This window comes from Streptomyces sp. NPDC042336 (genome assembly GCF_055581985.1).
Genome location: NZ_JBVJEA010000007.1, coordinates 54,064 through 109,047 on the forward strand (window position 1 = coordinate 54,064; position 54,984 = coordinate 109,047).

At 72.8% G+C, this 54,984-nt stretch carries 52 protein-coding genes and 1 pseudogene (2 of these 53 cut by a window edge); 23 read left to right on the forward strand and 30 right to left on the reverse strand.

Going from position 1 to position 54,984, the window contains the following annotated elements; genetic code table 11:
* Both ACZ6IM_RS17085 and ACZ6IM_RS17090 read left to right on the forward strand, forming a co-directional pair.
* On the forward strand, positions 1-470 hold the 3' portion of the coding sequence (locus ACZ6IM_RS17085) for a quercetin 2,3-dioxygenase (RefSeq protein ID WP_052838670.1). Its footprint begins 88 nt before the window's first position; 470 of the gene's 558 nt are visible here — the last part of the coding sequence; its start codon lies off the left edge, out of view; its stop codon occupies positions 468-470.
* A complete protein-coding gene (locus ACZ6IM_RS17090) occupies positions 467-1,375 on the forward strand; it encodes an alpha/beta hydrolase fold domain-containing protein (RefSeq protein WP_052838773.1) in 909 nt (302 codons plus the stop codon). The genes ACZ6IM_RS17085 and ACZ6IM_RS17090 overlap by 4 nt, the downstream gene beginning before the upstream one ends.
* A gap of 165 nt (positions 1,376-1,540) precedes the next feature.
* On the opposite strand, the gene ACZ6IM_RS17095 is transcribed toward ACZ6IM_RS17090, so the two are convergent.
* Both ACZ6IM_RS17095 and ACZ6IM_RS17100 read right to left on the reverse strand, forming a co-directional pair.
* A complete protein-coding gene (locus ACZ6IM_RS17095) occupies positions 1,541-2,374 on the reverse strand; it encodes a PIG-L family deacetylase (RefSeq protein WP_469557292.1) in 834 nt (277 codons plus the stop codon).
* Positions 2,375-2,523: 149 nt separating this feature from the next.
* A complete protein-coding gene (locus tag ACZ6IM_RS17100) occupies positions 2,524-2,829 on the reverse strand; it encodes an STAS domain-containing protein (RefSeq protein WP_469557294.1) in 306 nt (101 codons plus the stop codon).
* A gap of 193 nt (positions 2,830-3,022) precedes the next feature.
* Here ACZ6IM_RS17100 and ACZ6IM_RS17105 point away from each other — a divergent pair, with 193 nt between their 5' ends.
* Positions 3,023-3,397, forward strand: a complete 375-nt coding sequence (locus tag ACZ6IM_RS17105; protein ID WP_052838774.1) for a MarR family transcriptional regulator — start codon at positions 3,023-3,025, stop codon at positions 3,395-3,397.
* Positions 3,398-3,430: 33 nt separating this feature from the next.
* Here the strand turns inward: ACZ6IM_RS17105 and ACZ6IM_RS17110 are convergent, their stop codons facing one another.
* The 5 genes from ACZ6IM_RS17110 to ACZ6IM_RS17130 all read right to left on the reverse strand — a co-directional run bounded on the left by ACZ6IM_RS17110 (position 3,431) and on the right by ACZ6IM_RS17130 (position 9,693).
* Positions 3,431-5,626: an FG-GAP-like repeat-containing protein gene (locus tag ACZ6IM_RS17110; RefSeq protein ID WP_469557297.1), complete on the reverse strand. Its 2,196-nt coding sequence runs from the start codon at positions 5,624-5,626 to the stop codon at positions 3,431-3,433.
* Positions 5,627-5,785: 159 nt separating this feature from the next.
* Positions 5,786-6,460 carry a histidine phosphatase family protein gene (locus tag ACZ6IM_RS17115; RefSeq protein ID WP_469557299.1) on the reverse strand — a complete coding sequence of 225 codons (675 nt, stop codon included), beginning with the start codon at positions 6,458-6,460 and terminating at the stop codon, positions 5,786-5,788.
* A gap of 68 nt (positions 6,461-6,528) precedes the next feature.
* Positions 6,529-7,770, reverse strand: coding sequence for a D-mannonate dehydratase ManD (manD, locus tag ACZ6IM_RS17120; protein ID WP_052838675.1), 1,242 nt, complete (start codon positions 7,768-7,770; stop codon positions 6,529-6,531).
* Positions 7,771-7,824: 54 nt separating this feature from the next.
* A complete protein-coding gene (locus tag ACZ6IM_RS17125; protein ID WP_469557595.1) occupies positions 7,825-8,961 on the reverse strand; it encodes a PQQ-dependent sugar dehydrogenase in 1,137 nt (378 codons plus the stop codon).
* A 138-nt stretch (positions 8,962-9,099) separates the two neighbouring features.
* Positions 9,100-9,693 carry a dihydrofolate reductase family protein gene (locus ACZ6IM_RS17130; protein WP_052838676.1) on the reverse strand — a complete coding sequence of 198 codons (594 nt, stop codon included), beginning with the start codon at positions 9,691-9,693 and terminating at the stop codon, positions 9,100-9,102.
* A 317-nt stretch (positions 9,694-10,010) separates the two neighbouring features.
* On the opposite strand from ACZ6IM_RS17130, the gene ACZ6IM_RS17135 reads away from it, so the two are divergent.
* On the forward strand, positions 10,011-11,501 hold the full coding sequence (locus ACZ6IM_RS17135; RefSeq protein WP_469557301.1) for an FAD-dependent monooxygenase: 1,491 nt from the start codon (positions 10,011-10,013) through the stop codon (positions 11,499-11,501).
* A gap of 30 nt (positions 11,502-11,531) precedes the next feature.
* Here ACZ6IM_RS17135 and ACZ6IM_RS17140 read toward each other — a convergent pair whose 3' ends face one another.
* The gene (locus tag ACZ6IM_RS17140) at positions 11,532-12,653 is read right to left on the reverse strand and encodes an FAD-dependent oxidoreductase (RefSeq protein ID WP_469557303.1); all 1,122 of its coding nucleotides are present in this window, start codon (positions 12,651-12,653) and stop codon (positions 11,532-11,534) included.
* Between the two features lie 53 nt (positions 12,654-12,706).
* On the opposite strand from ACZ6IM_RS17140, the gene ACZ6IM_RS17145 reads away from it, so the two are divergent.
* Complete coding sequence (locus ACZ6IM_RS17145; protein WP_469557305.1) at positions 12,707-13,387, forward strand: TetR/AcrR family transcriptional regulator; 681 nt, start codon at positions 12,707-12,709, stop codon at positions 13,385-13,387.
* 6 nt (positions 13,388-13,393) lie between these two features.
* Here ACZ6IM_RS17145 and ACZ6IM_RS17150 read toward each other — a convergent pair whose 3' ends face one another.
* The gene (locus ACZ6IM_RS17150; RefSeq protein WP_469557307.1) at positions 13,394-14,317 is read right to left on the reverse strand and encodes an MBL fold metallo-hydrolase; all 924 of its coding nucleotides are present in this window, start codon (positions 14,315-14,317) and stop codon (positions 13,394-13,396) included.
* A gap of 195 nt (positions 14,318-14,512) precedes the next feature.
* Here ACZ6IM_RS17150 and ACZ6IM_RS17155 point away from each other — a divergent pair, with 195 nt between their 5' ends.
* The 5 genes from ACZ6IM_RS17155 to pntB all read left to right on the forward strand — a co-directional run bounded on the left by ACZ6IM_RS17155 (position 14,513) and on the right by pntB (position 19,905).
* Positions 14,513-14,722, forward strand: a complete 210-nt coding sequence (locus ACZ6IM_RS17155; protein WP_052838681.1) for a hypothetical protein — start codon at positions 14,513-14,515, stop codon at positions 14,720-14,722.
* A complete protein-coding gene (locus ACZ6IM_RS17160; protein ID WP_052838682.1) occupies positions 14,709-16,100 on the forward strand; it encodes an Asp-tRNA(Asn)/Glu-tRNA(Gln) amidotransferase GatCAB subunit A in 1,392 nt (463 codons plus the stop codon). Before ACZ6IM_RS17155 ends, ACZ6IM_RS17160 begins: the two co-directional genes overlap by 14 nt.
* A 49-nt stretch (positions 16,101-16,149) precedes the next feature.
* A complete protein-coding gene (locus ACZ6IM_RS17165; protein WP_469557310.1) occupies positions 16,150-16,713 on the forward strand; it encodes a TetR/AcrR family transcriptional regulator in 564 nt (187 codons plus the stop codon).
* A 163-nt stretch (positions 16,714-16,876) separates the two neighbouring features.
* Positions 16,877-18,448 carry a Re/Si-specific NAD(P)(+) transhydrogenase subunit alpha gene (locus tag ACZ6IM_RS17170; protein ID WP_052838684.1) on the forward strand — a complete coding sequence of 524 codons (1,572 nt, stop codon included), beginning with the start codon at positions 16,877-16,879 and terminating at the stop codon, positions 18,446-18,448.
* On the forward strand, positions 18,445-19,905 hold the full coding sequence (gene pntB, locus ACZ6IM_RS17175) for a Re/Si-specific NAD(P)(+) transhydrogenase subunit beta (protein ID WP_469557313.1): 1,461 nt from the start codon (positions 18,445-18,447) through the stop codon (positions 19,903-19,905). The genes ACZ6IM_RS17170 and pntB overlap by 4 nt, the downstream gene beginning before the upstream one ends.
* Positions 19,906-19,927: 22 nt before the next feature.
* Here the strand turns inward: pntB and ACZ6IM_RS17180 are convergent, their stop codons facing one another.
* The 7 genes from ACZ6IM_RS17180 to ACZ6IM_RS17210 form a co-directional block, all read right to left on the reverse strand.
* Entirely contained in the window at positions 19,928-20,371 is a 444-nt protein-coding gene (locus tag ACZ6IM_RS17180; protein WP_052838686.1) for a nuclear transport factor 2 family protein, read from the reverse strand.
* Between the two features lie 110 nt (positions 20,372-20,481).
* A complete protein-coding gene (locus ACZ6IM_RS17185) occupies positions 20,482-20,841 on the reverse strand; it encodes a DUF488 domain-containing protein (RefSeq protein WP_052838687.1) in 360 nt (119 codons plus the stop codon).
* A gap of 107 nt (positions 20,842-20,948) precedes the next feature.
* Complete coding sequence (locus tag ACZ6IM_RS17190; protein WP_052838688.1) at positions 20,949-21,353, reverse strand: STAS domain-containing protein; 405 nt, start codon at positions 21,351-21,353, stop codon at positions 20,949-20,951.
* 85 nt (positions 21,354-21,438) lie between these two features.
* Positions 21,439-22,197 (reverse strand): IclR family transcriptional regulator, encoded by a 759-nt coding sequence (locus ACZ6IM_RS17195; RefSeq protein ID WP_469557316.1) that lies wholly within the window; start codon positions 22,195-22,197, stop codon positions 21,439-21,441.
* Between the two features lie 42 nt (positions 22,198-22,239).
* On the reverse strand, positions 22,240-23,055 hold the full coding sequence (locus ACZ6IM_RS17200) for an SAM-dependent methyltransferase (protein WP_052838690.1): 816 nt from the start codon (positions 23,053-23,055) through the stop codon (positions 22,240-22,242).
* Positions 23,052-23,321 (reverse strand): DUF397 domain-containing protein, encoded by a 270-nt coding sequence (locus tag ACZ6IM_RS17205; protein ID WP_052838691.1) that lies wholly within the window; start codon positions 23,319-23,321, stop codon positions 23,052-23,054. Before ACZ6IM_RS17205 ends, ACZ6IM_RS17200 begins: the two co-directional genes overlap by 4 nt.
* Positions 23,318-24,190 (reverse strand): helix-turn-helix domain-containing protein, encoded by an 873-nt coding sequence (locus ACZ6IM_RS17210; RefSeq protein WP_052838692.1) that lies wholly within the window; start codon positions 24,188-24,190, stop codon positions 23,318-23,320. The genes ACZ6IM_RS17205 and ACZ6IM_RS17210 overlap by 4 nt, the downstream gene beginning before the upstream one ends.
* 317 nt (positions 24,191-24,507) lie before the next feature.
* On the opposite strand from ACZ6IM_RS17210, the gene ACZ6IM_RS17215 reads away from it, so the two are divergent.
* The 3 genes from ACZ6IM_RS17215 to ACZ6IM_RS17225 all read left to right on the forward strand — a co-directional run bounded on the left by ACZ6IM_RS17215 (position 24,508) and on the right by ACZ6IM_RS17225 (position 28,192).
* Positions 24,508-24,861, forward strand: a complete 354-nt coding sequence (locus ACZ6IM_RS17215; protein WP_469557319.1) for an ATP-binding protein — start codon at positions 24,508-24,510, stop codon at positions 24,859-24,861.
* Positions 24,862-24,963: 102 nt separating this feature from the next.
* Positions 24,964-27,390 carry an SCO7613 C-terminal domain-containing membrane protein gene (locus ACZ6IM_RS17220; RefSeq protein WP_052838694.1) on the forward strand — a complete coding sequence of 809 codons (2,427 nt, stop codon included), beginning with the start codon at positions 24,964-24,966 and terminating at the stop codon, positions 27,388-27,390.
* A 151-nt stretch (positions 27,391-27,541) separates the two neighbouring features.
* Positions 27,542-28,192 carry a YceI family protein gene (locus ACZ6IM_RS17225; RefSeq protein WP_469557321.1) on the forward strand — a complete coding sequence of 217 codons (651 nt, stop codon included), beginning with the start codon at positions 27,542-27,544 and terminating at the stop codon, positions 28,190-28,192.
* A gap of 31 nt (positions 28,193-28,223) precedes the next feature.
* Here ACZ6IM_RS17225 and ACZ6IM_RS17230 read toward each other — a convergent pair whose 3' ends face one another.
* From ACZ6IM_RS17230 to ACZ6IM_RS17240, 3 genes are all read right to left on the reverse strand, one after another.
* Positions 28,224-28,910, reverse strand: a complete 687-nt coding sequence (locus ACZ6IM_RS17230; protein WP_052838696.1) for a 2-phosphosulfolactate phosphatase — start codon at positions 28,908-28,910, stop codon at positions 28,224-28,226.
* Between the two features lie 57 nt (positions 28,911-28,967).
* Positions 28,968-31,079, reverse strand: coding sequence for an acyltransferase family protein (locus ACZ6IM_RS17235; protein WP_469557323.1), 2,112 nt, complete (start codon positions 31,077-31,079; stop codon positions 28,968-28,970).
* 164 nt (positions 31,080-31,243) lie between these two features.
* Positions 31,244-32,230, reverse strand: a complete 987-nt coding sequence (locus ACZ6IM_RS17240) for a helix-turn-helix transcriptional regulator (protein ID WP_052838698.1) — start codon at positions 32,228-32,230, stop codon at positions 31,244-31,246.
* Positions 32,231-32,344: 114 nt separating this feature from the next.
* Between ACZ6IM_RS17240 and ACZ6IM_RS17245 the strand changes: the two genes are divergently transcribed.
* A complete protein-coding gene (locus tag ACZ6IM_RS17245) occupies positions 32,345-33,031 on the forward strand; it encodes an alpha/beta fold hydrolase (RefSeq protein WP_469557325.1) in 687 nt (228 codons plus the stop codon).
* A gap of 39 nt (positions 33,032-33,070) precedes the next feature.
* On the opposite strand, the gene ACZ6IM_RS17250 is transcribed toward ACZ6IM_RS17245, so the two are convergent.
* The gene (locus ACZ6IM_RS17250; protein ID WP_469557327.1) at positions 33,071-33,649 is read right to left on the reverse strand and encodes a dihydrofolate reductase family protein; all 579 of its coding nucleotides are present in this window, start codon (positions 33,647-33,649) and stop codon (positions 33,071-33,073) included.
* Positions 33,650-33,891: 242 nt separating this feature from the next.
* Complete coding sequence (locus ACZ6IM_RS17255) at positions 33,892-34,266, reverse strand: VOC family protein (RefSeq protein ID WP_052838701.1); 375 nt, start codon at positions 34,264-34,266, stop codon at positions 33,892-33,894.
* A gap of 193 nt (positions 34,267-34,459) precedes the next feature.
* Between ACZ6IM_RS17255 and ACZ6IM_RS17260 the strand changes: the two genes are divergently transcribed.
* Positions 34,460-35,578, forward strand: coding sequence for a serine hydrolase domain-containing protein (locus ACZ6IM_RS17260; RefSeq protein ID WP_469557329.1), 1,119 nt, complete (start codon positions 34,460-34,462; stop codon positions 35,576-35,578).
* Between the two features lie 33 nt (positions 35,579-35,611).
* Here ACZ6IM_RS17260 and ACZ6IM_RS17265 read toward each other — a convergent pair whose 3' ends face one another.
* Positions 35,612-36,736, reverse strand: a complete 1,125-nt coding sequence (locus ACZ6IM_RS17265; RefSeq protein ID WP_469557331.1) for an ABC transporter substrate-binding protein — start codon at positions 36,734-36,736, stop codon at positions 35,612-35,614.
* A 114-nt stretch (positions 36,737-36,850) separates the two neighbouring features.
* Here ACZ6IM_RS17265 and ACZ6IM_RS17270 point away from each other — a divergent pair, with 114 nt between their 5' ends.
* Positions 36,851-38,278 carry a M1 family metallopeptidase gene (locus tag ACZ6IM_RS17270; RefSeq protein ID WP_469557333.1) on the forward strand — a complete coding sequence of 476 codons (1,428 nt, stop codon included), beginning with the start codon at positions 36,851-36,853 and terminating at the stop codon, positions 38,276-38,278.
* Between the two features lie 7 nt (positions 38,279-38,285).
* On the opposite strand, the gene ACZ6IM_RS17275 is transcribed toward ACZ6IM_RS17270, so the two are convergent.
* A complete protein-coding gene (locus tag ACZ6IM_RS17275; RefSeq protein ID WP_469557335.1) occupies positions 38,286-39,152 on the reverse strand; it encodes an endonuclease/exonuclease/phosphatase family protein in 867 nt (288 codons plus the stop codon).
* Between the two features lie 179 nt (positions 39,153-39,331).
* Between ACZ6IM_RS17275 and ACZ6IM_RS17280 the strand changes: the two genes are divergently transcribed.
* Complete coding sequence (locus tag ACZ6IM_RS17280; protein ID WP_469557337.1) at positions 39,332-40,306, forward strand: LysR family transcriptional regulator; 975 nt, start codon at positions 39,332-39,334, stop codon at positions 40,304-40,306.
* Between the two features lie 27 nt (positions 40,307-40,333).
* On the opposite strand, the gene ACZ6IM_RS17285 is transcribed toward ACZ6IM_RS17280, so the two are convergent.
* Entirely contained in the window at positions 40,334-40,942 is a 609-nt protein-coding gene (locus ACZ6IM_RS17285; protein ID WP_469557339.1) for a TetR/AcrR family transcriptional regulator, read from the reverse strand.
* A 127-nt stretch (positions 40,943-41,069) separates the two neighbouring features.
* On the opposite strand from ACZ6IM_RS17285, the gene ACZ6IM_RS17290 reads away from it, so the two are divergent.
* Together ACZ6IM_RS17290 and ACZ6IM_RS17295 are read left to right on the forward strand one after the other, a co-directional pair.
* Positions 41,070-42,530: an amidase gene (locus ACZ6IM_RS17290; RefSeq protein ID WP_469557341.1), complete on the forward strand. Its 1,461-nt coding sequence runs from the start codon at positions 41,070-41,072 to the stop codon at positions 42,528-42,530.
* A 326-nt stretch (positions 42,531-42,856) separates the two neighbouring features.
* Positions 42,857-44,041 (forward strand): alanine--tRNA ligase-related protein, encoded by a 1,185-nt coding sequence (locus ACZ6IM_RS17295; RefSeq protein WP_469557342.1) that lies wholly within the window; start codon positions 42,857-42,859, stop codon positions 44,039-44,041.
* A 40-nt stretch (positions 44,042-44,081) separates the two neighbouring features.
* On the opposite strand, the gene ACZ6IM_RS17300 is transcribed toward ACZ6IM_RS17295, so the two are convergent.
* Positions 44,082-45,017 (reverse strand): MurR/RpiR family transcriptional regulator, encoded by a 936-nt coding sequence (locus ACZ6IM_RS17300; RefSeq protein ID WP_469557344.1) that lies wholly within the window; start codon positions 45,015-45,017, stop codon positions 44,082-44,084.
* A gap of 243 nt (positions 45,018-45,260) precedes the next feature.
* Here ACZ6IM_RS17300 and ACZ6IM_RS17305 point away from each other — a divergent pair, with 243 nt between their 5' ends.
* From ACZ6IM_RS17305 to ACZ6IM_RS17315, 3 genes are read left to right on the forward strand one after another with little or no spacing between them, the layout of a single operon-like run.
* Positions 45,261-46,214, forward strand: coding sequence for a BadF/BadG/BcrA/BcrD ATPase family protein (locus ACZ6IM_RS17305; protein ID WP_469557597.1), 954 nt, complete (start codon positions 45,261-45,263; stop codon positions 46,212-46,214).
* Between the two features lie 8 nt (positions 46,215-46,222).
* Positions 46,223-47,794, forward strand: coding sequence for a sodium:solute symporter (locus tag ACZ6IM_RS17310; RefSeq protein WP_469557346.1), 1,572 nt, complete (start codon positions 46,223-46,225; stop codon positions 47,792-47,794).
* A 40-nt stretch (positions 47,795-47,834) separates the two neighbouring features.
* On the forward strand, positions 47,835-49,010 hold the full coding sequence (locus tag ACZ6IM_RS17315; RefSeq protein WP_469557348.1) for an anhydro-N-acetylmuramic acid kinase: 1,176 nt from the start codon (positions 47,835-47,837) through the stop codon (positions 49,008-49,010).
* Positions 49,011-49,036: 26 nt separating this feature from the next.
* Here ACZ6IM_RS17315 and ACZ6IM_RS17320 read toward each other — a convergent pair.
* From ACZ6IM_RS17320 to ACZ6IM_RS17340, 5 genes and pseudogenes are all read right to left on the reverse strand, one after another.
* Positions 49,037-49,303: pseudogene (locus tag ACZ6IM_RS17320) on the reverse strand (aldo/keto reductase); the annotation flags it as partial.
* A 29-nt stretch (positions 49,304-49,332) separates the two neighbouring features.
* Complete coding sequence (gene rox / locus ACZ6IM_RS17325; protein WP_469557350.1) at positions 49,333-50,757, reverse strand: rifampin monooxygenase; 1,425 nt, start codon at positions 50,755-50,757, stop codon at positions 49,333-49,335.
* A gap of 181 nt (positions 50,758-50,938) precedes the next feature.
* Entirely contained in the window at positions 50,939-51,733 is a 795-nt protein-coding gene (locus tag ACZ6IM_RS17330) for a DeoR/GlpR family DNA-binding transcription regulator (RefSeq protein ID WP_052838714.1), read from the reverse strand.
* 80 nt (positions 51,734-51,813) lie between these two features.
* On the reverse strand, positions 51,814-53,172 hold the full coding sequence (locus tag ACZ6IM_RS17335) for a GntT/GntP/DsdX family permease (RefSeq protein ID WP_469557352.1): 1,359 nt from the start codon (positions 53,170-53,172) through the stop codon (positions 51,814-51,816).
* Entirely contained in the window at positions 53,169-54,581 is a 1,413-nt protein-coding gene (locus ACZ6IM_RS17340) for a homoserine dehydrogenase (RefSeq protein ID WP_469557354.1), read from the reverse strand. Before ACZ6IM_RS17340 ends, ACZ6IM_RS17335 begins: the two co-directional genes overlap by 4 nt.
* A 218-nt stretch (positions 54,582-54,799) precedes the next feature.
* Between ACZ6IM_RS17340 and otnK the strand changes: the two genes are divergently transcribed.
* Positions 54,800-54,984 carry the start of a 3-oxo-tetronate kinase gene (gene otnK, locus ACZ6IM_RS17345; protein ID WP_469557356.1) on the forward strand. The gene runs 1,099 nt beyond the window's last position, so the window shows 185 of its 1,284 coding nt (coding positions 1-185); it begins with the start codon at positions 54,800-54,802; its stop codon lies beyond the right edge, outside the window.

Below are 54,984 nucleotides of genomic sequence, written 5' to 3' on the forward strand. Positions count from 1 at the left end.
GGGACCGTGCCCACCTGTTCGGCGACCTGATCACGATCTACGCCGGCGGGGAGCAGACCGAGAACACCTTCAACTTCTTCACCGTCGAGGGTCCCAAGGGCGACATCATCCCGGCCCATCTGCACACCGACACCCACGAGGTCTTCTACATCACCCAGGGTGCGGTCCGTCTGTTCGTCGAGGACACCGAGGGCCATCAGCAGGAGAAGCTGCTCACCCCCGGCGACTTCGGCTTCGTACCCAAGAACTGCCGGCACGCCTATCGCATGGAACGCCACCACAGCCAGGTGGTCGGCGTCGCCGCCGGCCCGGGCCGTACCTTCGAGCGCTTCTTCGAAAGTCTCGGTACGCCCGCCGACGCCCTCGGACTGCCGCCCGAGCCCTATGTGCCCGCGCCGGAACGATTCGCCACCGTGCCCCAGGAGTACGACGTGCGGTTCCTTCCCGACCACCAGTGGCGCACCCCGTGACCGCCGGTCGCCGGCCCCTCCGTGAGCTGATCGCCGCACCCCATCCGGACGTCGCGCCCCTGCCTCCCGCGGCCCGCGGCGCGTCGGGCACCCGTGTGTTGCGGGGCGTCCCGTTCGCCGAACGCGCGGGAAGCCGGCCGCTGGAACTGGACCTCTGGCTGCCGGAGAACACCGGGCGGGAGGCGCTTCCACTGGTGCTGTTCGTGCACGGCGGCGCCTGGCTCCGGGGCCGCCGTGACGACATGGGCATGCGGACCCGGGACTGGGATCCCGGACCGTTCGCACGGATCGCGGCGGCCGGCATCGCCGTCGCCTGCGCCGACTACCGGCTGAGCGGCGAAGCGCACTTCCCCGCACCTGTCGAAGACCTCCGCGCGGCGCTGCGCTGGCTCGGCCTGCGCGCCGCCGAGCTGGGGCTGGACATCGGCCGCACGGTGGTGTGGGGTGAATCGGCCGGCGGGCACCTGGCCTCGCTCCTGGCGCTCACCGGGCACTCAGGACCGGCCCCCGTCGCCGCCGTCATCTGGTACGGGCCGGCCGATCTGACCACCGCCCGCGGCCCCTACGATCCCGGGTCGTCCACCACGCCGGAGGCACTGCTGCTGGGCGGGGCCCCGGCGACCCGCCCGGAGCAGGCGCGGGACGCGAGTCCCCTGACGCACGCCCACCCGGGCGCGCCGCCCTTCCTCCTCGTCCACGGCGAGGAGGACACCATGGTCGCGTGCTCACACAGCCGGGATCTCGCCACCCGGCTGGGCGAGCTGGGCGCACCGGTCGACCTCCGTACCGTGCCGGGCGCGGACCACTGCTGGGACGGGCTGCCCGATGCCCGGGTCGAGGACATATTCGACCAGTCACTGCGGTTCACGAGGCGTTTCACCCAGCGGGACGGCGGGGGCCGGTGAAGGACTGCCGGCGTGACCGGCCGGCGGTGGGGTGACCGTGGCGCCGGCGTCGGCCGCGCAGTCCGTGTCCTCGCCCGCGCGGAGCCGTCGCTCGCTCCGGGTGCCGTCGGTGCCGAGAGTGCGGGGCGGCCCGTCCTGCTCCGGGCCGCCGCGCAGCCGGGCGGGTCAGCGCAGTCCGGCGAAGAGGTCGTTCTCCGGTACGGCGGCGCCGGTGGTGTCCCGGACACGGACGAACGTCTCCATGCCCATCAACTCGCCGAACCTCTCCTTGCCCATCTTGAGGAAGAAGATGTTCTCGCCCTGACTGGCGTGCGCGGCGAGCGCGTCGAACTTCTGGCCGCTGAACGCGGTGGTGTCCACCCACGTGGTGATCTCGTCGTCGGGGAGGCCGATCTCGGCCATCGCGGCGGCCTCGGCCGGGTCCGGCTCCGGCATGTCCGGATGGAACTCGCGCATGATCTCGCCGAACCGCTGCATCGCCGATCGGGGCATCGTGGTCCAGTACACCTTCGGCGTCAGCTCCGTCATCTCCAGGGCCGCCATCGTGATGCGGTGGGCCTGGATGTGGTCGGGATGGCCGTAGAAGCCGTTCTCGTCGTAGGTGACGACCACGTCGGGCCGGTAGTGCCGCATGAGTTCCGCGAGTCTCGCTGCGCCTTCCGCCACCGGGGTCCGCCAGAACGACCCGGCGGCGTCGTTGCTCGGCCAGCCCGCCATGCCGGAGTCCGCGTAGTCCAGCATCTCGAGGTCACTGATCTTGAGGACCTCGCGGCTCTCCTCCAGCTCCTGACGGCGCATCAGCGCGACGGCCGCCGGATCGTGCCCCGGATCACCCGGCTTGACGCCCCCCGGTCCGTCACCGCAGCCGCCGTCGGTACACGTCACGAGAACCGTGCGGACACCCTCCGCCGCGTACTTGGCCAGAATCCCGCCCGTTCCGGTGGCCTCGTCGTCGGGGTGGGCGTGCACGGCCATGAGCGTCAAGGGTCGGTTCGTCATGGAAAAGTCCTCCTGCAGACGTGTGTCTCGCTCCGAGTACGGCGGGGCGCGGCGGTCCCGCGAGAGGGCGCCGGCCCTCCGCCCATGCAACAGCATGGGCCGGCCCGGCTGTTCCCCACCGCCGTGTCCGCCCGCCCGGCGCAGGAGTCCTAGCCGGCGGCCGCTTCGTCGACCGTCGTCCGCACGTCGAGGATCTCGTCGACTCCGGTGATCTCCAGGAGGCGCCGCATCTGCTGCGGCGGCGCGGCCACGCGGAGGTCGACCGCGCGACGGGTGAGGATCAGCAGGTTCAGCAGACTCGAGTCCGCGAAGGTGATGCCGGAGGCGTCCAGAACGACCTTCGGATGCGCCGCGGCCGCGACGCCCAGCGCGTCCGACAGGGACCCCACCGAGCACATGTCGCACGCGCCTCGCGCGGCGACGACCCAGGCGCCGCGCCATGCGTACTGATCCACCGTGACCTGCTCCGACCCCCGCGGCAGGCCGGCGTCGGCATCGTCCGTACGCCCCGTGACCGCCTCATGCCAAGACACCTTCGGGTCCCTCCTGCGCCTCCCGCACGCGGGCCATGCCGATGCGCGCCGTCTGTAGCACGAAAAGTATGTCACGTATTAGATTTCACGCAAGGCGCTCCGTAGAATGCCGCGCATGGTGGAAGTACCTGAATCTCACACCGGGTGGACGTTCGTCACCAACCACGCACGCGTGCTGGCGGCCATCGCCGACAACCCGAACATCCGGATCCGTGACATAGCCGCCCGCTGCCGGCTCACCGAGCGCGCCGTCCAACGGATCATCTCCGACCTGGAGCAGGACGGCTACCTCTCGCACACCCGCGACGGGCGCACCAACACCTACCGCATCCAGCCGGACCAGGTGCTGCGCCACCCCGCGGAGGCGGGCCTGACCGTGGCCTCGCTCCTCTCCCTGCTCGTACAGGACGAAACCGACCGCGGACGGCACGGAAGCCACCCGTCCGGCCCGGCCGGGGGTACGGCTCTTCGCCGGGACGGGCGAGGGTAGGGCGGGCCCCACGCCCGCCCCTCCCCCGCCGCGTCAGCCGATGGCCTGCTGGGCGTCGGCCGGGCTGTCGAGACCCATCACCTGGCGGCCGCGGAACGGCGACTTCCACGAACCGGTGCCCCGGTAGAGGTAGTTGCCCGTCGGGCTGAGGGCCGTGAGGTCGTTCAGGCCGTCGCGGTCGGCGTCACCGACGGCGACGAGGTGGGTGTACGGCCCCCACCCGCCGCCGATCCGCGTACGGGACGCGAACGTGCCGTCGCCCTTGCCCAGGTAGAGCCAGAGAACCCCGTCCTTGTCCCGGGCGACCAGGTCCCCGGCCGCCGCTCCCCCGATGTTCCCGACGGCCGTCAGGTCGTTGTAGACGCCCCAGCCGCTGCCCACCCTCTTGCGGGCGGAGAAGGGTGCGGCGGCGTTGCCGGTACCGGGGTAGAGCCACAGGACACCGGAGCGGTCGGTGGCGAGGAGGTCGCTCCTGCCGTCTCCGGTGACGTCGGATCCGCCGGTGATCCTGTCGTAGATCTGCCAGCCGCCGCCGACCCTGGTCCGGGTGGCGAAGCCGCCGCGGCCGTTGCCCTGGTACAGCCACAGGACGCCGGCCCCGTCACGGGCGACCATGTCGCCCACTGCCGATCCGCCGACGTCGCCGGTGGCCTCGATGCGGTCGTAGACGTTCCAGCCGCCGCCGACCAGGGCCTTGCCCCCAGCCTCCGTCAACTGTCCGTCGTTGATGCGGGTGCTGAAGTAGGTGTCGCTGCGCCAGAGCCTGCCGGCCGAGTCCCGCGCGAGCACGTCCGGAGTGCCGTTGTCGTTGAAGTCGTGCGGCTGTGCCTTGCGGGTGACGGTGAAGGTCCCGTCGGCGGTGGCGGCCGGGCCGATGCCGTTGAGGGGCGTGGCGACGACTTCCCAGGTGTAGGCGCCGTTGGGGGCGGCCTCGAACCCGTCGCCGATGTATCCGCCGTCCCAGTCCAGCGTGACGGAGGGGGTGGAGGGGTGCGTCTCGGTGACGGCGACGGCCTTCCCGGTCCGTACGTGGCGGAGCGTGATCCGCACCTCCACGCTGGTCCGGGACAGGTCCCAGCGCAGGGACGCCGAGCCCCCGTTCTTGTCGAGGTCGACGACCGGGGGCACGGAGTTGCCGGTGATCTCGACCCTCGTGGGTGCTCCCGCGCTCGCCACCCGGCTGACGACGGGTGCCCCGTCACCGCCCGCCGTGATCTTGTACAGACCCTCGCCGTCGGCGACGCTGCCACCGCGCACGTACAGGCCGTCGGGCGCGGCGGCGGACGAGGTCAGGTGGTCGAGCAGCTTCACGGACCGACCGGTGTCCGGGTCGTACGCGGTCACGGCGTACAACGGACTCTCGCCACCGTAGGCGATGCCGCCTGCCTCCCCGTAGACGACCCAGCCGCCGACCAGGCCCACTTGGAGGTTGCTCGCGTACGCGTGCGGGACCGGGACCTGCCTGACGACGCCGGTGGCCCGGTCCAGGAGGAGGACCTCGGGGTCGGACGAGTTGTCGTTCTCGGTCCAGACGACGTGCGTCCCGGAGACGGCGACGTCCCCTCCCGTGGATTCGGAGGTCCGGTCGTGCACCTCGTGGACGGCGCCCGTGGCGAGGTCGACCAGTGCCCACTTCTCCCGCGCCCCGTCCGTGAAGGTGAGCAGGGCGTCGTCCGGGGTGGCCGGAGCGATCGAGAGGCTCTTCGCACCGGACGGCAGGCCGGTGACGGTCCGCGCGGTCTCCTCGCCGTGGGTGTGCTGACGCAGTGTGAGGACGCCGTCGGCCTCGACGGTGGTGAAGACGGCGTCGGCGGCCGAGCCGACGTAGCGGGGCTCACCGGGCAGATCCCCGACGAAGACGTCGGACGACGACAAGGTCTTGAGGTTCCGCTGCTGGACTCCCCAACGGCCCACGAAGACCAGGTAGTCCGCCGTCCGCGTCGAGCGAAGGTAGGTCCGGTTCGAGTAACCGCTCCCGGCACCGTCCGTGTACCGCGTCCAGCGCTTGTCGAGTGACCCGTCGGCCATGCTCACGAAGCCGGTCAGACCGGCGTCGACCAGCTTCGCGTCCTTCAAGAAGGGCATGAGGGGGACGTCGGCGGCCGTCGTGTCGGCGGTCAGCGCCGCGTGGGCGGCGGGGGCGGGCACGGACAGGACACCGCCGGTGACGGTGAGGACGGTGGTGACGGCGGCGACGAGTCCGCGTCGGGTCGATCGGGCCAGAGGCACGTGCGATTCCTCCTGATGCATGAGGCGCACCGTGCGCCTCACCGCATAGGACTCGCGGTGGCCCGAATGGTTGTACGCCAGGTCAGGACGCCGGTGCGAAGGCCGCCGGCGCCGCCGCCTCTGTCCGTCGTCGGCCGCCCCTGCCGGTGCGGGAGTTCCTCACTCCCCCGGGCCGAGCGGCGTCACGGTGGCTCCCGTCGGGTCGTTCGGGCCCGGCGTGAGGGGGACCGGCCCCAGGGATTCGCCCTCCCAGAGCAGCGCTCGCCATCCCCGGTCGGGGGAGCCGGAGAGGATGACGACTCCGGTGTTCGCCAGGGGGTGCTGCCTGGCGTAGGCGACGTCCACGTTCTCGGCGCGCGCGGCCACCCACATGCGGATGGCGGCGCCGTGGCTGACCAGCGCCGCGGTCCGCGCACCGCTGTCGTGGGCCTCGGCGACGACGGCGTCGAAACGGGCGAGCGCCTCCACCCCGTTCTCGCCCCCGGGCATGCGCGGCCGCACGTCCCCCGCGGACCAGGCGAAGGCGGTGTGCATGTAGGTGTGCGCCGCCTCGTCGTCGCCGCGCATCTCCAGATCACCGGCGGTCAGCTCCCGGATACCGGCCCGGACCCGGACCTCCAGTCCCGTCGCCGCGGCCAGGGGGGCGGCGGTCAGCTGCGTGCGTACGAGCGTCGACGCGTACAGTGCGTCGATCTCCTCGGACGCCAGTGCGTCGGGCAGCGCCGCCGCCTGCTCCTGGCCGAGGGCGGTCAGCCCTGGGCCGGGCTCGGCCGTGTCCAGGAGGTGCTTCAGGTTGGACGGGGTCTGGCCGTGCCTGATGAGCAGGAGACGCATGCGACGGGGACTTTCTGCGGGACGACGGGACCTCTCCACTCTGCCACGCGCCACCGGTGTCCCGGGCCTCACCAGTCGTGCACCGTGCCGTCCCCGAGGCGGTTCACGGGCAGGTAGGCGGGCTCGTAGGGGAAGCGGGCCGCGGCCTCGTCGTCGAGTTCGACGCCGAGGCCGGGGGCGTCGCCGGGGTGCAGGAGGCCGTCCTCGAAGCGGTAGGAGGTACGGAAGACCTCAAGGGTCTGGGGGGCGTGGCGCATGTACTCCTGGATGCCGAAGTTGTGCACCGCCAGGTCGAGGTGGAGGGCGGCCGCCATGCCCACGGGTGAGATGTCGGTCGGTCCGTGCATGCCGGACCTGATGCCGTACACGGCGGCCATGTCGAGCAGTTTGCGTACGGCGGTGATGCCGCCGGTGTGCGTCACCGCCGAGCGGACGTAGTCGATCAGCCGTTCCTGGAGCAGAGTGGTGTAGTCGTGGACGGAGTTGAAGACCTCCCCGATGGCCAGCGGCGTGGTGGTGTGCTCCCGGATGAGCCGCAGCGCCCGCTGGTCCTCGCCCGGGGTCGCGTCCTCCAGCCAGAAGAGGTCGTAGGGTTCGAGGTCCTTGCCGAGCCGCGCCGCCTGGATGGGCGTCATGCGGTGGTGTCCGTCGTGCAGCAGCGGGAGTTCGGGGCCGAAGGTGTGCCGGACGGCTTCGAACACGGTGGGCATGTGGCGCAGGTAGGCGCGCGTGTCCCAGCTCTCCTCGGTGGGACGCGGGTGGGCGGTGCCGGTGCGGCGGGCGGGCTCGTAGTCGTAGCGGTCCCCGTCGCCCGCGGCGGAGGCGGCGACGCCGTACACGGAGTCGAGGCCGGGGATGCCGCTCTGGATGCGGACGGCCCGGAAGCCGTCCGCCAGGTGCTCGCGCACCGAGTCGAGCAGTTCGGGTATGTCCCGGCCGGAGGCGTGGCCGTAGGCCAGGGCGCCCGTGCGGCAGGCACCGCCGAGGAGTTGGTACACGGGCATGCCCGCCGCCTTGCCCTTGATGTCCCACAGCGCGATGTCCACGGCGGCGACGGCCGCCATGGTGACCGGGCCCCGACGCCAGTACGCGCCCCGGTACAGGTACTGCCAGGTGTCCTCGATGGCGTGCGCGTCCCGTCCCAGCAGCAACGGGGCCACGTGCTCGCGCAGGTAGGCCTCGACGGCCAGTTCACGCCCGTTGAGGGTGGCGTCGCCGAGGCCGGTGAGCCCGTCCTCGGTGGTGATGCGCAGGGTGACGAAATTGCGCCCTGGGCTGGTGACGACGACATCGGCAGCGGTGATCTTCACAGGGGCGGTTCTCCTTCCGGGACGCCGAGCCCAGTGGTCAGGCCGGTGCCGGGATCACGCCGGGTCGACGCGGGAAACCGTACCCCCGATGGCGAGGACGTACAGCTCCCCGTCGCCGTCCTGGGCGAAGGACACCACCTCACCACCGTTCACCCCGAGGTCGTGTTCGGCGGTCACTTCGCCGTTCTCGATCTCCAGGGAGCGCAGGGTGCCGTCGCAGTAGTCGCTGTAGACGTACTGGCCCCTGAGGTCCGCGATGGCCTCGCCGCGGTACACGTATCCGCCGGTGACCGAGCAGCCGAGCCCGGTGCGGTCGTATTCGTGGATCGGCGGAACGTGGTTCGCGGGCTCGGTGCCGCCGCGGAAGGGGTGCGTGCCCTCCATCTGCGACCAGCCGTAGTTCTCGCCGCCTCCGCTGCTCGCGGGCGCCCAGTCGATCTCCTCCCAGTCGCTCTGTCCGACGTCGGCGACGAGGAGGTCGCCCGAGCCCGAGTCGAAGGAGAACCGCCACGGGTTGCGCAGCCCGTACGCCCAGATCTCGCCCTTGGCGTTCGGGTCGCCGGCGAAGGGGTTGTCCTCCGGGATCGCGTACGGGTCGCCGCCCTGGGGGTCGATCCGCAGCAGCTTGCCGAGCAGGGTGTCGAGCCGCTGACCGTTGCCCTCGGGGTCGCCGCCGCCCCCTCCGTCGCCGAAGGCGATGTAGAGGTGGCCGTCGGGACCGAACTTGATGTCGCCGCCGTTGTGGTTGGACTCGGGCTGCTCCTGGGTGAGGACGGTGCGCCGGGTGTCTTGCTGGACCGTCCCGTCCCGGACGGCGAACTCGTCGATGGTGCTGGTTCCCCGGAGGTCGGTGTACGAGAGGTAGAGGTGCGCGAAGTCCTGGTCGAACGCCAGGCCGAGCAGGCCGCGTTCGCCGTCGGTGGTGGTCTCGTCGGAGATGTCGAGCACGGGCGCGCCGAGTCCGTCGCCGTCCAGGACCCGGACGGTGCCCGCTCGTTCGGCGATCCACACCGTGTCCTTCGGTCCCGCGGCACCGGCCGTCGGGTTCTGGGCCCGGGCCACCTCGGTCAGCACGACCTGCGCCGCGTCGCCCGGGGCGCGGGGCTCGTCGGCGGACGCCGTGGCCAGAGCCAGGGACCCGACGAGGCCCAGCGTGCCGATGATCGCCGATATGCGGGTGCGAACTTTCACCATGGCCTCCCGGAGGCGGTGAGTGGGGGGAAGTTCCGTCGCCGGCCGTCACCGAGAATACGGGGCCACGGCGTCCTGGCCTAGACCAATGCGCGCTTCTTGGCCAATCCACGCCACCTCCGGTGCTCGTGGTCCGGTCTAGGACTTGTCCCGGTCGCCTGCCGAGGGCGGCCCGTCCAGGACCGTGGGAACGTACTCCAGCAACTGGAGCCGGCCGTCGAAGGTGCGGCTCTCGACGAGGTCGAGGGCGACGTCCGGGTACGCGTCGAAGATCCGCTCCCTGCCGGTCGCGCCGGTGATGACCGGGAAGACGACCACGCGGAAGCGGTCGACCAGGCCGGCTCCGAGCAGCGACCGGCACAGGCTGAGACTGCCGAGGGTGCGCAGGGGCCGCGTCCCGTCCCGTTTCATGTCCCGCACGGCCGCGACGGCGTCGCCCCGGACCAGCTCCGTGTTGTCCCAGGACAACGGGGTCCGGAGGGTCGAGGAGAACACCACCTTGGGCATCGCGGTCAGCCAGGTGAAGCCGGGATCGTCGGGCATCTCGCGGGCGAACCCGGACATCAGCCGGTACGTCGTGGCGCCCATGAGGCTGGTGTGCTGCTTCTCGGCGTCCCCGTCGAGCCAGGCGAGGTATTCGGGTCCCTCCATGCCCCAGAATCCGGGCCAGCCCTCCGCGGCCGCGTACCCGTCGAGCGAGATGATGAAGTCGACCATGAGACTTGATGACATCGGTCTTTCCCTCCTGCGGTGGGTGTGCCAGGTGTGCCCAACGGATACGACCGATGCCGGGCCGGAAATTCATCGGGCCCGGCGCGGCGGAGGTCGGCGGTTCGCCGGGCCGGGCGTGCGGCCGACGCGATCGAAAAGGATTGGACGGGGTGCCGCCCGCGTCGGTACCTTGCCGTGGACCGTGACACTGCCCCAGGAGGTGAGACCCATGAACGCTGTATCGACGTGGGTGCTCCCCCTTCCCGTCATGGCCGGCGACTGACGCAGGTGTCGCCGGGAGCGCCTCGACCACAAGGCACTCCCGAAAGGCCACACCCATGGACTCTGGGCAGTTCACCGCCGAGCCGTCGTCGGACGACACGGCCGAGCGCGAATTCGACGTGATCATCGCCGGTTGCGGGCCGACCGGCGCGATGCTGGCCGCCGAACTGCGGCTGCACGACGTGCGGGTACTCGTTCTGGAGCAGGACACCGAGCCCGTGCCGTTCGTCCGCATCGTCGCTCTCCACATGCGCAGCATCGAGCTGATGGCCATGCGCGGACTGCTGGACCGCCTCCTCCAGCACGGGCGACGGCGTCCGGTCGGCGGACTCTTCGCCGCCATTCCCGCGCCCGCACCCGCGGGACTCGATTCCCCGTACGCCTGTCTGCTGGGCATCCCGCAGCCGGTCGTCGTCCGGCTCCTGGAAGGACACGCCGTCGCCCTGGGCGCGCGAGTCCGGCGCGGAGGCGCGCTCGCCGGTTTCCAGCAGGACGACGAGGGCGTCACCGTGGAGCTGGCCGACGGTGAACGGCTGCGTGCGCGCTACCTCGTCGGCTGTGACGGCGGGCGCAGTACGGTGCGCAAGCTGCTGGGCGTCGGCTTCCCCGGCGAGCCCTCGCGGAACGACACGCTGATGGGCGAGATGGAAGTGGGTGTGCCACCCGAGGAGGTCGCCGCCAGGGTGGCCCAGGTCCGCGCGAGCCGGCAGCGGTTCTGGCTGCGCCCCTTCGGCGCGGGAATCCACAGCGTCGTGGTCCCCGCCGCGGAAGTCGGCGACCGCGCTGAACCTCCCACCCTCGACGACTTCAGGCAGCAGCTGCGCGCCGTCGCCGGCACCGATTTCGGCGTGCACTCACCGCGCTGGCTGTCCCGCTTCGGGGACGCCACCCGGCTGGCCGAGCGTTACCGGGTCGGCCGGGTGCTGCTGGCCGGTGACGCGGCGCACATCCATCCGCCCACCGGCGGGCAGGGGCTCAACCTGGGCGTCCAGGATGCCTTCAACCTCGGCTGGAAACTGGCCGCGCAGGTACGCGGCCGGGCGCCGGCCACCCTGCTGGACACCTACGAGGCCGAGCGCCGGCCGGTCGCCGCGGACGTGCTGGACAACACCCGCGCCCAGATGGAACTGCACTCCCCCGAACCGGGCCCGCAGTCCGTGCGCAGGCTGCTCACCGAACTGATCGGCATCGACGAGGTGAACCGCCGTCTCGTCGAGAAGATCACCGCGACCGGCATCCGCTACGACGTCGGCGAGGGGCCCGACCTGCTCGGCCGCCGCCTGCCGGACATCGGGGTGACCCAGGGCAACGGCGGGGGCAACCTCTACGGTCTGCTCCACCGCGGTCGCGGCCTGCTGCTGGACCGCACCGGACGCCTGAGCGCCGACGGCTGGTCGGACCGGGTCGATCACCTCGCGGACCCCGCCGCCGCGCTGGACGCGCCGTGCGTCCTGCTGCGCCCGGACGGCCACGTCGCCTGGATCGGCGACGGCCAGCGGGACCTGGACCGGCACCTGGCCCGCTGGTTCGGCGAGCCGACCGGCTGACGCGCCCCCGGCGACGGAGGAAGCCGCCTCTCAACGGGACGGCTGGACCTGGTCGAAGACGGCGAGGGCCGCTGCGGGGTCCGGGCTCACAAGGCGTTCCAGACCCGCCGCCGTGATCCTCGCCCACCGTTCGGCCCGTGCCCACATCCGTTCCTCGAAGTCGCGGACGGCCCGGTCCGGGTCGGCGGGGCCGGCCGCGAGGGACTCGGCGAGTTCGGCGCCCTCCAGCAGGGCGAGGTTCGCGCCCGCCCCCAGGGGAGGCATCAGATGGGCGGCGTCGCCCAGGAGCGTCACCCCGGGGACATGGGTCCAGGTGTGGGAGACGGGCAGGACGTACAGGGGACGGTGGACGAAGGCGGTGCCCTGGCGCAGGAGGTCGAGGACGGGAGCGGTCCAGCCGTCGAACAGTGCCGAAAGGCTCGACCGCACGGCCTCGGCGTCGGTCAGGTCCAGGTGCGTGTGCCAGTCCAGCGGCGCGCGGAACTGGGCGTACACCTTGGCGTGGCCGCCGCTGCCGCGCTGGGCGACGATCGCCCGGTTCACGCCGTACACGGCCAGGGCACCCTCGCCGACCAGCCGGGCGAGGCCGGGGTGGCGGGTGTCGACGTCGTCCAGGGAGGTCTCGACCGCGGTGACGCCGGTGTAGTGCGGCGTCACCGGCGAGACCGCCGGGCGGGTGCGGGACCAGGCGCCGTCCGCACCGACCACGAGGTCGAACGCCTCCTGCCGCCCGTCGTCGAAGTGGACCCGCACGCCCTCCGGGGTCCCCGGCACCACCTTCGCCACGCCGTGCCCCCACCGCACGTCGAGGGAGCCGAGCAGCAGGTCACGGAGTTGCCCGCGGTCGATCTCGGGGTTGGCCCGGTCGTCCGGGCCCGGCCGCCAGTCGCGCAGCACGGTCCCGTCCGGGTCGAGGATGCGCATGGCCTGCCCCTCGGGGCGGGACAGCGCCTGGAACTCCGCGAGCAGCCCCGCCTTGTCCATGGCCAGCTGGCCCAGCCCCTCGTGCAGGTCGAGCGTGCCGCCGGCGGGGCGGGAGTCGGGGGCGCAGTCCCGTTCGAGGACGGTGACGGGATGGCCGTGGCGGTGCAGCACGCGGGCGAAGGCGAGTCCCGCGGGACCGCCGCCGACCACGGCGATACGTTGTCTCATGGCGATACACTGTATTTTTCGTCTACGGTGTATCGCAACAGTACGGAGGGGACATGACTGTCTGGGACCGGCCGGAGCCGCCGAACCGCCCTGTGCCGCTCGACCGGGAGCGGATCGTCGCCGCCGCGGTGGCGCTCGCCGACGAGGGCGGGCTGGCGGCGGTGTCCGTGCGCAAGGTGGCCGCCCGGCTGGGCGCCGGCCCGATGCGGCTGTACGGATACATCTCCACCAAGGACGAGCTGTTCGACCTGATGGTGGACGCGGTGTACGCCGAGATCCTGCCCGGGGAGCGGCCCGGTGACTGGCGGGAGGCGCTGAGCGGCCTCGCCCACCGCACCAGGGAGGCCGCTCTTTGGCACCCCTGGCTGGCGGACCTGCTCGGCGGCCGGCCGGCCCTGGGCCCGAACGGCCTCGCCGTGAGCGAGGCCACGCTGGCCGCCCTCGACGGCCTCGCCGACGTCGACACGGTCATGCGCGCCGTGGAGACGGTCAGCGCCTACTTCACCGGCGCGATCAGGCGCGAGATCGCGGACCTGCGGGCCGAGCGCGACACGGGCCTGTCCAAGGCCGAGTGGCAGCGCGCCCGTGGCCCGCACCTGACGGGGATGCTGGCCACGGGCCGCTTCCCGGCGCTGGCCAAGGCCGTGTACGACGGCACGCACGTGGACGCCGCGGAGTCCTTCGCGACCGGCCTGGACTGGGTGCTCGACGCGGTGGCCGCCCGACTCACCTGACCGCCCTCACCGGCGCCGGGTGGAACCGGCGGGGACGGGCACGAACCGGTAGGCGTCCGCGTGGGTGACGACCCGGCCGGCGGTGGGCGGTGCGAAGTGGGTGCCCAGGACGAGGGTGTCCGTGTCGGCGAGCGAGCCGAGCAGCCCGCGGCGGGAGGCCTCGGACCGTTCCGGGTCGATGTCGACGCAGGCTCCCACGGCGGGGTGCGCGAGCTGAACGGGGTGGTGGACGCAGTCACCGGTGATCACGGCCGTCTGGCCGCGGCTGGTCAGCTCGACGGCGAGGTGGCCGGGCGTGTGGCCGGGGGTGGGGATCAGGCGCACGCCCGGGACGGTCTCCAGGCCCTCGGCGGGGACGTCGACGAGGTCGAGCAGCCCGGCCTCCTCCACCGGGATCACGGAGTCGCGGAACATCTGCCTGCGCGCCTCCTCCATGTCGTACCCGGCCCAGAACTCCCGCTCGGTGCGGGAGGACAGGTAGCGGGCGTTGGGGAAGGTGGGAACCCACCGGCCGTTCTCCTGCCGTGTGTTCCAGCCGACGTGGTCGGCGTGCAGGTGGGTGAGGATCACCAGGTCGACGGCGTCCGGGGGGAAGCCGGCGGCGGTGAGGCGCTGGAGGAAGTCGGTGCGCAGGTCGTGCCAGGCGGGGTTGGCCCGCTCCTTGCCGTTGCCGATGCCGGTGTCCACCAGGACGCGCGTCCCGCCGACCGTGAAAGCGAAGCTGTGGCTGTCGATGCGCAGGGTGCCCTCGTCGTCGGCGAAGTCGGGACGCAGCCAGGGCTGCCCGGCGACGAGGTCCGGGGTGGCACCGGGCAGCAGCCAGGCCCCGGTGGCGGCCGGCAGGGCGACCTCGTCGACGCGGTGCACGGGGACGTCTCCCACCGTCCAGTGGGGGACTGCGGTCTGGTCGGTGGCCGGAGCGGTGCTCATGATCGGTCGCTTCCTTCGGGTGCGTGTCGGTGGGCGCGGGACGGGACCCACCCCTGGCGCTAAACGCAATCTGTTTGCCTTTAGGCACAGTAGGACCTACAGTCCAGCTAACGCAAACAGTTAGCTTTTGAGCGTTCCCACTTCTGCGCCCAGGCCCAGTCCCAGTCCCAGTCCCAGCCTCCAGGAGAAACGCCCGTGCCCTCCCTCGAACCCACTCCGCCGGAGGCGGCCCGCTGGGCCGCCCGCGCCGGACTTCCGTTGCCCGCGGACCGCCACGCCGCGGTCGCGGCCACCGCACACCACATCCACTCCGTCGTCGCCGTCCTGCGGGAGCTGGACTTCGCCGACACCCCGCCCGCCGCCGCGTACCGCGCGGAAGAGGAGACGCACGATGCAGCCGTATGAACTGACCCTCGGCGCGGCCGCCGACGCCGTCCGGGCCCGGCGCCTGTCCCCCGTCGAGCTGGCGGACTCCGTCCTGGAGCGCGTCGGACAGACGGAGCCGCGTCTCCGGGCCTACGCCACCGTCACCGCGGAGCACGCCCGCCGGGCCGCGCGCACGGCCGAGGACGACATCGCGGCCGGCCGCCACCGTGGCCCGCTGCACGGCATCCCGATGGGGCTGAAGGACCTGATCGACGTCGCCGGCGTCGCGACGTCGGCCAGTTCACGGGTCCGCGCCGACCATCGCGCGCAGGCGAGCAGCACCGTCGCCACCCGGCTGGAGGCGGCCGGCGCGGTCCTGGTGGGCAAGACCCACACCCACGAGTTCGCCTACGGGCTGACCACGCCGCAGACCAGCAACGCGTGGCATCCCGGCCGGGTGGCCGGCGGATCCAGCGGGGGGTCGGCCGTCGCCGTGGCGGCGGGTACCGCGACCTTCGCGCTGGGCACGGACACCGGTGGTTCCATCCGGGTGCCCGCCGCGCTGAACGGGGTCGTCGGCCTCAAGCCGACGTACGGTCTCGTCCCCCGGCACGGCGTCACATCCCTGTCCTGGTCACTGGACCACGTCGGACCGATCACCCGCACCGTCGAGGACGCCGCCCTGGTGCTGGACGCCCTGGCCGGACACGATCCCCGCGACCCCGCCTCCCTGAGCGCACCCGCCACGCCGTACCGCCCGGCCGCGGACACCGACCTCACGGGGCTGCGCGTCGGTGTGCCGCGCAACTACTACTTCGACCACGTCGACCCGGAGGTGGAGACCGCCGTCCGGGGCGCGATCGACCGGCTCGAGGCACTCGGCGCACGACTGGTCGAGGTCGAGATCCCCATGACCCGCTACATCCAGGCCACCCAGTGGGGCCTGATGGTGCCCGAGGCCACCGCCTACCACGAGCGCACGCTGCGCACCGTCCCCGAGCTCTACCAGGCCGACGTCCGCATCCTGCTCGAGGCCGGTGAACTGATGCCCGCCGGGGACTACCTGCGCGCCCAGCGCGCCCGCACCCTCATGCGGCGCAAGTGGGCGGCCATGTTCCGGGAGGTCGACCTGATCGCCGCCCCCACCGTCCCGGCGACCGCCGTCAGGGCCGGCCAGGAGACGATCACCTGGGCCGACGGCACGGTCGAGGGCGTGTCCGACGCCTACGTGCGTCTGTCGTCCCCCGCCAACATCACCGGCGTGCCGTCCCTCACCCTGCCGGTCGGCCACGACACGGCGGGGCTCCCCATCGGCATGCAGCTGCTCGGACGGCCGCTCGCCGAGCCGGTGCTCCTGCGGGCCGGTCACGCCTACGAACAGAGCGGGCCCGCACGCGGGCTCGCGCACGCGGCGTGAACGAGCGCCGACCCCTTAGACGCAATGACTTTGCTTTAAGGTGACATGCATGAGCAGGCAGATGGTGCGTCCCGGCGGGCGCAGTGCCCGGGTCCAGGCGGCGGTGCACGCCGCGGTGCGCGAACTCGCGTCGGAGGTGGGGCGGGACGCCCTGACCGTGCCGCTGGTGGCCCGGCGTGCGGGCGTGACACCGTCGACGATCTACCGGCGCTGGGGAGACCTGCAGGAGCTGCTGTCGGACGTCGCGGTCGAACGCCTACGGCCCGACACCGCCCCCCAGGACCACGGCGCCCTGCACGCCGACCTGGCGGCCTGGGCGGAGCAGTTCCTCGACGAGATGGCCTCCCCCACCGGTCGCGCCTACATCCGCGACGCCCTGCTCGGCGACCCGGACGGCAGCAACGCCGGCCAGTGCTCCGCCTACGCGGCCGAGCAGCTCGGGACCGTGCTCGCCCGCGCGGCCGGACGCGGGGACGACACGCCCGATGTCGAGACCGTCATGGACGGTGTCGTCGCCCCCTTGATGTACCGCATCCTCTTCCGTCCGGACGGGCTCGACGCCCCGTACGCGCGCCGGCTCGTCGCGCAGGTCCTGGGGCACGCCGGCCCCTGACCGGCTGCGCCCGCGCGGCGCCGGCCGTCTCTCTTCCCCGCTCCGCCCTCCGGCCCCCTCCATCGCACGGGGCCGGAGGCGGTCCGGAATCCGTGTTTTCGGTGCCTCGCCGTCCTCGTCTGGGTACGGAACCCGGCAACAACGCCTCGACGAGAGACTGGACATGACTGGACACCAACCCGCTCACCACCCACCTCAACGCGTCGGCGTCGTCACCGAGTCCTCGCCCGGGGAGACTCGCGTCGCCGCGACGCCCGCGACGGTCCGCCTGCTGCTCGGCCTCGGGTACGAGGTCGTCGTCGAGCCGGGAGCCGGCGCGGCCTCCGGGTTCGGTGACGAGGCCTATGCCGAGGCGGGAGCCAGTCTCGGGGCGGCCTGGGCCGCGGACCTCGTGCTCAAGGTCAACGCGCCGACCGACGAGGAGATCGCGCAACTGCGCTCGGGGACGACGCTGGTGGCCCTCGTCGCACCGGCACAGCGGCCCGAGCTGCTGGAGGCGCTCGCCGCGCGTGACGTCACGGTGCTCGCCCCGGACGCGGTGCCGCGGATATCGCGGGCGCAGTCGATGGACGTGCTCAGCTCCATGGCGAACATCGCCGGGTACCGGGCGGTGATCGAGGCGGCCCACGTCTTCGGGCGGTTCTTCACCGGGCAGGTCACCGCGGCGGGCAAGGTGCCGCCGGCGAAGGTCCTGGTCGCCGGGGCCGGGGTCGCGGGGCTCGCCGCCATCGGGGCCGCCTCCAGCCTGGGCGCGATCGTCCGCGCCACCGACCCCCGGCCCGAAGTCGCCGACCAGGTGCGGTCGCTGGGCGGCGAGTACCTCGCGGTGGACGTGGCGCAGGAGGAGAGCACCGACGGCTACGCCAGGGCGACGTCGGCCGACTACGACCGTGCCGCGGCCCGGCTCTACCAGGAGCAGGCCCGCGATGTGGACGTCGTCATCACCACCGCGCTGATCCCCGGTCGGCCCGCCCCGCGCCTGATGACCGCCGCCGACGTGGCGGCGATGCGACCGGGCAGTGTCATCGTCGACATGGCCGCCGCCCAGGGCGGCAACGTGGAGGGGACCGTCCCGGGCCGGAGCGTGGTGACCGGCAACGGCGTGACCATCATCGGCTACACCGACCTGGCGTCCCGGCTGCCCGCCCAGGCGTCCCAGCTGTTCGGCACCAACCTGGTCAACCTGCTGCGGCTGCTCACCCCCGGCAAGGACGGCCGGGTCGTCATCGACTTCGACGACGTGGTGCAGCGGACCGTGACCGTGGTCCGCGCGGGCACGGTCACCTGGCCTCCCCCGCCGGTCCCCGTGTCGGCGGCCCCGCCCGCCACCGCGCCCGCGGCGTCCACCGCCGCACCGGCGACCGCGAAGACGTCCGGCACCACCCCGGCCGGGCGCTTCGGCCTGATCGGCCTCGGCATGCTGGCGACCTTCCTCCTGGTCGCCTTCGCCCCGGCCCAACTGGCGCAGAACTTCACAGTGTTCGCGCTGGCGGTGGTCATCGGCTACTACGTGATCGGCAAGGTCCACCATTCCCTGCACACCCCGCTGATGTCGGTGACCAACGCCATCTCGGGGATCGTGGTGATCGGTGCCCTCGTGCAGATCGGGCACGAGAGCGCGCTCGTCACCGTGCTGTCCTTCGTGGCGATCCTGCTGACGAGCGTGAACATCTTCGGCGGTTTCGCCGTCACCCGCCGCATGCTGTCCATGTTCTCGAGAGGCGAGCCCCGATGACGTCCATGACCGCGTCCCGCGCCGCCGACCTGGTGGCGGCCCTGCTGTTCGTCCTCAGCCTCGCCGGCCTGTCCCAGCACCGGACGTCACGCGCCGGCGTCGTCTACGGCATCGTGGGGATGGCGCTCGCCCTGGTCGCCACCGTCGTGGTCTCGGCGCGGAGCGTCTCCGCCGGGCCGGTCGCGCTGATCCTGCTCGCCACGGTGATCGGCGCGGCGCTGGGCCTGTGGCGGGCACGGCGCGTGGAGATGACGCAGATGCCCGAACTGATCGCGGTGCTGCACAGCTTCGTCGGTCTCGCCGCCGTCCTGGTCGGCTGGAACAGCTACCTGGAGGTCGAGGCCCACGGCTCACGGGGGCGGATCGCCGCCGATCTGATCGGCATCCACCACGCCGAGGTGTTCATCGGCGTCTTCATCGGCGCGGTCACCTTCACCGGCTCCGTGGTCGCGTACCTGAAGCTGTCCGGGCGGATCAGGTCCCGGCCGCTGGTGCTGCCCGGCAAGAACGCCCTCAATCTGGGTGCGCTGGCCCTGTTCGCGGTGCTGACGGTCTGGTTCACCGTCAGTCCGGGCCTGCCGCTGATGGCGGCGGTCACGGTCCTGGCGCTCGCCCTGGGCTGGCATCTGGTGGCCTCCATCGGCGGTGGCGACATGCCCGTGGTGGTCTCGATGCTCAACAGCTACTCCGGCTGGGCCGCGGCGGCTGCCGGATTCCTGCTCGACAACAACCTGCTCATCGTCACCGGGGCGCTGGTCGGTTCCTCCGGTGCGTATCTGAGCTACATCATGTGCCAGGCGATGAACCGTTCCTTCCTCTCCGTCATCGCGGGCGGCTTCGGCATCGAGGCCCCGCCGGGCGGCGTGGACGAGCAGGGCGAGCACCGCGAGATCCGGGCGCACGAGGCGGCCGAACTGCTGGCCCGGGCGCGGTCCGTCGTGATCACCCCCGGTTACGGCATGGCCGTCGCGCAGGCCCAGCATCCGGTCGCGGAGCTGACCCGGCGGCTGCGCGAGCGCGGGATCGAGGTGCGCTTCGGCGTCCACCCCGTCGCCGGGCGGCTGCCCGGGCACATGAACGTGCTGCTGGCCGAGGCGAAGGTGCCGTACGACATCGTCCTGGGGATGGACGAGATCAACGACGACTTCGCGGACACCTCGGTCGTGCTGGTCATCGGTGCGAACGACACGGTCAACCCCTCGGCGACCGAGGATCCCGCCAGCCCGATCGCGGGTATGCCCGTACTGCGGGTCTGGGAGGCGGAGCAGGTCGTCGTCTTCAAGCGCTCGATGGCCTCCGGCTACGCGGGCGTGCAGAATCCGCTGTTCTTCCGGGAGAACAGCAGCATGCTCTTCGGCGACGCCAAGCAGAGCGTCGAGGAGATCCTCCAGTCCCTCGGCTCCGAGACCGGCCGGGGACCCACGGCCCCCGCGCGGGGGGTGACGGCGACACGGTGACCCGGGTCGCCCGTGCGGGCCCTCACTCGTGGGGCGGCTCGAAGGCCTGGGCGACGGCGAGGCTGTCCTCGTACACGTGGTGCCGGGTGACGAGGCCGTTCTCGACGGTGAGGTGGAGGGCGAAGCGGGCGCGGTACGGGCGTCGGGTGGGGCGGGCGGTCTGGCGGATCTCGCCGAGCACGACCGCGTCGTTCCCGTCGACGAGGATGCGCTCCACCTCGGTGGCCGCCTGCTCGGGCACGTGGTGTCCGGCCAGCTCGCGGTAGTGGGCCGCCGCGTCCGCCCGGGTGGACCGGTGGCGGATCCACGGCGTGGCGGGACGGCCGTGCTCGGCCTCCGGCCAGTCGAGTCTCCAGTCGCCCTGTTCGGCGTACAGCTCGGCGATGTGCTCGGGGTCGCCCGCGCCGATCCTGCGCAGCAGCTCCTCCACCACGGAGCGGGTGTGCGTCGATGTGGCCGTGGTCATGGCTGACCTCCTCCGGGGCCGCATCCCGTCGATGCGGCGAGGTCGCCCATCCTGTCGGTCCGCGCCGGGCGGCGCGATTACCTCCGGAGTAGGGCAGTCGCGGCCTCGCCTCAGGAACCGTCCAGCCACTGGGCCAGGGCAGCCGCCTCGCTGTGGTCCACGTCCTTGGTGGCCGTCAGCAGGGTCACCTTTGACCCCGCCGAGAGGTCGCGCAGGCGCTCCAGCGCGGCCCGGTGGTCCGGGTCCTCCAGTTCGGCGAAGTAGCGGCGCCGGAATTCGTCGTAGCGCTGCGGATCGTGGTGGTACCAGCGCCGCAGATCGGTCGAGGGGGCGACGTCGCGCAGCCACTCGTCCAGCTCGGCCTTCTCCTTGCTCACGCCACGAGGCCACAGGCGGTCGACGAGCACCCGCTTGCCGTCCTGCGGTGTGGAGCTTTCGTAGATTCTCCGGTATCCGACCCGTGCAGCCATGACCCACCTTCCGGAAACGACCCGGGCAGCCTCTTCCCTCGTGCTGTCCCATCCGGGTGGACCACCGCGGCGGGGCCCAAACACGGGCCGGCGGCGGCGCGCCCTCGTCAGGCTCCCGGCCGCGGCCAGCCGGCCAGTCCCTCCTCGCCGGGAGGCTGCGCGACGGCCTGCTCCACGGAGCAGTGGAAGGAGTAGACCGTGCCCAGTCCGCCGAGGGCGAAGACGTGCAGGAGCCGCCGGTCGGAGCAGGCGATCCGCAGGGACCCGTGCTGGTCCCGGATGTGCTTGGTCACGGCCACGATCATGCCGAGCCCCATGGAGTCGATGAACGGGGTGTCGCACAGGTCGAGCACGAAGTGCCGGTGGCCGTCGGCGAGGCGTCGGAACACCTCGGCCCGGACGAGTGGCGCGAAGGCGATGTCGATCTCGTCGTCGGCCCGGACCACCGTCCAGCCGTTCGCCACGTGGCTGCATACCTGTACGTGCGGCCCTGCGACGCCCTGCTCACTCACGCTCCGGCTCCTCTGCGAATCCGTCCGATTTGCCCGTCTCATCCAGGAAACGCGGTACGGCCGCGGTCTCACAAGGGTCCGGTTTTCAGATGGTGAGCGACAACCTCCGGGACACCCGCTCCGCCGTCGCGAGCAGCGTCGTGACGGCGTCGTCGAGGCAGGCCGTGCGGTTGACGTCCAGGGAGACGCCGAGCGATCCGATGGTGTCGCCCCGGCGGACGGAGACCGCGACGCACGCGGTGCCCAGCCGGTACTCCTCGATGTCGGTCACGGCCGGGCGGTGCGGAGAGGCGTCGAGGCGCCGCAGCAGCTCGGCACGGTAGGTGATGGTACGCGGGGTGAGATCGTTCAACGCGTGGCGGGAGAGGTACTCGGCGCGGGCGTCGGCGTCCAGTTCGCGCAGCACGCTCTTGCCCAGCGCCGTGGCGTGTCCCGCGTCCTCGAAGCCGACCCACAGGTCGACGCGGGGGGCCTTCGGCCCGTCGACGATCTCCGCGACCCGGATCTCGCCCTCCTCGTAGAGCGTCAGATAGGCCGCGGCCGACAGGTCGTCCCGCAGCTCGGTGAGCGTGGGGCGGACCCTGCTGAGCGCCGTCTGGTCATGGCTTTGGGCGTGCAGCGCGCCCAGCCTCTCCCCCAGGACGAAGGTGCCGTCCTCGAGTCTGCGCAGGTAGCCGTCGTGGACCATGGTGCGCAGCAGGTGGTAGGTGGTGCCCAGGGCCAGGCCCGTCTCGCGCGCCAGCTGCTTGGCCGGTACGCCGCTCTCGTGGGCGCCCACCGCTTCCATCAGCCGGAACGCTCGCTGCACCGAGGAGATGAGCGTGGGGCCCTCCTGACCGCTCATCCCTCCACACTGCGCCCCGCCGAAGGGGTCCGGCAAGTGCCGCTACGGCTTGATGCCGACCCCGGCCCACAGACTGACCTGGGCGTCGGTGGGGGTGTCCGGCCCGGCCGGCGACGTCGGTCGCCAGCGGTGACCGACCGTGACGCCCGGTTCCAGGAGATCCAGCCCGTCGAAGAAACGCGTGACGTCCTTCTGCGAGCGGAACTGCACCGGCGTGCCCGCTCCGGTGTAGATGTCCGTGACCTTCTCCCAGGTGGGCGGGTCGAAGTCGGGCGTGCAGTGACTCAGCGCGAGGGCGCTGCCCGCCGGGAGGGCCGCCATCAGCCGGTCGACGATGCCGTACGGGTCGCGGGCGTCGGTGATGAAGTGCATCAGGGCGTTCAGCGACAGGGCGACCGGCTGCGACAGGTCGAGCACCTCGGCCAGCTCGGGCGCGGTCAGCAGCGAGTCGGGGTCGTTGACGTCGGCCTCGATGTAGGTGGTGCGACCCTGCGGGGTGCTGCGCATGAGGCGCTCGGCGTACTTCAGGACGAGCGGGTCGTTGTCGGCGTAGACCACCCGGGCCTCGGGGACCACGGACTGTGCCACCTGGTGCACGTTCGGCTCGGTGGGGATGCCCGTGCCGATGTCCAGCCACTGCCGGATGCCGTGCTCCTGGGCCAGTACCCGAGTGGCGCGGTGCATGAAGGCGCGGTTCTCCCGGGCACAGGTGAAGATGCCCGGGTAGGCCTCGGCGACCGCTTCGGCGGCCTGCTTGTCGACCGGGAAGTGGTCCTTGCCGCCGAGGTAGTAGTCGTACATGCGGGCCGAGTGCGGCCTGCTGGTGTCCAGTCCCCGCGCGGCGTGGGTGTTGCTCATCCTTTTCCCTTCTCGAGGCCGGCCGTGAGGTGGTCCGCCATGCCCTGCTTGACTCCCCGGACGAACGCGCCGATCTCCTCGGACGTGTAGATGAGCGCGGGGCCGGAGGGGTCGGTCGACTGACGCACCGCGACGCGTCCGTCGGCGAGCCGCTTGGTCTCCACGCACTGGCCGCCGTTGGGGCCGCTCCACGGGCGCTCCCAGCCGCTTTCGCCGAGGTCGCAGGCGGGCATCCCGTTGTAGACGGGGTCGTCGGTGATGCTCATGAGTACTCCTTGCGCATGCGGTTCAGGAGCGCCGTGCTGTCCCGTGTCGAGGTGAGCAGCGCCATCCTGTTGTGCGCCTCCAGGTGCGCGACGACGTCGTCCCGTTCGTCCAGGTACATCGACGCGGAGAGGATCTCGCTGTAGACGACGTCGGGCAGCTCCGGCTCCTCGAACCGGAAGTAGGTGAAGGGGGCGCAGGCCCCGACGTGGGCGCCGACGGCGAAGGGCAGGATGTCGATGCTGACGTGCTCCAGCTCGGACGCCTCCAGGAGCCGGTCGATCTGCTCGCGCATCACTTCCGGACCGCCGACGACCCGGTGCAGGACCGCTTCCTCCATGACCACCCAGAGGGTGGGCGCGTCCTCCCGCTCCAGCAGGCTCTGCCGCCGCAGCCGCAGCCCGACGCGGCGCTCCAACTCCTCCTCGGAGCCGTTCGGAAAGCCTCCGCCGAGGACGCCGCGGGCGTACGCGGGGGTCTGGAGGAGTCCCGTGACGTAGTGGGGTTCGTAGGTGCGCAGTGTGCTGGCGCCGGTCTCCAGACTGACGTACGCGGTGAACCAGTTGGGCAGGACGTCGCGGTAGGCGTGCCACCAGCCCGGTTTGTTGGCCTGCTCGGCGAGCGCGACGAACTCGTCCGTCTCCTGCTGTGGGCTCCCGTACGTCTGCAGGAGCTTCTCGACATAGAGGGGTTTGAGGGCGACTTCGGCCTTCTCCAGCCGGCGGATCGTCAGGGGTGTGACCCGAAGCGCCTTGGCGGCGTCGGCCAGTGAGGCGCCCGCGTTCTGCCGCATCTCCTGGAGCCGGCGGCCCAGGATCATGCGCAGCACCGTCGGGGCGCTGGTGCCCGCGCCGGACCGGGGTTCGCTCACGCCCCCACCTCCTGATGGGTCGTCACCGGCGCCATTGTGGCAGCGAGTTGGTGATGACACCAGACTGAACGGGTCTTCCTGAAATTATCAGGGATCCGGTTGCAGCCTGAACCGGACGGCGAGCATAGTTGCGTCCGTGAGCCTGCCCGTCCGACCGCCGTCCCGTATGCGCCCGCCGAGGCCCTGCCCCCCATCGCGCCCGTCCTGACTGGAAGGCGATCACCGTGACCCCCCACACGAGCCCTTCGCCCGGACTCTTACCGTCGGCCCGTCCGGACCGGGAACACTGGTTCGACCTTCCCTCGCTCCGGATCAGCGTGCGGACGGCACGCGACACGGTGCGCCGGCAGCTTCGCGCCTGGCGGCTCCCCGGCGACGTGTGCACCGACGCGGTGCTGCTGATCTCGGAGCTGGCGACCAACGCCGTGCTCCACTCGGGCGGCGACCGCATGCTGTGCGGTCTGTCGCTGACCTCGCGCGAACAGCTGCGGATCGAGGTGCACGACGACGGACGCACGTCGGCCCGTCCGGCCGGCTGCGGCTCCGGTCCGCAGGACGAGAGCGGCCGGGGGCTGTTGATCGTGCAGCAGCTCGCCGACTCCTGGGGGACCGCCCGGTCCGGCCGCACCGGGGGCACCATCGTCTGGGCGGTTCTCCGGATCGGGGCCTGACCCACCGGGACTCGCCGGGGGGACCCGCCGGCCGGGCCGATGAGTACGAGCTGAGTATCTGCGCTCATGTCCCGGCACGTGGCGGGGGCCACACTCCGAGCCATGACGAACCTTCCGCCCCCGGCCGAGGAACTGCGGGTCCTCGACGCCGAGCTGCGGCAACTCGACCTGCGCCGCGCCGTCCTGCTGCGGCGCCGCGCATGGCTGGTCCACACACTGCGGTCGGCCGCTCCCCGGCAGCCCGCCCAGGCTCCCGGGGCGCCGCCGGGTGGCTGGCCCGCCGGCCCGGGCGCCGGCGCCGTCGCCCGCCGGCCGGAGGCCACCGCGCCGAGCGTGCAGAACGTGCTGCTGGTGCTCGGTGGCGTACTGCTGACGATCGCGGCGATCGCGTTCACCCTCGTCAGTTGGGGCCACCTGGGGATCGCGGGCCGCGCGCTGGTCCTCGGTGCGCTGACCGTGGCGGCACTGGGCGCGCCGGTGGTGTTGCTGCGGCGCGGGCTGAGGTCGACCGCCGAAGCCGTGGCCGGCCTGGGGACGGCCCTGACCGTCCTCGACGCCTACGCGCTCCACGAGGTGGCGTTCACCGGCACGGACGGTGTCGGGTACACGGCCGCCGCGTCCGCCGTCCTGGCCGCGCTGTGGGCCGCGTACGGTGTGCGGCTCGGGCTCTTCCATCCCCTTCCGCTCGCCGTGGCGACCGCCCACCTGCCCCTGCTGCTGTGGGCGATCGCCGTCGGCGCGGGTCCGCACACGCTCACCGCCGTGTTGCTGGCGACCGCCGCCGGCGGCACCGCGGTCGCGCTGCGCACCTCCTCGACGCCGGTGCGTGTGGTCGCCGTCGTCGGCGCGCCGGCCACGGGCGCCGCCGGTGTGCTGTCGGCCGGGTGGCTCTGCTGGAGCGCGTCCGACCCCGGCACGGCCGCACGGGCGGCGGCGCTCCTGGTCGTGGCGGCGGCCGCCGCCCTGGCGGCCGGCCGCTTCGTCCCGAACCGGGAGGCCGCCATCGGCACCGCCCTCGCCGCGGGTCTGTGCCTGGTCGCCGCGGTCGGAGGGGTGCTGTGGGTCTCGGTGCCGGGCGAGTGGACGGTGCCGGGGTGTCTGGTCTGCGCCATCGCGCTGCCGGCGGCGGAACGAACGCCGCTTCCCCTGCCTCTGCGTCAGGGGCTGGTGCGTGCTTCGGCAGCGGTCCAGGGCTTCGCGGTGCTGTGGGCGCTCCCGCTGGTCGTGGGGGGCGTCCTCGGTCCGGCGGCCCGCGCGGCGAGGCCCTGGTCCGGCGCGCCGCGGGACATCCGGGACGCCGTGTTCACGGACGTGCCCCCGCCTCCGTACGCGAGCACCGTACCGCTGGTCCTCGCCGTGGTGGCCGCGGCGCTGGTGGTGGCCGGACGCCGCACCACCAGGCGTCCGGCCGTCATGGTGGCGGCCCTCGTCCTCGGCTGGGCGGCCGTCTTCGTCCTCCCGGTGGCGCTCCGGCTGCCCTACCCGGCGGGGCTGGTGGCCCAGGCGGCCGTGGTCGTGGCGGTCCTGGGCTTCGCGGTGCCGGCCGACCGCGCCGGCGAGAAGCGCGAGGGGCCGTCGCCACTGGCCCTGACGGCCCTGCTGCTGGCTCTGGTCACCTCGGTCGACCTCGCCCTCCTCTCCCTGGCCTCGCAGTCCGCGACGATCGGTGTACTCGCGGCTCTCACGGTCCTGTTCGGTGCGGCCGGCCACCGCCCGAAGACCGCCCCGTTCACCGTGCCCGCCGCCCTCGGTCACGCCACGGCGCTGGCCTGCGCGATCGGTGCGTCGGCCGGCTTCGCACCGCACCACACGGCGCTGCTGGTGCTCGTCGTACCCGCCGTCGCCGCCCTGGTCGCGTCGCGGCCGGCCGGGTCGCGCACGACCGTACCGGTCGAGGCCGCGGGTGCGGCGGCGGCACTGCTCGCGCTCGCGCTCTCCCTGCCGGACCCGCCGATGCTCGCCCTGGTGCTCTCGCTGTGCGGTGTCGTCACGGCCGCCTCCGCGCTGCGCCCGGAGCGGCGGGCGGCCGGCTGGGCGGCGGCCGTGCTGTTCCTGCTGGCCGCCTGGGTGCGCCTGGCTGCATGGGACGTCGGCACGCCGGAGGCCTACACCCTGCCGGTGACCGTGCCCGCGCTGGTCGTCGGGTTCCTGCGTCGGCGCCGCGACACGGCGGTCTCCTCGTGGACGGCCTACGGTGCCGGCTTGGCCGCCACCCTGGTGCCGAGTCTGCTCGCCGCCTGGGACGACCAGCACTGGCTGCGGCCCCTGCTGCTCGGCGTCGCCGCGCTGGCCGTGACGCTGGTGGGCGCCCGGCAGCGGCTCCAGGCGCCGCTGGTCCTCGGCGCGGGCGTCCTCGCGCTGGTGGCGCTGCACGAGCTGGCCCCGTACCTCACCCAGGTCGTCGGCGCGCTCCCCCGCTGGGCACCTCCGGCCCTCGCCGGTCTCGTGCTGCTCGTCCTAGGCGCCACCTACGAACAGCGGCTGCGGGACGCCCGGCGGCTGAGAGCGGCACTGGGGCGCCTCCGGTAGGGATCGCGCCGTCACAAGTGAGGGGCCTGGTGGCGATGCCGTGCAGTTTTGCGGTCGGGGTCATGGAACCCGGACGAGGTCGCCCATCTTGCCGTGGGCCGCTGATCGGCTTCGTGGTAACACGAAGTGATCAATTCGAAAGGGCCGACTCATGGGTATCTTCAGCCGTCGCCAGACCGCCACCGTCGAGCAGCCGGCGGCCGCCGGACCCGACCGGTTCGCCGCGCCGTCCGCGACGGCGGCGGCCACGCTCGACCCGGCCCTTCGCGCGCTCACCGGGCATTGGACCATCGACCGCCCGCACAGCCGGATCGGTTTCTCCGTGCGGCACGCCATGGTCACCACGGTCCGCGGGGCCTTCACCGACTACGACAGCCGGCTCTACTTCGACGGGGCCTGCCCCTCCGAGTCCCGGGCGGACCTCGTGATCCGCGTCGCCAGCGTCGACACGGGCGTCGAGCAGCGGGACGCCCATCTCGTCGGCAAGGACTTCTTCGACGCGCGGCGCCACCCCGAGATGATCTTCCGCAGTACCTCCACCACCCAGGAGTCCGCGGAGAGCTTCCGCATGACGGGAGACCTCACCATCCGCGAGACGACCCGGCCCGTCGAACTCCAACTGGACTACCTTGGCTCGGTCGTGGACCCGTTCGGCTACGAGCGGGCCGGTTTCGACGGGACCACCACCATCGACCGCAGGGACTGGGGCCTGGTCTACAACCAGCGGCTCGAGGCGGGCGGCAGCATGGTGAGCGAGAAGGTCCGCCTCCAGTTCGACATCTCCGCGATCCGCTCCTCCTGAGTCCCACCGTGACGGCACTCGCCCGCCACGGCTACAGCGGCTGAGGCACGGGGTACGGACGCAGCACCATGAGCGAGTCCTCCCGGGCCGCGACCATGGCGAAGGGAAACCGGTCGACTTCGAGACAGAGCGCGACGTCGTCGGGATGGACGCCCTGACGCACGCCCTCCGCCAGCTCGGTGGCGGCACGCGACGCGGCCGCGCGGCGGAGGAACCCGGCGGCGTCCGTACCGGCCCCGCCGGCTCTGCCCGCGATGTACTGGGCGCACGCCAGGTCTTCGTCGGCCCGTCCGTCCTCGCCGGTGACCACGAACGTGACGTGCTCGGCGGCGCGTTCCCGCAGGAGCCGGGCCGTCGCCTCCGCGACCACGAAGCCGGCGCACAGCACCAGCGACGCGTCCTTGACCGCGAGGGCACCGACCGTCCCCGCCGTGGTCTTCTGCACGACGGTCCGTCCGCCGAGGTCGGCGGAGCGGATCAGGCCGGGCGAGTTGACCAGGTCGAAGCCGGGCGCGGGCGGACCGTCCTTGAGGGCCACGCGGTCCGGGTGGCGGGCCTTGAGAGCCAGGGCCTCGTCCAGCGACCCGGCGAGGACGATCTTTTCCGCCCCTTGGGCGAAGACCCACGCGGCCACGGTGAACGCGCGCATGACGTCGACGACGACCGCCACGGACGGGGTCTCGACCACCTCGGGAATGCCTACGAAGCGAGTGTCCATCGCGCTCATGATCGCGTACGCCCTTCGCCATGGCCACCCTCTCGGGTGCTCCCGGTCTCAGGGCGTGCCCACGAGACGGTCCAGCGGCGCCGCCAGGAGCGGGGCGAGTGCCTCGGCGTACGCCTCCGAGAGGTGGCTGTCGTCGCGGTGGACCGCGGTGTCGGCGACGACCACGGGGCATACTCCGGTGCGTGGGGCGCAGACCCAGGGGGTGGGGTCGATGACCGTGGTGCCCGTGGCGGAGGCGGCGGCCCGGACGGCGAGGCCGCGCGTGGCGTCCCGGGTCGCCTCCGGCAGGTGGTTCGCGCACGCCCGCAGCTGCAGGGAGTTCCTCGCGGCGCAGTCGATCGGATCACCCGTGGGCCACGGGGTGTCGAGCAGAGCGGCGACCCGGGCGCCGGAGCCGCGCAGGTCACGGAAGGTGTGCTCGAAGCCGGTGGTCCACTGGTGCAGGGGGTCGGCGGCGGGCCGGGCCGGGTCGCCGGCGTCCGAGGAGGAGGCGACCACGAGGGCCGGGCGCAGCGCCCTGATCCTCTCCAGGGCGCTGGAGCGCCAGGTGTCGCAGGCGGTGTACGGCTTGTGGAGGCTGACGATCGTCACGTCGGCGACCTTGCAGGAGGCCTTCGTGAACGGCACCAGTCGCCAGCCGCGAGCGACCGCGAGCCGTTGCAGGGCCGGGAACCACTGCGCGGCGTGCGAGTCGCCGAAGAGGACGACCGTACGGGAGGAGGTCCGGTCACCGTAGACGCAGGGCCGCGGCCCCGTGGCGGCGCGGTCGACGTGGCAGCCGTCCCGGTAGAGCGCGGAGCGGGAGGACTTGACCCGGGGCAGGGGCGGCGCGAGGTTGCTCGGCAGGGCGGTGGGGGACGAGGCCAGGAGTTCGGCGAGGCGTGTCCCCGGGTCGGGGGCCTCGGAGAGGGCCCGTGCCAGGGCGGGCGCGGGGCCGCCCACCTCGATGGCCGGCGGCACCGCCGCCGCCGTCAGGGACAGCGCCGAGGCGCTCGCGGTCAGCGCGGCCCCGAGCACCAGGGCGCGGCGTGGGCGGCCGCGGAAGGCCCGGTGGAAGCGGACCGGGTTCTCGACGAGGCGCAGGGTGAGCCAGGCCAGGGCCAGCGCCACGGCCGACAGCGCGAGCGCCAGCGGCACTTCGGCGGTGCCGTCGGCGCTGCCGAGTGCCGCCGGGGCTACGACCAGCAGCGGCCAGTGCCACAGGTACCAGCCGTACGAGAGTCCGCCGAGCCACACGAGCGGCCGTCGCTCCAGCAGCCGACCCGCGCCGTACGCCGTGGGCACGCAGCCGCCCGCCAGGACGAGTACGGCGCCGGCGACCGGCAGGAGTGCGTGGTGGCCGGGGAAGGGGGTCTCGTCGTCGTACCGGAGCGCCGCCAGCGCGACGCAGGCCAGGCCGAGCCAGCTCAGCGGGGCGGCCAGGGCCGCCGGCAGGCGGTTCAGCCGGGTGGCGGCCAGCGCCAGCAGCGCACCTGCGCCCAACTCCCAGGCCCGGGTGAGGGAGCCGAAGTACGCCCAGGGCGCCGAGGCGTTCGTCATGAGGACGCCCGCCGCGAAGGAGACCGCGCACAGGGCGGCGAGCGGCACCGCCACCGGTCCGCGCCGCCCGCGGGCGATCCGCCACGTGAGCAGCAGGAGCACCGGCCACACCAGGTAGAACTGCTCCTCCACGGCGAGCGACCAGACGTGCTGGAACGGTGACGGCGGGCTGTTCTGGGCGAGGTAGTCGGTACCGGCCGCCGCCAGCCGGAAGTTGACCACGTACAGCGTCCCGGCGAGGGCGTCGCCCGCGTACTCGGCGAGCCGCGCCTTCGACAGGAACAGCCATGCGCCGCCCAGCGTGACGGCGATGACGAGGGACGACGCGGGGAGCAGCCGCAGTGCCCGGCGGGCGTAGAAGGAGCGCAGCGACACCCGGCCGGTGGCGGCGAGTTCGCGCAGCAGCAGCGAGGTGATGAGGAAGCCGGAGATCACGAAGAAGACGTCGACGCCGATGTAGCCGCCGGCGACCCGCGACACGCCGGCATGGGAGAGCACCACCAGTGCGACGGCCACCGCGCGCAGCCCTTGGATGTCCAGCCGCAGGGGGTCGCGGTGACGCGGCCCGGGTCCACCGGCGGCCGGGACGGTGGGTGCCGCGGTGGGCATGGTGCTGGTCATCAGGGGCTGGCTCCTCGGGGCGACGGACACACTGCACCCGACAAGATCAGCTCGCCCCGTCCCGAAGTTCCCTTCCCGGCGCCCGACTTGGCCTCGGCCGCGAAGGTTCAACCGTGGGCAACCAGCGGTTCAGCCCCCGTCCGGCCCGGCGACCGGAAACGTCCTCAGCCCGTCGCAGGCCGGGTGCCGGGCAGGAGGTCCGGCACCGCGGCGGTGAAGCGCGCCGCGAGTGCGGCGGCCGCGGCACGCAGTTCCGCTCCGCCCTCGACACGGAAGGCGAGTGGCACCCTCGCCAGCCATTCCTGCGCGTACATGTCCGGGTTCCGGGTGCTGCCGACCAGGACGCAGCCGTCCTTCAGGGGTTCGAGCCGGCCCATGGGCGGGCGGATCCAGGGGGCGACCTCGGCCGGCGGGGCGTCGAAGACCACGCGGGTGGCGAACTCCCAACCGGTGCCCAGGTTCTCCTCCAGCACCGCCACGGGGTCGAAGCCGACGGGCGGGTCGAACCCCTCCTCGGTGCTCCGGACCCCGCCGATCCGGTCCACCCGGTAGGTGCGGACGGCGTCGGCGCGGTGGGAGTGGCACAGCAGGTACCAGCGCCCGTGACGGACGACGAGTGACCAGGGGTCCGCCGCCTCCTCCCAGGCGTTGCCGGCCTCGCTGCGGTAGGTGAGCAGCACCCGCCGCCGGTGGGCGACGGCCTCGACGAGCAAGCTGGTGACGGCGGGGTCCGGGTGGGCCGCGTACGGGTCGGGGGCGGCGGCCGCGTACTCCCGCAGCAGCGCCGCCTGCCGTCCGACGCTCTCCGGCAGCGCCATGACGACCTTTCCCAGGGCGGCACCGACGAGGTCGTCGGCGTCGGTCACGGCGGGCCGGCCGCTGAGCGCCGCCATGACGAGGCCGAGGGCCTCGGCCTGCGTGAAGTGCACGGGCGGCAGTCTCGTCCCGCGTCCGAGCCGGTACCCGCCGTGCGGTCCCCGGGCCGACTCCACCGGGATGCCCGCCTCCCTGAGGATCCCGACGTACCGGCGCGCCGCCCGCTCCGTCACGCCGAGCCGCTCGGCGAGTTCGCCGGCCGTCGTGGTGGGCCGGGTCCGGAGGATCTCCAGGGCGCGCAGCGCTCGCGCGGTGGGGCTCGGGTCGTTGGGCACGGGAGCAGGCTAGTGCGCGCGGCGGGCGCCGGGAGAGGACACCGGTGAACATACCGGCAGCGGATCGTCCGGATCTCGTCCTACGGTGTGGCCAGGCAACGAAGGGATTCGATCATGGACATTCTGCTCGTCGGCGGCCTGTGGCTGGACGGTTCCGTGTGGGACCGCGTCGCGTCCACGCTGGAGTCGCTCGGCCACCGTCCGGTGCCGCTCACCCTCCCGGGGCAGGGGGACGGCGCGACGACCGCAACGCTCGACGATCAGTTGGCGGCCGTGCTGGCCGCGGTGGACGCGGCGCCCGGCGAGCCCATGGTGGTGGGGCATTCCGCGGCCTGTTCACTGGCCTGGCTGGCCGCCGACCGGCGCCCGGAGCGACTGGCCAAGGTCGCGCTCATCGGCGGCATCCCGACCCCGGACGGCCGGCCGTACGCCGACTTCTTCGAGGTGAAGGACGGGGCGATGCCCTTTCCCGGCTGGGAGCCCTTCCAGGGGCCCGATGCCGCCGATCTCGACGAGGCGGCCAGGCGTGAGCTGGCGGCGGCCGCGATTCCGGTGCCCGAAGGCGTGGCCAGGGGGGTGGTGCGGCTGACCGACGAGCGCCGGTTCGACGTGCCGGTCGTTCTCGTGTGCCCCGAGTTCACGCCCGCGCAGGCGCGGAAGTGGATCGACGCGGGCGATGTTCCGGAGCTCGCCCGGGCCGGGCGCGTCGACTTCGCCGACATCGACTCGGGCCACTGGCCCATGATCTCCAGGCCTGACGAGCTGGCCCGGGTCCTGGCGGCGGCGGCCGAGGCGGGCTGACGGGCGCCGTACCGTGCCTGAGCGGGGTGCGGGCAGGGGTCAGGCGTGCGGGGTGGGCCGGTAGACGAGTTCCTGGATGCGGCCGTCGAGCGTGCGGGACTCGATCAATTCGAGGTCGAAGTCGGCCGCGCCCTTGAACACCGGGTCCAGCCCGGTCCGGCCGGTGATCACCGGGAACAGGGTCACCTGGACGCGGTCGACGAGGCCGGCGGCCAGCAGCGCCCGGTTCATCGACAGGCTTCCGTGTGAACGCAACGGCACCGCGGACTCCTCCTTGAGCCGGGTGACGACGTCGACGGCGTCGCCGTTCGCGAGGCTCGCCTCCGGCCAGTCGAGGGGTCCTTCCAGCGTGGTCGACACCACCGTGGCCGGCAGGCTCCGCATCCGGGTGACCCAGGGGTCGCGTACGTCGGCCCCCTCGGTGCCGGCGGCCAGCATCTGCGCGAACAGCCGATAGGTGCGGGCGCCGAAGACCATCCGCTGCTCCTCGCCGTACAGGGCGAGGCGATGGTCGAGCAGCTCGGGGCCCTGCTTTCCCCAGTAGCCGGTCCAGTCGCCGCCGGCGGCGCCGAAGCCGTCGAGACTGGAGAAGACGTCGAAGGTGTAGGTGGCGGTCACGAGGCACCTTCTACCACCTCGGCGGGGCTCGCACGGCAAGGACACCCGGGGCCTCCCGACGAGTTCCGCCGGACAGGTCCCGACCCCGGTTCAGGGGGGCCGGCGGGCGCCGGTCCGGTCCCCCGGTGTCGCGACGCCGGGTGCCGTCCCGGCCGAGGGCGACGCGGTTGCGGCGCCGCACCGCCAACGGCGCGCGACGGCGCCGCTCCAGCGGCTTTCGGGCGCCGCACCGCCCGGTGGGGTCAGTGGAGGCAGAGGCAGAACGGATGGCCGGCCGGGTCCGCGTAGACCCGCCAGTTGGCGCCCGGGCGGAGCTGGTCCGTCCGTTCCAGGACCGTCGCGCCGAGTGCGAGTGCCCGCCTCTCCTCGCCTTCGAGGTCGTCGACGTCGAAGTCCAGGTGGAGCTGCTGGGGGCGGTCCTGGCCGGGCCATTCGGGCGCCCGGTAGCCGTCCACGCGCTGGCAGGCCAGCGGTGTTCCCTCGAAGCCGTGCACCTCGATCCAGTCGGAGTCGTCCGGATCCGCGACCACCCGCCCGTCGAGCAGTTCCGCGTAGAACTCCGCGAGCCGTACCGGATCGGCGCAGTCCAGCGCGACCGCTTGCAGCTTTCGAATCACGTCCGACACTCCTCGCTCTCAGAACCCTCGCGTCACGCCCTACTACCCGAGGGTCCTACCCGGGGCGGTGGCGGGCATGCACGACGGCAGGGCTGGTCGGGCACCCCCTACGACCATTGCACTTGGCGTTGCACGCGGTGCGTGCATAATGGGTTCAGAAGCATGTCGCAGAGCTTGGGAAAGGACACGTGTCATGAGTGACTCACTGGACCCCGAGGTGCTGGACGCGGCCATCGAGAACGTCCACCGCGCCGGAATGCCGGGCCTGTTCGCCGAGGTGCGGGACGGCGACCAGGTCTGGCGGGGCGCCGCCGGGGTCGCCGACGTCGACACCGGCCGCCCGGTCGGGGCCGACATGCGCCACCGGGTCGGCAGCCTCACCAAGACCTTCACCGCCGCCGCGGTCCTGCAGCAGGTCGAGCGGGGCCGGATCGGTCTCGACACGCCGATCGGCCGATACCTTCCGGGACTGATTCCGGGCGAACGCGGTGACACCGTCACGGTCCGGATGCTGCTGAACCACACCAGCGGTCTCGCCGAGTACCTGCCCCATGCCTACGCCTCGCTCAAGGCGTTCCCCGTCCTCGCGGACACCGGGCCCCAGAGCCTGGACGACCACCGGTTCACCCGGTTCGCGCCCGGCGAACTGATCGAGCTGGGCGTCGCCGCTCCCGCCGTCGGCCCCCCGGGCGGCACGCCGGGCCTGTACTCGAACACCAACTACCTGATCCTGGGCGTGCTCCTGGAGCGGGTGACCGGCACCACCGCCGAGCGGTACATCACCCGGAACGTCATCGAGCGCGCCGGGCTCCAGGACACCGAACTGCCCACCGGACCGTACGTGGGCGAGCCCCACTCGCGCCTGTACGAAGCCTGGTTCGGCATGATCGACCCGCCGCGCGACTACAGCGTCTACGACATGTCGTGGGTGGGGCCGGCGGCCTCGCTGATATCCACCGTCGCTGACCTCAACCGCTTCTTCGGGATGCTGCTGGCCGGTGAGATCGTCAGCCCGTCGTCGCTCGCGCAGATGCGGCGCACCGTGCCGGTGGTCTCCCAGGAGGGCCGGACGATCGAGTACGGACTCGGCCTGCACCCGGTCGAGGCACCTGGCCAGGACACCTTCTGGGGCCACGGCGGGACGGCCTGGGGCGCCGGTGCCCTGGCCCTGATCAGCGCCGACGGCAGACGGCGCATGGCCCTCGCGGTGAACCTGCAGAGGTGGAACGCGCTCGACTCCACGGGCCGGCCGCGGCCCCATCCCATCGACGAGGCCCTCGGGGCCTTCCAGCGGGTGGCGATGTACGGCTGACCGGACCGCGGAGCCCCGAAGTCCTCCCGCGGGTCAGCGGGTCGGCGCGTCGGCGGTGTGCAGGACGCGGAACCGGCCGGGTCGGGCCGGATCCCGGTCGACGACCTGGACCGGTGCCCAGACCCATTGCCACACGCCGATGTCCGGCGTACGGGAGAACCGGATCGGGCCCCGGGTTCCCTCGACCGAGACGCTCGCCCAGGACTCGGCCGTCGTCGCCCGGTCGGTGCCGCGCGAACGCAGCATGTCGGCGAGGACCGCCACCGTGTCGTAGCCCTCGAAGGCGACGAAGGAGGGCGCCCCGCCCAGCCGCTCGCGCAGGGCCGTCCCGACGCGCGCGCCGAGTGGACCGAGGTGCTCGGGAAGGTAGCGGAGGAACGGCACCGCGGCGCCGTCGTCACCCAGCGACGTGGCCCATGCGGCGAACTCCGGTTGCCCGGCCGGGGCGCCGATCAGGATGTCGGCCAGGCGCCGGTCGCGGCGCACGGACCGCACGATCGACACGGCCGGCTCGGGCAGGCCGGCCAGCACGAGCAGGGCGGTCGCGCGTCCGTCGACGAGTGCGTCGCACAGGGACGAGGGGGTCGACTCCCGCATGTCGACGTCGATGACGGTGCCGCCGCGTGGAGCGAGGCGGTCGCGCAGGATGCGGGCGCCGGACGCCCAGTAGAGGCTCGGCTCGGTGGCGACGGCGACGCGGCGGTGGCCGGCGGCGAGGAGGAAGTCCGCGAAGGTCCGCCAGCCGTGGGACTGCGCCGGGGCGAGACGCGCGACCCAGGGCGTCGGCTGTTCGGTGAGCGTGTCGAGCACGGCCGACGAGCACAGGAAGGGCAGTCCGACGGCATCGGCCCTGGCGGCGGCGGCGCGTGCGACGACGCTGTGGTACTCCCCCGCCAGGGCGGCTACACCCAGCCGGGCCAGCTCGTCCACGGCCGCCGCGGCCCGGTCCGGATCGGCCGCCGTGTCCCGGACCACCAGTTCGAGTGGTGTGCCGCCGATGCCGCCGGCGTCGTTGATGTCGCGTACGGCCAGTTCCATCCCGGCGAGCAGGTGCCGGCCCGCCTCGTCCCAGCCGGGCCGGGTCAGCGGCGCGAGAGCGCCGATCCGTACGCGCGTGTCCGTCTCGTCCCGCCCCGGTGGAGGCACCTCGGTGATCATGCTCGACATTGCATCCGCCACCGGTGCCGGGGGCAACCGATTATGCGTCCCGTCGACACCGAGTCTCGCTCAAGGGGAGTCGGTCGCAGGTGAGTTGTGGCAGGATCCGCTGTCATGTCGCCGCTCGGCACGTCACCGTCCGGCCCGTGGCCGCACGGGTCCGGTCGTCGTCTGTTCGTGGTGCTGCTCGTGCTGCTCCTGTCCGTCGGTCTCCTGGTGCGCGACGCCGTCGCGGCGGCCGGACCCGGCGGGTCCGGGGCCCCGGCGACGCCCGACCGCGCCCGCTACGACGTGGACCTCCGCTCCGACGCCGACGGCAGCCACTGGACGGGACGGCAGCGGGTGTCCTTCCGCAACGCGTCCGGCCGGCCGCTGCGCGAGGTGTACCTGCGTCTGTGGGGCAACGGCGAGGACGGGTGCGGCACGCCCGACGGGCCCGGCGCGCCGGGCGTCCCCTCCCCCGTCGTCGTGTCGGGCGTGCGCGGCGGCACGGCGGACCCGCTCACGGGGAACTGCACGGCTCTGCGCATCGCCCTGCCCGAACCCCTCGCCCACGGGAAGCGGGCGTCCGTCGCCTTCGACTTCTCGATCACGGTGCCCGGCCGCAACGCCCGCTTCGGCCGCGAGGGCGCCTTCCGCTTCCTCGGCAACGCGCTGCCCGTGCTCGCCGTGCACGACGCGAAGGGGTGGCACCTCGACCCGTACGTGGCCGTCGGCGAGAGCTTCTACGCCCTCACCGGTGACTTCCGGGTGCGTCTCGACCACCCGTCGCACCTGGAGGTACCGGCGACCGGCCGCACCGTGGCCCGCCCGGCAGGCCCGGGCCGTACGGTGACCGTCTCCGTCGCGGAGCGCGTGCGGGACTTCGCCTGGGCGGCGGGGCCGTTCCGCACCGCCACGCAGACCACGCCCGGGGGCGTGCGCGTCAGGTCGTACTGGGCGCCCGGGACTCCGGCCGCGGGCGTCCGCCTCAGCCGCGCGGAAGCCGTGGCCGCGGTCGACCGGTTCGGCCGGGAGTTCGGACGCTACCCCTACGGCGAGATGGATCTCGTGATGACCAGCGGGTTCGGCGGCGGCATGGAGTACCCGGGCCTCGTCCTGCTGGGCACCACGGAGGAGGGCGGCGCCGTCGTCCACGAGCTGGCGCACCAGTGGTGGTACGGCATCGTCGGCAACGACGAGTACGCCTCGCCGTGGCTGGACGAGAGCTTCGCCCAGTACGCCAACTTCCGCTTCTACGGCCTGGACACCCGCGACTGCTGGTCGGACGTCTACTGGCCCGACGACGGCACGGCGCTGACCGCCTCCATGGACTACTGGTCGCGGCACCGCGGCGAGTACCACCTGGTCTACACGGCCGGGCCGTGCGCCCTGGCCGACCTGGAACGCACCCTCGGCTCCGACACCATGGCGCGGCTCCTCAAGGGCTACGCGCGGGAGCACTGGTACGGCGTCTCCACCACCGGGGACTTCAAGCGCGCCGCCCAGTCCATGACCGACCAGGATCTCGGTCCCTTCTGGGAGAGCCACCGCATCAGGTGACGGCGGTTCAGGTCACGTCCAGGTCGGTGAACAGCATGTCGTGGTCCGAGTGCGTGGTGTGGACCACCCGGTGCTCGACGGGGGCGACGCCGCGCAGGAAGACGTAGTCGAACTTGCTCTGCCAGTCGGTCGTCGGCTCACAGGTGCCGACGGGCGAGGGATGGCACTGCGGGTCGGTGTCGTTGGCCAGCGCCCACATCGGGCCGAGTTCGGGGGCGTCCGGCACGGCGTTGAAGTCGCCGAGGACTATGGCGCGGTCCTGCCGGGCGACTTCGGTGGCGAGGACGCGGACCTGGTCCTTCCTGAACTCCTCCTGACGCCGCTGGGCGAGGTGCGTGTTGAAGACCCGGACGGACCGGCCGCCCACCTCGGTGGTGACCGCGAGATACCCGCGGTCCTCGGATCCGCCGTCGGGGTATTCGACGTTGACCCGGTCCGTCACCGGCGCCGCCGACAGGATGGCCTGGCCGAAGCCTCCCGGGTTCCACGGTGCTCCCCCGCAGCGGCCCCAGTTCTCCAGGACCGTCCCGTACGCGACGTGGTAGACCAGCCCGTGGTAGGCCTCCAGGTAGTCCCGGATCCGCTCGACGTCACGTGCGCAGGCCTCCTGCACGCCGATGACCTGGGGCGCGTGCGCGGCCATCTCGGCGGCCCGGTCGAGGTTGCTCGCGTCGCAGGGGTTGCACAGGTTCCACGTCATGACCCGGTTCGGTACGACGTCCTTGACGGCCTCGACGGGCAGCGACCTGCCGGACAGGGCGCCGCCGGGGGCGCTGGGTCCCACCAGCGCCAGGCAGGCCAGCGCCACGGCGCATACGAGCAATCGCGAGCCGCTCCTGTTGAGCACCGTCGCCTCCTCGGTGTGGACACACATGGCAACCGACGTTTCCCCGTACGAGGTTATGGCACCGGTGCGCGGCCCTGGAGCCGCGGTGCCGTTCCCGCACCCCGGCCGGCCCGCGTCGCGGCGACGGCTCGCGGGCAGGTCGGTCAGCTGCCGCCGCGCGCGCGTGAGCCACAACCGTCGGTTGGGCACGCCTTATGCTCGCTGCCATGGATACCGAGGCGGTGCGCTCGTTCGTCCGCGCGGCCGAGCTGGGACAACTGCGGCACGCGGCCGACGAGCTCGGTGTGACGCAGCAGGCCGTCTCGAAGCGGATCGCGGCCCTTGAGCGCGCACTCGACGTCCGGTTGTTCACCCGCACCGCCCGAGGGGTCGAGCTGACCCTCGACGGGCAGGCCTTCCTCGCGCACGCGCGCAACGTGGTCGCGCATGCAGATCGCGCCGTCGCCGCGATCCGACGGGGCTCGCGGGCGCTGCGGATCGACGTTCTCGGCCTGCGGAGCGCGCAGGCCGTCATCCTGCACGACTACTGGCGCTCGCACCCCGAGACCACGCTCGACGTGGTGACGCTCAAGGTCGACGACCCGCGGCTGGCGGTGGCCGCCGTGCAGGCGGGCGAAGTCGACGCCTCCTTCCGCTCGGTCACCGACCCGGCCGATCTGCCGCGCGAGCTGCGGATGATCCACGCGTTCCACTCCCCGCTGGAACTCGTCGTCGGCCCGGGACACCCGCTCGCCTCCGCACGCACCGTGACACCGGCCCAGTTGCGCGGACACCGGATCTGGGTGCCCGGCATCGCGCCGGGCAGCGAATGGGCGGAGTTCTACGAGGAACTCACCACGGCGCTCGACCTGCGCGTGGACGCCGCGGGCCCGAACTTCGGCAACGAGGTGCTCCTCGACATCCTGGCCGACTCCGACGACGTGGCCACCCTCGTGGGCTCGCGCGACCGGTACGTCTGGCCGACCGGCCACGACCTGCGCCGCATCCCGATCGCGGAGCCGGCGCTCGCCTACCCGCTCTCGCTCATCCTCCCCCGCGAGAATCCGCACCCGGGCCTGCGGGCGGTCGTCAACCACTTCGCGGGCCTTGCCCCGTTGCCCGAGGACACCTGGCTGCCGTCCTGGGCAACGGCACCGCACCGCGACGACGGCGACGGCGACGGCGGTCACGACTCGCGCTGACGTCGCGAGGTCTCCGGAGAGGCGGTGTCACGCGCCCGACGCGTGGTGCTCCTGGTCCACGATCGTCTCCACGATGCGCATCAACCGCTCCCCCGCCCGGTCGATGCTGCCGTTCTGCGTGCTGACCTGTGCTCCTTCGAGCACGAAGGTGATCTGGGCCGCGACCTGCTCCGGGTCGGGCAGCCCCGCCTCGGCGCACATGCCGACCAGTCGGCGGGTCTGACGGGCCTTGTGCTCCTCGATCACCTGTCGAGCGGGGTGGGACCGGTCGGGGAGTTCGGCGAGGGAGTTGATGAAGGGGCAGCCCCGGTACGAGAGCGTCGGCAGCCCGTCGGCGATGAAGCGGGCCAGGCCCAGGATCTGCTCCCGGGGCCGGCCGGGATGTTCGGCCTCGACGCGGTCGAAGGCCGCCTGGTAGTCGGCGGCCAGGATCCGCAGCCACTCGGCGACCAGGGCGTCCTTGGTCTCGAAGTGCCGGTAGATCGCCATCTTGGTGGTCTCGGCCTTCTCGGCGATCGCCTGCACACCCACACGCCCGATGCCCTCGCTCTGGAAGAGCTCCTCGGCCGCGTCGAGGATGCGCTCACGAGGCGGCAGCTTCGCCACTCTGCCCGGCCTGGCGGCGGTCGATGTCATGCGTGCTCCGTGGCGTCCGGTCGATGGTGCCCAGTACTCCCTGCTACGGTACCAGTCCGTCCCACTCGATACCGATCGGTATCGTCCGGGACTCACAGGTATCGTTCGTGTTCTGGGGAGAGTGGCAGTGAGAGTTTCCGAGTACGTGCGCCACGACGCGGTGGGGCTCGCGGAGCTGGTGGCCAAGGGCGAGGTGACTCCCGCCGAGGTGGAAGCCGCCGCGCGCGAGGCGGTGCGAAGGGTCGACGCGCGGCTCAACGCCGTGGTGGAGACCTGGCCGGCCGACGACCTCCCGGTCCCCGGCAGCACCCCGCTGGCCGGCGCACCCTTCCTGATCAAGGACTTCGGAGTCGCCATGGCGGGCCGGCGCACGGAGCTGGGCAGCCGGCTCGCGGCCGGGCACGTCGCCCGCTCCGACTCCTTCCTGATGCGGCGCTTCCGCCGCGCGGGGCTGGTGACCATCGGGCGTACCGCGACACCGGAGCTGGCCTACAGCATCACCACGGAACCGGTGCTGTACGGCCCGACCCGCAATCCGTGGGACCCGGGGCGGGGCGCCGGCGGATCCAGCGGCGGCGCGGGCGCGGCCGTCGCCGCCGGAGCGGTCCCCCTCGCTCACGCCACCGACGCCGCGGGCTCGCTGCGCATCCCCGCCGCGTACAACGGCCTCTTCGGGCTGAAGCCCACGCGCGGCCGGGTCTCCCTGGGCCCCGCCCTCGACGAGGGCTTCAACGGCCTGGCCGTCCAGGGCGGCGTCAGCCGCACCGTGCGGGACAGCGCGGCGCTGCTCGACCTGATACGCGGCCCGGAGCCGGGCGACCCCTACTTCGCCGAGCAGCCGTCCCGCCCCTACGCGGAGGAAGTCACGCGCCCGCCCGACTCGTTGCGCATCGGGGTCCTCGTCCAGGCGTGGGGCGGACGCCGCACCGCCGCACCGGTGGCCGAGGCGCTGGCGAGGACCGTGCGTCTGCTCGAATCCCTGGGCCACCGCACGGAGGAGGCCACCGTCGGCCTCGGTGCCGACTGGGAGGACTTCGTGCTGGCCAACGCCCGGCTGTCGACCGCGAATCTGGCGGCCTCGGTCGACGACCTGGCCGCCGCCCTCGGCCGGCCCGCCGACTCCTCGACCCTCGAACCGGCGACGCTGGCCGCCCATCGCTACGGGCAGCGGGTCAGCGGCCCCCAGTTCGTCGCCGCCCTCACGATCCGCAACCGCGTCGCCCGCAGCCTGGGCCAGTACTTCACCACCCACGATCTGCTGCTCACCCCCACCCTGCCGGAGCCGCCCCCGCGGCTGGGTGCCTACGGCGAGGGTGCCCAGGCGCTCGACGGCCTCGGCTGGATCGACCGGCTCAACGACCGCTCGCCGTTCACCATGGCGTTCAACGTGGCGGGCACACCCGCCATGTCCGTGCCGCTGGCGGCCGACCCCGGCACGGGGCTCCCGATCGGCATGCAGTTCGCCGCCGGTTACGGGCGCGAAGACCTCCTCTTCCGCCTCGCCGGACAGCTCGAACAGGCGCAACCGTGGTCGGACCGGACCCCTGCCGTGTGGGCGGGAAACCCTCCTGTTCCGGTGACGTCCTGAGCAGGTCGTCGACGGGGCGGGGCCACCGGCGGGCACCGTGCGGGCGCCTGCCGTGGGCCGGCGGCGGTGACGCGGAAAATCCGGGTGCCCGCGGGTCCCCGGAGCGTTATCTTCGGGACATGAACGTCATCGGCACCAGCACCTTCGCGACCGCGCGAGCGACCAGCTCGCCGGTTGCCGCCGTCTGACCTTCTCCTCTTCCACCGGCGACCGGAAACGGCCCGTCGGTGGTTCCCGCGCGGCGCTCCGCCGCCCTCGCCTCGGTGCGAGGACCGCACGGTTCGTTCTCCGGTGCCCTCCCGCCCCGCAGCGAAGGAGTCACCCCCATGGACACCGAGCAGATCGTCCGCACGTTCGTCGAGTACTACGAGGATCAGGGTCACCGCCGGATCACCGGCTCGACGCTGCTGCCCGAGCCGGGCGATCCGGTGCTGTTCACCAGCGCCGGCATGCACCCGCTCACCCCGTACCTGGAGGGCCGCCCGCATCCACTGGGCCGGCGGCTGGTCAACGTGCAGCGCTGTCTGCGCACCACGGACCTGGACGAGGTCGGTGACAGCACCCATCTGACGGTCTTCGAGATGCTCGGCACCTGGTCGCTGGGCGACTACGAGGGCACGCGGAGCCTCGACTGGGCCCACCGGCTGCTCACCGAGGGGCTCGGGGTCGATCCGGGCCTGCTGCACGCCACCGTGTACGGGGGCGACGAGCAGGTCGGGCCGGACACCGAGTCACTGCGGCTGTGGCGGGAGCGCGGCGTCCCCGTGGAGCACACGGTGGACGACAACTGGTGGTCCAACGGGCCGGTCGGCCCGTGCGGACCCGATTCGGAGATCTTCCTGTGGAGCGGTGACACGCCGCCCCGGTCCACACCCACGGGCGACGACCGCTGGGTGGAGGTGTGGAACCACGTGATGATGCGCCACCGCCGGCTCGACGACGGCCGCCTCGTGCCGCTGCCGCAGCGCAACGTCGACACCGGCCTGGGCCTGGAGCGCCTCGCCTCGCTCCTGCAGGGGAAGTCGTCGGTCTTCGAATGCGACGTCTTCGAGCCGTGGCGGCGGCTGGTGCCCGGCCTGTGGCCGCTGGACGAACCGTCGTTCCGGGTGGTCTGCGACCACCTGCGGTCGGCCGTCGTGGTCGTCGGCGACGGGGTGCGGCCGTCCAACACCGGCCAGGGTTATGTGCTGCGCCGCCTGGTGCGACGGCTGCTCACCGTGCTGTGGCGGGACGACCCCTCGCGCGGGCTCGGGGACCTGCCGGACGAGTTGATCACGCACACCCTGAATCACTTCCGGCAGGACGGCGACCCCGGTCTCCCCGGCCTCGTGCGACGACTGCTGGTGGAGGAGGAGCGCCGGTTCCGGCGGCTCCTGGAGCGCGGCAGGAACGTGCTCGCCCGGCCCCGCTTCCGGGGCCCACTGGGGCAGGAGGACTTCGACTACCTCCACGACACCCACGGACTGCCGCGCGACCTGGTGACGAGCCTGCGCGAGGGCGGCCCCTGGTGAACGGGGAACGCGGGGAACGCCGTGCTGTCGTGACGGACCGTCAGCCGGTGCGGCGCGCGGGGCGCCGACGACGCTGGACGGCGCCGTAGGTCGCTTCCAGGGCGGTGGTCGCCGCGTCGTAGGAGCGCTGGGCGACGCCGACGAAGAGGCAGTCGATGACGGCCAGTTGGGCGATGCGGCTGACGGTGGCACCGGAGCGGAACGGCGTTTCCCGCACGCAGGTCGTCAGCACGAGGTCGGCACTGGTCGCGAGCGTGGAGCCCGGGTCGTTGGTCAGGGCGATGGTGGTGGCCCCGCGTTCGGCCGCGGCCTGGAGGGGCTCGGTGGTGTCCTCGGTCTCGCCCGAGTGGGAGACGGCCAGGGCGACGTCGCCTGGCCCCAGCAGGGCCGTGGCGGTGAGCGCCGCGTGCCGGTCGCTCCAGATGAAGGCCATCCGGCCTATGCGGTGAAGCTTCTGGTGCAGGTCCTGGCCGACGAACGCGCTGGCGCCCACACCGAAGATGTCGACCCTGCGGGCGTCGGCCACCGCGTCGACCGCCCGGCCCAGCGCGTCCACGTCGAGTTCGGCGCCCGAATCCTCCAGGGCCCGGACCTCGTTGTAGATGATCTTGCTGACTATCCGGTCCAGCGAGTCCGTCGGGCTGATGTCGGTGCCGCCCTGCGCCGCCCGCTCGCCGCCCAGCGCGTGCTCCCGCGCCGCGGCGGCGGCCAGGGCCAGGCGCAGCTGGGGGTAGTTGCCGGTGCCGACGGTGCGGCAGAACCGCATCACGGTGGCCGCCGAGGTGCTCGCCCGCTCCGCCAGCGCGTGGATGGACAGCTCCGCGACCTGTCCCGGGTCGGCGAGGACCACGTCGGCCACCCGCCGTTCCGACGGGGCCAGGGAGGCTCGGGCAGCGCGGACGCGCGTGAGGACGTCGGCGAGCGGGGCGTCCTGGGCGGACGGCTCCGGCACGCGGGACGAGGACTGGCGGACCATGACCCCTCCTGGATGTGGTGAACACAGGGTAAAGGGGCGCCCCGAGGAGGTCAAAAAGTTACGCGGTGAGCAACACGACGTTACTTATTGACATCCGGAGGGCGGCGTTCCCATACTCGGACGGCGATCCGCACCGGTCACCGACGCCCCGGTGACTCTCGACGTGCCGGGTCCCTCGGGCAAAGGGCAGGCCGTATGACTTCAGTAGTGGCGGTAGATCTCGGGAAGACCGGTTGCCGCGCCATGCTGTGGCACCGCCCCGGTTCGCCACGGGCCGTCAGTTCCGTGGCCGGTGCCCCCGGTCTGGCGGCACCCGACGGGGTGGCGGCGGCCCGCGCGGCCGTGCGCGCCGCCGTCGAGCCGCTCCTTCGGGAACCGGGCGCCGCCCGGCCGGAGTCCGTCCTCGTGGGCGCCGCCGGGGCGGCTTCGGCCCCCGCCGCGGCCCGCTCCCTGGTGGCTGCCCTCCTGGCGGACCTGCCCGTGCAGGAGGCCGCCGTCACCAGTGACGCCGTCACCGCCCACGCCGGCGCGCTCGGCGGCCGGGCGGGGGTGGTACTGGCGATCGGCACCGGGGCGGTCGCGGTCGGCATCGGCGCCGACGGGACGTACGCGCGCGTCGACGGGTGGGGTCCCCTGCTCGGCGACGACGGCAGCGGCGCCCGGATCGGCACGGCCGGGTTGCGCGCCGCCCTGCGGGCCCACGACGGGCGGGGCCCGGCCACCGTCCTGCTGGACGCGGCCGTCGGCCTCTTCGGTGACCTCGAACGGCTCCCGGCGACCGTCGGAGGGGACGGCAATCCCGCCCGTACGGCCGCCTCGTTCGCCCCCGAGGTGGCCCGCGCCGCCGACGCGGGGGACGCCGTGGCGGCGGCGATCGTCCGGGACGCGGCCGCCGACCTGGCCGGGACCGCCCTCGCGGCGGCCGGCCGGATCGGCGCGGGCGGCGACCCGCTGCCGATGGCCGTCACCGGTGGTCTCACGGCGCTCGGCCCCGCCCTGATGACACCGCTGACCGAACACGTCACCGGCTCCGGGCTCCCCCTGCGGCTCATCTCCCCGCTCGGCGACCCCCTTGACGGGGCCCGTCTGCTGGCGCTGGACCGCGCCACCCCTCATGCCTCCCTCGTCGTCCGTGTCCGCCGGACGACCGCCAGTCCCCCTCCCCCGACGCCGGCAACCCCACCGGCCAGTGCCTAGGAGCAAGCGTGCGCCAGCTCGACCTCGTGGTGATCGTGGTCTATCTGATCGGGATCGCCTGGATCGGCCTGCGGAAGGCAGGCCGGCAGAAGTCGGCGAAGGACTACTTCGTCGGTGAAGGCCACATGCCGTGGTGGACCGTCTCCTTCTCCGTGGTCGCCACGGAGACCAGTGTGCTGACGGTGATCAGCGTTCCGGGCGGTGCCTACAGCGGCCAGGGCTTCGGCAACGTCGAACTCGCCCTGGGCTACGTCATCGGACGCGTCGTCGTCGCCACCGTACTGATCCCCCTCTACAAGCGCGGCGGCTTCGTCAGCGCCTACCAGTACCTGGGCGACCGGTTCGGGCTGAAGCTTCAGGGGCTCGCCTCGGTGACCTTCGTCTTCACCCGGCTCCTGGCCGAAGGGGTGCGGCTGTTCGCCTCCGCCATCCCGATCAAGCTGCTGCTCGACGAGTTCGGTGTGCACGCGAGCTACCGCGTGATCATCATCGTGATCACGCTGATCACCGTCGTCTACACCTACCTGGGCGGCATCAAGGCGGTCATCTGGACCGACGCCATCCAGATGGTCCTCTACCTCGGTGGCGCCGTCCTCGCCGTCGCGGTGCTCTCCGCCCACGTCGGCGGTGACGGCTACGCGCGGGCCATGGATGCCGGCAAGTTCACGCTCTTCGACACCGACTTCGGCCTGGCCCACATCCTCACCAGCCCGTTCGCCCTGCCCACGGCCATCATCGGCGGCGCGATCTTCGCCATGGCCTCGCACGGCTCCGACCAGCTGATCGTCCAGCGCGTGCTGGCGACGAAGACCCTGCGCGAGGGCCAGAAGGCCATGATCGCCTCGGGTGTCTTCGTCACCGTCCAGTTCGCCGCCTTCTCCCTCGTCGGCGCGCTGCTGTGGTCGTACAACGAGGGCAGGTCCTTCTCGGAGCTGGGCCTGTCCAGCTCGGACAACCTCTACCCCGAGTTCATCCTGCACGGGCTGCCCGTGGTGGTCTCGGGGCTGCTCGTGGCCGGCATCCTGGGCGCCGCGATGGGCTCGCTGTCCTCGGCGCTGAACTCCATGTCCAACTCGACGGTCGCCGACATCATCCACAGCTTCTTCCGGACCACCCCGTCCGAGGAGGCGCTGCTCAGGCTCGCCCGCTGGATGACGCTGGTGTGGGCGACGCTCATGGCGGTCTTCGCCTGCGCGTTCAGCGCGAGCACCGGCAACGTGTACCTGACCGGTCTGACCATCGCGGGCTACACCTACGGCGCGCTGCTCGGCGCGTTCCTGCTGGGGCGGCTGGTCAAACGCGCGGGCGAGGCCGACTCCATCGTGGCCTTCCTGGTCACCATCGGGGTGATGACGTACATCGTGCGCGAGGTGAAGATCGACGTCACCACGGGCGGGACCACGGTCTCCCAGGCGATCGCGGCCCAGTGGCTCGTGCCGATCGGCGTACTGATCACCCTGCTGGTCGGCGGTGTGCTGAGCCTGTTCCACCGGGCGCCGGAGGCAGCCGAGGGCGCGGCCGTCGACGAGGAGCCGGGCGGCGGACCCGACCAGCTGACCACCACGGCCGGGCGGAACTGAACCCCGCCCCGGCCCGCTCAACCCCTCGCAGGAGTGCATCGTGCGTGTGATCGGCCTGATGTCAGGCACGTCCTACGACGCCATCGAGGCGGCCGCCGCCGACCTCGAACTACAAGGTGAGGCCCTGGTGATGCGCCCGCTCGGCCATCTCTCCGCGCCCTACCCGAACGCGCTGCGCGACCTGATCGCGAGCAGCCTGCCGCCGTCGGCGGCGACGGTCGAGGCCGTCGCCCGGCTCGACACCGGCATCGGGCAGGCGTTCGCCGACGCGGCCGTGCGGGCCGTGCGCGAGCTGTGCGGGGGCGGCGCCGATCTGGTGGTCTCGCACGGGCAGACCATGTACCACTGGGTGGAGGACGGCGCCGTGCGCGGCACCCTCCAGCTCGGCCAGCCCGCCTGGATCGCCGAGGCGACCGGTCTGCCCGTCGTCTCCGACCTGCGCAGCCGGGATGTGGCGGCGGGCGGTCAGGGAGCGCCACTGGTGGCCATGACCGACGCCCTGGCCATGGCGGCGCTGCCCGGCGTCCCCGCCGCCCTCAACCTGGGCGGGATCGCCAACGTCACCGTCGTCGCCCCCGGCGCCGAGCCGCTCGCCTTCGACACCGGGCCCGCCAATGCCCTGATGGACGCCGCCGTACGGCACTTCACCGGCGGCGCGGCCCAGTACGACGAGGGCGGGCGCCGGGCCGGGGCAGGCCGGGCCGATCCGGCGCTGCTGCGGGTGCTGCTGGACGACCCCTACTACGGCAGGCCGGCGCCCAAGAGCACCGGCAAGGAGCGGTTCCACCTGCCGTACCTGCTGCGGGCGCTGGCGGCGGCGCCCGTCGCGGAACCCGACGACGTCCTGGCGACACTGGCCAGGCTCACCGCCGTCACGGTGGCCGACGCCTGCCGCGCGCACGGTGTCACGCGGCTCGTCGTGTCCGGCGGGGGCGCGCACAACCCCGTGCTGATGGGCATGATCGCCGAGGAGCTGCCCGGGGTGACCCTCGGTTCCAGCGACGCGCTCGGGCTGCCGTCCGACGCCAAGGAGGCGCTGGCCTTCGCCCTGTTGGGCTTCCTGACCGTCAACGGCCTGCCCGGCGCCGTCCCTTCGGGCACGGGGGCGCGCCGCGCGGCACTGCTCGGCAGCATCACACCCGGGCGGGAGCCCCTGCGGCTGCCCGAGCCGGCCGACCGGCCGCCCCGGGTGCTGCGCGTCACCGGCGGACACTGAGCGCCTCCCGGCCCGGGGACGGCTCGGCCGAGGTCGCCGGTGCGGGCCTGCCGCCACAGGCCGTCGTCGCCCTCGACGGCCGCGTACTCGTCGATCTCGGCGAGTTCGTCGTCGCCGAAGGAGAGGTTGGCCGGGTCCGCCACGTTCTCCTCCAGTTGCCGGGGGCAGGAGGCGCCGGTCACCAGGGAGGTGACGCGCGGGTCGCGCAGCGCCCGGGCGAGCGCCATCCGCGCCAGGCCCTGGCCCCGGCGGGCGGCGATGCCGTTCAGGGCGCGCGGCCGGCGCACGGTGTCCGCGGGTCGGGCGGCCCGTGACGGGGAGGTCAGCCGGTGGCGGCGCCGAACCACCGGGGCAACCGGTCGTACAGCTCCTGCTGGTCGTCACCGGCCCATGCCACGTGACCGTCCGGCCGCAGCAGCATCGCGGGCGCCGTCAGTTTCTCACCGTCGTCGACGACGTGGTCCACCCGGTCCGACCAGCCCCGCACCGACAGCCGGCCGGTGCGGTCGAGGAGCAGCCCGCGGCCGGAGCGCATCCGCTCGTACAGCCGCCCCTGTCCCAGTTCGAGGTCCGGCATCCTGCGGCCCAGCAGTTCGTGTCCCGGACCGAAGTCGTAGCGGACGTCGAGTGCGGTGATCTTCTCGGTCAGGTGGCGGCTGACGTCCTCGAAGCGCATCAGTTCCGCCAGGAGCCGGCGCAGTGCGAGGGCCCCGGGCTCGGTGGACAGCAGGGCCATCTGGGCGCGGGTGTTGTCCAGCGCGCCGGCGGCCACGGGGTGGCGTTCCGTGTGGTAGCTGTCCAGCAGCCCGTCGGGCGCCCAGCCGTTCACCTCGGCGGCCAGCTTCCAGCCGAGGTTGAAGGCGTCCTGGATGCCGAGGTTGAGGCCCTGCCCGCCGACCGGCGGGTGGATGTGCGCCGCGTCGCCGGCCAGCAGGACCCGGCCGGTCCGGTAGCGCTCGGCCAGGCGGGTGCCGTCGCCGAAACGGGACAGCCAGCGCGGTGAGTGCACACCGAAGTCGGTGCCCGCGCACTCCCGCAGCCGCCGCTTGAACTCCTCCAGGTCCGGCGGGACCGACCGGTCCTCGGCGAGGCCCGCGGCGGGTACGACGACGCGGTAGATCCCGTCCCCGACGGGCCCGAGGCCGAACCGCTTCTGGGTCCGGCGGACCTCGCCCACGCGGGCGGCGACCGTCTCCGGCTCCGCGCTCACCCGCATCTCGCCGATCAGCGTCTCGGTGCCGGCGGGCTCGCCGGGGAAGCCGACGCCGAGCAGTCCGCGCACCGTGCTGCGGCCGCCGTCGCAGCCCACGAGGTAGTGGGAGCGCAGTCGCGTGCCGTCGGCCAGCTCCGCGCTCACCCCGTGTTCGTCCTGGCTCAGCCCGACCAGTTCGCGGCCGCGGCAGACCTCGGCGCCGAGTTCGGCGGCGCGCTCGGCCAGCAGGCGGTCGGTGACGGGCTGCGGGATGCCGAGGGTGTAGCCGTGTGCGGTGTCCAGCGTCGGCGCAGGCTTGTCGATGGCGGCGAAGGAGCCGCCGACCGGGTACCGCCGGCCGTGTTCGAGGAAGCGCTCCAGCAGGCCCCGCTGGTCCATCACCTCGATGCTGCGCACGTGCAGGCCGAGGGAGCGCACCACCCGGGTCGGCTCGCTCTCCTTGTCCAGCACCCGTACCTGTACGCCGTGCAGGCGCAGTTCGGCGGCGAGCATCAGGCCGGTCGGTCCGCCGCCGACGACGAGCACGTCGATCATGAGTCCCCCATGGAGCGAAATCGTCTGGTGAGGCCGCCCGCCGCAGGCGAGCGGCGGGCGAGGGCGACGATTCTGCGCCAGGTGGGGGCCCTTGCCGCAAGGCCCCCCGTGCGCTATAGGTTGACAGTGGCAGGAGGAGCGTGTTTCCCCTGCCGTATTTCGTGCTCCGGCACCGCCCGGGTCATGGGCGGGCCAGGACGAGGGAGGAGCCGCCGGCCCGGATGCCCTCGGCCGCGGCGTCGGTCAGGTCGGTGTCCGTGACGATGGTGTCGAAGGCCGTCAGCGGTGCCACGCGGTACCGGCCGAAGGTGCCGTACTTGGACGAGCCGGCCACCAGGACGGAGTGCGCGGCCGAGGCCATGGCCGCCTGCTTGACGTCCACCTTGGGCTCCGAGGGGGTGGTGGTGCCGCGGAGCAGGTCCCAGGAGCTGGTGCTGATGAAGGCGATGTCCAGGGCGAGTTGCCGCAGGGTGTCCGCGGCGAGGCGGCCGACGCTGGAGCGGTTGGAGACGTCGACACGGCCGCCGACGTGCACCAGTTCCAGGTTCTCCGCGTCCATCAGCCGGCCGATGGTGGTGAAGTCGTTGGTGACCACGGTGAGGTGGGGCAGCCCGGCGAGGGCGGGGGCCATGGCGAGCAGGGTGGTGCCCGCGTCGAGGTAGACGGTCATGCCGTCCTGGACGAGGCGGGCGGCCTCGGCGGCCATCGCCCGTTTCTGCGGCTGCTCGACCTCGGACTTGTCGAGGAAGCCGGGTTCGGTGCTGATGGTGCTGGCGATGCGCACCCCGCCCGGGACGGAGAAGACCAGACCGCCCCGTTCGAGTTCGGCGATGTCGCGCCGGACGGTCATGTGGGAGACGCCGAGCAGGCGGGTGATCTGCTGCACGCTGAGCACCCCGTCACGCCTCAGGTGCTTCAGCAGTTGCTCGCGGCGCTGGTCGGGGATGAGCGGAGGCTGCTCGCCGTCCGAGGTCATGGTCTGGTCTCCCTTCGACCGTGCTGACGTTAGCCGATGATCATGCCGGTGACGGCCGGGACCGTCACCGGCGGGTGTGCTCAGCCGTGCACGACGGTGCTGAGCAGCAGCACGCCGCCGAGGCTGAGGAGCGACTGGAGGGACAGCATCAGGGTCCAGGTGCGGAAGGTCTGCGCCACCGACAGCTGGAAGTACTCCTTGAACAGCCAGAACCCGGAGTCGTTGACGTGGGAGAGCATCACCGCTCCCGATGCGGTGGCCAGCACCATCAGTTCCGGTGAGGTGCCGGGCGAGGCGCTGAGCAGCGGCGCGACGATGGCGGTCGCCGCGGCGGTGGCTACCGTCGCCGAACCGAGGCAGACCCGCAGCAGGGCGGCGACCAGCCAGCCCAGCAGCAGCGGGGGTATCGCCCAGTCCACGGCGTAGTCGGAGATGAGCTGGTCGATCCCGGTCTCCGTCAGCATCGCCTTGAAACCGCCGCCCGCGCCCAGGATCAGAATGATCGCGCCGACCGGGGAGAGTCCCTTGGACGCCATCTTCTGCAGCTGGCCGAGGCCGAACCCGGACCGGACGCCGAGGGCGAAGAAGGCGAAGATCACGGCTGCCAGCAGGGACAGCACGGAGGAGTTGCAGGCGTCGAAGAACTGGTAGGGCAGCGTGCCCTCGGCCGTGTTGGCCGTGCCCAGGGTGCCGATGAGCATGAGGCCCGGCGGGAGCAGCACGGTGATGAGCGCGAGGGTGAACGAGGCCGGCTTGCGGCGGTGCTCGGGCTCGGTGCTGACGGACTGGACCGGGCCGCGGTCGAGGTCGGGGGCGGGGCCGAACCAGCGGCTGATGATCCGGGTCAGGACGGGGCCGGTGAGCACGGCCATCGGGATGCCGATGATCAGGCCCCACAGGATGGTGAGGCCGGTGTTGGCGCCGTAGGCGGAGACGGCCAGGGTCGGCGAGGGGTGCGGCGGCAGCAGGCCGTGCGACACGTAGAGGCCGGCGGCCATCGGCAGTCCGACCCACAGCAGGTGGGTGTTGCTGCGCTTGGCGACGGTGTAGACCAGCGGCACCAGCATGACGAAGCTGACGTCGAACAGGTGCGGCATGCCGATCAGCAGCGCGGCGGCCGTGATGGACGCCGGGATCCACTTCACGGGCCGGGAGCCGATGAACACGGTGGCGATGCGGTCGGCGCCGCCGGAGCCGAGCAGGATGCCGCCCAGCAGCGTGCCGAGGCCGATGGTGGGACCGCTGCCGCCGAGGGTGTCCCCGAACCCGTCCTGGAACGCCTCGACGGCACGCACCGGGGCGATGCCGGACGCGATGCCGAGCCCGAGGGCGGACAGGGTGAGTGCCAGGAACGGGTGCAGCTTGGTCTTCGTGATCAGCAGGACCAGGACGACGACGGCGGCGGCACCGAGGAGGAGGTGCTGGAGGTCGGTGCTCATGCGGCGGGCTGTCCTTCCGTGCCGTCGGGGCAGCCGCGCGAGGCGCGTCCGGCACGCCAGGCGCGCAGCAGGCCGGGGTCCGGGTCGGCCAGGTCGGCCACGCGGAGCAGTTCACCGGCGGGCACGGGCCGGGCCAGGGTGGCGTGGGCGGCGAGGTAGAGGGGCGCGACGTCGTCGGGTGCGTCCTCGCCGCGCAGCAGCACGGCCCGGACACCGGTGACGTCGTGGTGGTGGCCGCCCATGGCGAGTGCGGTCCCGGCGGGCAGGTCCGTGCGGGCGCGGCCGGCGAGCACGGCGTACGAGCGGGGGTCGGTGCCGCCGGAGGGGCGGTGGTGCAGCACTGCCGAGAGCAGGCTCACCGGGGTCTCGACGCCCATGAGGTGGTACGGCAGGTAGATCGCGGCGTACCGGCCGTCCTTGCTGAGGACATGGCCCTTGTCCCGCAGCGTCTCCCAGGTCACCGGGTCGTCGGTGCGGACGACGACGAAGACACCGCCCGCGAAGGACGCCTCGCCGGGCAGGCGCAGCGCGCTGAAGACGTCCACGGCTCCGTCGCGGGCCAGCAGGCCGCCGTCCTCGCGAGGGCGGTAGACGTCGGCGAGTTCGGCGATGCGGGCGACCGGGTAGTGCAGGCGTTCCGTGTCCGGCCGGAAACCCGTGTTGTTCGCGACAACGGCCATCTCGCAGTAGTCGGCGGTGGCGCCGGTGGGCAGGTCGGCCACGGCCGCCGCGCGGGCTTCGAGGGTGGCGTGCACGTCGTCGCCGAGGTCGAGGAGCCCGGAGAGTTCCGGTGCGGGCACCGTGGTGTCCAACTGCGTGACGGTGCCGGCCTCGGGATCGAGGACGAGGTCGTACTCGGTGGACTTGCCGATCGCCACGATGTCGAGGCCGAGCAGCTCGGCCCAGGTCACCAGGCCGATCAGGTTGGCGGGCTGGTCGCCGTCGGCGGTGGTGTAGACGAGGTTCCGGGCGGCGGCGAGGTCGGCGAGGTGGAGTCCGGCGACGGAGTCGACCTCCTTGCTGACCATCGCCACGTGGCGGTCGGCGGCGAGGGCCGCTTCGGCCATGGCCAGGCCGTCCGCGGGGCTGCCGGTCGCTTCCACGAGGATGTCCCACGGGGCCGCGGTCGTCAGCGCCGCGTCGGCGACGAGGGCGATGCCGCCGCGCGAGACCGTGTCCGCCACGGCCGCCGCGTCGTGGCACTCGGCCGGCTGCGTGGTGTCGTATCCGAGTTCGTCCAGCGTCGCGCGCAGGCCGGGCAGGTCGCGGTCGCACAGGACGGCCGGGACGAGGCCGGGCAGGCGGCGGCTCTGGGCCAGGAGGGTGCGCGCGAATCCGCCGCCGGCCCCGGTCAGTGCGTACCGCACCGTCCGGCCGCCGCTGTCGGCGAACAAGTGATGCAGGTTCATGAGGCCCTCCTGAATGAGCGCGCGAGGTGGTGGCAGGGCTTCTCGCGCGGTCGGCGGGGCGACGGGGTGCCGTGGGACGCGCGTTCCAGAAGCAGCGAATGAACAACGTGTATCACCAGATCCCATCTGCGTAAAGTTTGGTAACATAATTTCACAGACCATCACGGGGGTGGCCGTCGGCCGCACCAGGAACCCGGACAGCAACGCAGGAGCACTTGATGCCGACCCTCGGGGCCATCGCAGACGATTTCACCGGCGCGACCGATCTTGCGACGATGCTGGTCGCCCGCGGTTTCCGGACCGTGGTCGCCGTCGGCGCCGACGCGGTCACCTCTCCGGCGGAGCCGGACCGGTGGGCCGACGCGGACGCCGTCGTGGTGGCGCTGAAGTCGAGAACGGCTCC

What these genes read in the sequence shown, in the direction of transcription:
- ACZ6IM_RS17095 (WP_469557292.1), bottom strand. Translation starts at nt 2,374, where the DNA reads ATGACGAACCGACCCTTGACGCTCATGGCCGTGCACGCCCACCCCGAC.
- ACZ6IM_RS17105 (WP_052838774.1), top strand. Translation starts at nt 3,023, where the DNA reads ATGGTGGAAGTACCTGAATCTCACACCGGGTGGACGTTCGTCACCAAC.
- ACZ6IM_RS17115 (WP_469557299.1), bottom strand. Translation starts at nt 6,460, where the DNA reads ATGCGTCTCCTGCTCATCAGGCACGGCCAGACCCCGTCCAACCTGAAG.
- ACZ6IM_RS17130 (WP_052838676.1), bottom strand. Translation starts at nt 9,693, where the DNA reads ATGTCATCAAGTCTCATGGTCGACTTCATCATCTCGCTCGACGGGTAC.
- ACZ6IM_RS17135 (WP_469557301.1), top strand. Translation starts at nt 10,011, where the DNA reads ATGGACTCTGGGCAGTTCACCGCCGAGCCGTCGTCGGACGACACGGCC.
- ACZ6IM_RS17140 (WP_469557303.1), bottom strand. Translation starts at nt 12,653, where the DNA reads ATGAGACAACGTATCGCCGTGGTCGGCGGCGGTCCCGCGGGACTCGCC.
- ACZ6IM_RS17145 (WP_469557305.1), top strand. Translation starts at nt 12,707, where the DNA reads ATGACTGTCTGGGACCGGCCGGAGCCGCCGAACCGCCCTGTGCCGCTC.
- ACZ6IM_RS17150 (WP_469557307.1), bottom strand. Translation starts at nt 14,317, where the DNA reads ATGAGCACCGCTCCGGCCACCGACCAGACCGCAGTCCCCCACTGGACG.
- ACZ6IM_RS17160 (WP_052838682.1), top strand. Translation starts at nt 14,709, where the DNA reads ATGCAGCCGTATGAACTGACCCTCGGCGCGGCCGCCGACGCCGTCCGG.
- ACZ6IM_RS17165 (WP_469557310.1), top strand. Translation starts at nt 16,150, where the DNA reads ATGAGCAGGCAGATGGTGCGTCCCGGCGGGCGCAGTGCCCGGGTCCAG.
- ACZ6IM_RS17170 (WP_052838684.1), top strand. Translation starts at nt 16,877, where the DNA reads ATGACTGGACACCAACCCGCTCACCACCCACCTCAACGCGTCGGCGTC.
- pntB (WP_469557313.1), top strand. Translation starts at nt 18,445, where the DNA reads ATGACGTCCATGACCGCGTCCCGCGCCGCCGACCTGGTGGCGGCCCTG.
- ACZ6IM_RS17180 (WP_052838686.1), bottom strand. Translation starts at nt 20,371, where the DNA reads ATGACCACGGCCACATCGACGCACACCCGCTCCGTGGTGGAGGAGCTG.
- ACZ6IM_RS17185 (WP_052838687.1), bottom strand. Translation starts at nt 20,841, where the DNA reads ATGGCTGCACGGGTCGGATACCGGAGAATCTACGAAAGCTCCACACCG.
- ACZ6IM_RS17195 (WP_469557316.1), bottom strand. Translation starts at nt 22,197, where the DNA reads ATGAGCGGTCAGGAGGGCCCCACGCTCATCTCCTCGGTGCAGCGAGCG.
- ACZ6IM_RS17200 (WP_052838690.1), bottom strand. Translation starts at nt 23,055, where the DNA reads ATGAGCAACACCCACGCCGCGCGGGGACTGGACACCAGCAGGCCGCAC.
- ACZ6IM_RS17205 (WP_052838691.1), bottom strand. Translation starts at nt 23,321, where the DNA reads ATGAGCATCACCGACGACCCCGTCTACAACGGGATGCCCGCCTGCGAC.
- ACZ6IM_RS17220 (WP_052838694.1), top strand. Translation starts at nt 24,964, where the DNA reads ATGACGAACCTTCCGCCCCCGGCCGAGGAACTGCGGGTCCTCGACGCC.
- ACZ6IM_RS17225 (WP_469557321.1), top strand. Translation starts at nt 27,542, where the DNA reads ATGGGTATCTTCAGCCGTCGCCAGACCGCCACCGTCGAGCAGCCGGCG.
- ACZ6IM_RS17230 (WP_052838696.1), bottom strand. Translation starts at nt 28,910, where the DNA reads ATGGACACTCGCTTCGTAGGCATTCCCGAGGTGGTCGAGACCCCGTCC.
- ACZ6IM_RS17235 (WP_469557323.1), bottom strand. Translation starts at nt 31,079, where the DNA reads ATGACCAGCACCATGCCCACCGCGGCACCCACCGTCCCGGCCGCCGGT.
- ACZ6IM_RS17245 (WP_469557325.1), top strand. Translation starts at nt 32,345, where the DNA reads ATGGACATTCTGCTCGTCGGCGGCCTGTGGCTGGACGGTTCCGTGTGG.
- ACZ6IM_RS17260 (WP_469557329.1), top strand. Translation starts at nt 34,460, where the DNA reads ATGAGTGACTCACTGGACCCCGAGGTGCTGGACGCGGCCATCGAGAAC.
- ACZ6IM_RS17265 (WP_469557331.1), bottom strand. Translation starts at nt 36,736, where the DNA reads ATGATCACCGAGGTGCCTCCACCGGGGCGGGACGAGACGGACACGCGC.
- ACZ6IM_RS17270 (WP_469557333.1), top strand. Translation starts at nt 36,851, where the DNA reads ATGTCGCCGCTCGGCACGTCACCGTCCGGCCCGTGGCCGCACGGGTCC.
- ACZ6IM_RS17275 (WP_469557335.1), bottom strand. Translation starts at nt 39,152, where the DNA reads ATGTGTGTCCACACCGAGGAGGCGACGGTGCTCAACAGGAGCGGCTCG.
- ACZ6IM_RS17280 (WP_469557337.1), top strand. Translation starts at nt 39,332, where the DNA reads ATGGATACCGAGGCGGTGCGCTCGTTCGTCCGCGCGGCCGAGCTGGGA.
- ACZ6IM_RS17285 (WP_469557339.1), bottom strand. Translation starts at nt 40,942, where the DNA reads ATGACATCGACCGCCGCCAGGCCGGGCAGAGTGGCGAAGCTGCCGCCT.
- ACZ6IM_RS17295 (WP_469557342.1), top strand. Translation starts at nt 42,857, where the DNA reads ATGGACACCGAGCAGATCGTCCGCACGTTCGTCGAGTACTACGAGGAT.
- ACZ6IM_RS17300 (WP_469557344.1), bottom strand. Translation starts at nt 45,017, where the DNA reads ATGGTCCGCCAGTCCTCGTCCCGCGTGCCGGAGCCGTCCGCCCAGGAC.
- ACZ6IM_RS17305 (WP_469557597.1), top strand. Translation starts at nt 45,261, where the DNA reads ATGCTGTGGCACCGCCCCGGTTCGCCACGGGCCGTCAGTTCCGTGGCC.
- rox (WP_469557350.1), bottom strand. Translation starts at nt 50,757, where the DNA reads ATGATCGACGTGCTCGTCGTCGGCGGCGGACCGACCGGCCTGATGCTC.
- ACZ6IM_RS17330 (WP_052838714.1), bottom strand. Translation starts at nt 51,733, where the DNA reads ATGACCTCGGACGGCGAGCAGCCTCCGCTCATCCCCGACCAGCGCCGC.
- ACZ6IM_RS17335 (WP_469557352.1), bottom strand. Translation starts at nt 53,172, where the DNA reads ATGAGCACCGACCTCCAGCACCTCCTCCTCGGTGCCGCCGCCGTCGTC.
- ACZ6IM_RS17340 (WP_469557354.1), bottom strand. Translation starts at nt 54,581, where the DNA reads ATGAACCTGCATCACTTGTTCGCCGACAGCGGCGGCCGGACGGTGCGG.